The organism is Lentzea sp. NPDC054927 (genome assembly GCF_053610285.1).
On the sequence record NZ_JBSGXZ010000034.1, the window covers coordinates 1 to 55,944 of the forward strand.

General features: G+C 68.7%; 55 protein-coding genes (1 of these 55 only partly in view). 21 read left to right on the top strand and 34 right to left on the bottom strand.

Annotated features, from left to right (window positions below):
- Positions 1-179: 179 nt before the first annotated feature.
- From ACWGE0_RS32920 to ACWGE0_RS32970, 11 genes are all read right to left on the bottom strand, one after another.
- Positions 180-1,376 carry a DNA polymerase III subunit delta' gene (locus ACWGE0_RS32920; RefSeq protein WP_452264808.1) on the bottom strand — a complete coding sequence of 399 codons (1,197 nt, stop codon included), beginning with the start codon at positions 1,374-1,376 and terminating at the stop codon, positions 180-182.
- A 24-nt stretch (positions 1,377-1,400) separates the two neighbouring features.
- Positions 1,401-3,452: a bifunctional MFS transporter/dTMP kinase gene (locus tag ACWGE0_RS32925; RefSeq protein ID WP_452264809.1), complete on the bottom strand. Its 2,052-nt coding sequence runs from the start codon at positions 3,450-3,452 to the stop codon at positions 1,401-1,403.
- A gap of 57 nt (positions 3,453-3,509) precedes the next feature.
- Positions 3,510-3,923: a hypothetical protein gene (locus ACWGE0_RS32930; RefSeq protein WP_452264810.1), complete on the bottom strand. Its 414-nt coding sequence runs from the start codon at positions 3,921-3,923 to the stop codon at positions 3,510-3,512.
- 42 nt (positions 3,924-3,965) lie between these two features.
- The gene (topA, locus tag ACWGE0_RS32935) at positions 3,966-6,737 is read right to left on the bottom strand and encodes a type I DNA topoisomerase (RefSeq protein WP_452264811.1); all 2,772 of its coding nucleotides are present in this window, start codon (positions 6,735-6,737) and stop codon (positions 3,966-3,968) included.
- 140 nt (positions 6,738-6,877) lie between these two features.
- Positions 6,878-7,462, bottom strand: coding sequence for a hypothetical protein (locus ACWGE0_RS32940; RefSeq protein ID WP_452264812.1), 585 nt, complete (start codon positions 7,460-7,462; stop codon positions 6,878-6,880).
- 48 nt (positions 7,463-7,510) lie between these two features.
- On the bottom strand, positions 7,511-8,065 hold the full coding sequence (locus ACWGE0_RS32945; RefSeq protein ID WP_452264813.1) for a hypothetical protein: 555 nt from the start codon (positions 8,063-8,065) through the stop codon (positions 7,511-7,513).
- 5 nt (positions 8,066-8,070) lie between these two features.
- Positions 8,071-8,661, bottom strand: coding sequence for a hypothetical protein (locus ACWGE0_RS32950; protein ID WP_452264814.1), 591 nt, complete (start codon positions 8,659-8,661; stop codon positions 8,071-8,073).
- Positions 8,658-9,260: a hypothetical protein gene (locus tag ACWGE0_RS32955; protein WP_452264815.1), complete on the bottom strand. Its 603-nt coding sequence runs from the start codon at positions 9,258-9,260 to the stop codon at positions 8,658-8,660. Before ACWGE0_RS32955 ends, ACWGE0_RS32950 begins: the two co-directional genes overlap by 4 nt.
- Positions 9,261-9,344: 84 nt before the next feature.
- Complete coding sequence (locus tag ACWGE0_RS32960; RefSeq protein ID WP_452264816.1) at positions 9,345-9,914, bottom strand: hypothetical protein; 570 nt, start codon at positions 9,912-9,914, stop codon at positions 9,345-9,347.
- A 29-nt stretch (positions 9,915-9,943) separates the two neighbouring features.
- The gene (locus ACWGE0_RS32965; protein ID WP_452264817.1) at positions 9,944-10,516 is read right to left on the bottom strand and encodes a hypothetical protein; all 573 of its coding nucleotides are present in this window, start codon (positions 10,514-10,516) and stop codon (positions 9,944-9,946) included.
- 64 nt (positions 10,517-10,580) lie between these two features.
- The gene (locus ACWGE0_RS32970; protein ID WP_452264818.1) at positions 10,581-12,890 is read right to left on the bottom strand and encodes a sodium-translocating pyrophosphatase; all 2,310 of its coding nucleotides are present in this window, start codon (positions 12,888-12,890) and stop codon (positions 10,581-10,583) included.
- A gap of 215 nt (positions 12,891-13,105) precedes the next feature.
- Between ACWGE0_RS32970 and ACWGE0_RS32975 the strand changes: the two genes are divergently transcribed.
- Complete coding sequence (locus tag ACWGE0_RS32975; protein WP_452264819.1) at positions 13,106-15,403, top strand: DEAD/DEAH box helicase; 2,298 nt, start codon at positions 13,106-13,108, stop codon at positions 15,401-15,403.
- 31 nt (positions 15,404-15,434) lie between these two features.
- Positions 15,435-16,202 carry an aminoglycoside adenylyltransferase domain-containing protein gene (locus ACWGE0_RS32980; protein WP_452264820.1) on the top strand — a complete coding sequence of 256 codons (768 nt, stop codon included), beginning with the start codon at positions 15,435-15,437 and terminating at the stop codon, positions 16,200-16,202.
- A gap of 448 nt (positions 16,203-16,650) precedes the next feature.
- On the opposite strand, the gene ACWGE0_RS32985 is transcribed toward ACWGE0_RS32980, so the two are convergent.
- The 8 genes from ACWGE0_RS32985 to ssd form a co-directional block, all read right to left on the bottom strand.
- The gene (locus ACWGE0_RS32985) at positions 16,651-17,271 is read right to left on the bottom strand and encodes a bifunctional DNA primase/polymerase (protein ID WP_452264821.1); all 621 of its coding nucleotides are present in this window, start codon (positions 17,269-17,271) and stop codon (positions 16,651-16,653) included.
- A 196-nt stretch (positions 17,272-17,467) separates the two neighbouring features.
- On the bottom strand, positions 17,468-17,893 hold the full coding sequence (locus ACWGE0_RS32990; RefSeq protein ID WP_452264822.1) for an Rv3654c family TadE-like protein: 426 nt from the start codon (positions 17,891-17,893) through the stop codon (positions 17,468-17,470).
- Positions 17,890-18,189 (bottom strand): TadE family type IV pilus minor pilin, encoded by a 300-nt coding sequence (locus ACWGE0_RS32995; protein ID WP_452264823.1) that lies wholly within the window; start codon positions 18,187-18,189, stop codon positions 17,890-17,892. Before ACWGE0_RS32995 ends, ACWGE0_RS32990 begins: the two co-directional genes overlap by 4 nt.
- 10 nt (positions 18,190-18,199) lie before the next feature.
- Positions 18,200-18,361, bottom strand: a complete 162-nt coding sequence (locus tag ACWGE0_RS33000; RefSeq protein WP_452264824.1) for a DUF4244 domain-containing protein — start codon at positions 18,359-18,361, stop codon at positions 18,200-18,202.
- 42 nt (positions 18,362-18,403) lie between these two features.
- Positions 18,404-18,931: a type II secretion system F family protein gene (locus ACWGE0_RS33005; protein WP_452264825.1), complete on the bottom strand. Its 528-nt coding sequence runs from the start codon at positions 18,929-18,931 to the stop codon at positions 18,404-18,406.
- Complete coding sequence (locus tag ACWGE0_RS33010; RefSeq protein ID WP_452264826.1) at positions 18,928-19,698, bottom strand: type II secretion system F family protein; 771 nt, start codon at positions 19,696-19,698, stop codon at positions 18,928-18,930. Before ACWGE0_RS33010 ends, ACWGE0_RS33005 begins: the two co-directional genes overlap by 4 nt.
- Positions 19,692-20,804, bottom strand: coding sequence for a TadA family conjugal transfer-associated ATPase (locus ACWGE0_RS33015; RefSeq protein ID WP_452264827.1), 1,113 nt, complete (start codon positions 20,802-20,804; stop codon positions 19,692-19,694). The genes ACWGE0_RS33010 and ACWGE0_RS33015 overlap by 7 nt, the downstream gene beginning before the upstream one ends.
- A gap of 649 nt (positions 20,805-21,453) precedes the next feature.
- Positions 21,454-22,488 carry a septum site-determining protein Ssd gene (gene ssd, locus ACWGE0_RS33020; RefSeq protein WP_452264828.1) on the bottom strand — a complete coding sequence of 345 codons (1,035 nt, stop codon included), beginning with the start codon at positions 22,486-22,488 and terminating at the stop codon, positions 21,454-21,456.
- Between the two features lie 448 nt (positions 22,489-22,936).
- Between ssd and ACWGE0_RS33025 the strand changes: the two genes are divergently transcribed.
- The 4 genes from ACWGE0_RS33025 (at position 22,937) to ACWGE0_RS33040 (ending at position 28,749) form a co-directional block, all read left to right on the top strand.
- Positions 22,937-23,731 (top strand): HAD-IB family hydrolase, encoded by a 795-nt coding sequence (locus tag ACWGE0_RS33025; protein WP_452264829.1) that lies wholly within the window; start codon positions 22,937-22,939, stop codon positions 23,729-23,731.
- Positions 23,732-24,360: 629 nt separating this feature from the next.
- Positions 24,361-26,016, top strand: coding sequence for a glycoside hydrolase family 3 protein (locus tag ACWGE0_RS33030; protein ID WP_452264894.1), 1,656 nt, complete (start codon positions 24,361-24,363; stop codon positions 26,014-26,016).
- Complete coding sequence (locus ACWGE0_RS33035; protein WP_452264830.1) at positions 26,013-27,218, top strand: exo-beta-N-acetylmuramidase NamZ family protein; 1,206 nt, start codon at positions 26,013-26,015, stop codon at positions 27,216-27,218. Before ACWGE0_RS33030 ends, ACWGE0_RS33035 begins: the two co-directional genes overlap by 4 nt.
- A gap of 7 nt (positions 27,219-27,225) precedes the next feature.
- Positions 27,226-28,749, top strand: coding sequence for a serine hydrolase (locus tag ACWGE0_RS33040; protein ID WP_452264831.1), 1,524 nt, complete (start codon positions 27,226-27,228; stop codon positions 28,747-28,749).
- Here ACWGE0_RS33040 and pdxR read toward each other — a convergent pair.
- Positions 28,732-30,069, bottom strand: coding sequence for a MocR-like pyridoxine biosynthesis transcription factor PdxR (gene pdxR / locus ACWGE0_RS33045; RefSeq protein ID WP_452264832.1), 1,338 nt, complete (start codon positions 30,067-30,069; stop codon positions 28,732-28,734). The genes ACWGE0_RS33040 and pdxR overlap by 18 nt on opposite strands.
- A 49-nt stretch (positions 30,070-30,118) precedes the next feature.
- On the opposite strand from pdxR, the gene ACWGE0_RS33050 reads away from it, so the two are divergent.
- From ACWGE0_RS33050 to murQ, 3 genes are all read left to right on the top strand, one after another.
- A complete protein-coding gene (locus ACWGE0_RS33050) occupies positions 30,119-30,565 on the top strand; it encodes a carboxymuconolactone decarboxylase family protein (protein ID WP_452264833.1) in 447 nt (148 codons plus the stop codon).
- A gap of 106 nt (positions 30,566-30,671) precedes the next feature.
- The gene (locus tag ACWGE0_RS33055; RefSeq protein WP_452264834.1) at positions 30,672-31,592 is read left to right on the top strand and encodes a MurR/RpiR family transcriptional regulator; all 921 of its coding nucleotides are present in this window, start codon (positions 30,672-30,674) and stop codon (positions 31,590-31,592) included.
- Positions 31,589-32,500, top strand: coding sequence for an N-acetylmuramic acid 6-phosphate etherase (murQ, locus tag ACWGE0_RS33060; protein ID WP_452264835.1), 912 nt, complete (start codon positions 31,589-31,591; stop codon positions 32,498-32,500). Before ACWGE0_RS33055 ends, murQ begins: the two co-directional genes overlap by 4 nt.
- Here murQ and ACWGE0_RS33065 read toward each other — a convergent pair.
- A complete protein-coding gene (locus ACWGE0_RS33065) occupies positions 32,489-33,613 on the bottom strand; it encodes a globin domain-containing protein (protein ID WP_452264836.1) in 1,125 nt (374 codons plus the stop codon). The genes murQ and ACWGE0_RS33065 overlap by 12 nt on opposite strands.
- A 73-nt stretch (positions 33,614-33,686) precedes the next feature.
- Entirely contained in the window at positions 33,687-34,127 is a 441-nt protein-coding gene (locus tag ACWGE0_RS33070; protein ID WP_319968931.1) for an Lrp/AsnC family transcriptional regulator, read from the bottom strand.
- Between the two features lie 106 nt (positions 34,128-34,233).
- Here ACWGE0_RS33070 and ACWGE0_RS33075 point away from each other — a divergent pair, with 106 nt between their 5' ends.
- A complete protein-coding gene (locus tag ACWGE0_RS33075; RefSeq protein WP_452264837.1) occupies positions 34,234-35,049 on the top strand; it encodes a tryptophan 2,3-dioxygenase in 816 nt (271 codons plus the stop codon).
- Entirely contained in the window at positions 35,046-36,146 is a 1,101-nt protein-coding gene (kynU, locus tag ACWGE0_RS33080) for a kynureninase (RefSeq protein WP_452264838.1), read from the top strand. The genes ACWGE0_RS33075 and kynU overlap by 4 nt, the downstream gene beginning before the upstream one ends.
- Here the strand turns inward: kynU and ACWGE0_RS33085 are convergent.
- Positions 36,136-36,864: an oxidoreductase gene (locus ACWGE0_RS33085; RefSeq protein WP_452264839.1), complete on the bottom strand. Its 729-nt coding sequence runs from the start codon at positions 36,862-36,864 to the stop codon at positions 36,136-36,138. The genes kynU and ACWGE0_RS33085 overlap by 11 nt on opposite strands.
- Positions 36,865-37,123: 259 nt before the next feature.
- Between ACWGE0_RS33085 and acs the strand changes: the two genes are divergently transcribed.
- The 4 genes from acs to ACWGE0_RS33105 all read left to right on the top strand — a co-directional run bounded on the left by acs (position 37,124) and on the right by ACWGE0_RS33105 (position 41,767).
- The gene (gene acs / locus ACWGE0_RS33090; protein ID WP_452264840.1) at positions 37,124-39,106 is read left to right on the top strand and encodes an acetate--CoA ligase; all 1,983 of its coding nucleotides are present in this window, start codon (positions 37,124-37,126) and stop codon (positions 39,104-39,106) included.
- Between the two features lie 128 nt (positions 39,107-39,234).
- Entirely contained in the window at positions 39,235-40,401 is a 1,167-nt protein-coding gene (gene nhaA / locus ACWGE0_RS33095) for a Na+/H+ antiporter NhaA (protein ID WP_452264895.1), read from the top strand.
- On the top strand, positions 40,398-40,853 hold the full coding sequence (locus ACWGE0_RS33100; RefSeq protein ID WP_452264841.1) for a phage holin family protein: 456 nt from the start codon (positions 40,398-40,400) through the stop codon (positions 40,851-40,853). The genes nhaA and ACWGE0_RS33100 overlap by 4 nt, the downstream gene beginning before the upstream one ends.
- Complete coding sequence (locus tag ACWGE0_RS33105; RefSeq protein WP_452264896.1) at positions 40,850-41,767, top strand: alpha/beta fold hydrolase; 918 nt, start codon at positions 40,850-40,852, stop codon at positions 41,765-41,767. The genes ACWGE0_RS33100 and ACWGE0_RS33105 overlap by 4 nt, the downstream gene beginning before the upstream one ends.
- Here ACWGE0_RS33105 and ACWGE0_RS33110 read toward each other — a convergent pair.
- Positions 41,739-43,223, bottom strand: coding sequence for an FAD-dependent oxidoreductase (locus ACWGE0_RS33110; protein ID WP_452264842.1), 1,485 nt, complete (start codon positions 43,221-43,223; stop codon positions 41,739-41,741). The two genes, ACWGE0_RS33105 and ACWGE0_RS33110, sit on opposite strands and share 29 nt — an antisense overlap.
- 69 nt (positions 43,224-43,292) lie before the next feature.
- On the opposite strand from ACWGE0_RS33110, the gene ACWGE0_RS33115 reads away from it, so the two are divergent.
- Positions 43,293-44,063, top strand: coding sequence for a TetR/AcrR family transcriptional regulator C-terminal domain-containing protein (locus ACWGE0_RS33115; RefSeq protein ID WP_452264843.1), 771 nt, complete (start codon positions 43,293-43,295; stop codon positions 44,061-44,063).
- Here ACWGE0_RS33115 and ACWGE0_RS33120 read toward each other — a convergent pair.
- Genes ACWGE0_RS33120 through nth form a run of 4 tightly spaced genes read right to left on the bottom strand, consistent with a single transcriptional unit; the run spans position 43,981 to position 47,108 of the window.
- Positions 43,981-45,168 carry a MarP family serine protease gene (locus ACWGE0_RS33120; protein ID WP_452264844.1) on the bottom strand — a complete coding sequence of 396 codons (1,188 nt, stop codon included), beginning with the start codon at positions 45,166-45,168 and terminating at the stop codon, positions 43,981-43,983. The two genes, ACWGE0_RS33115 and ACWGE0_RS33120, sit on opposite strands and share 83 nt — an antisense overlap.
- Positions 45,169-45,184: 16 nt before the next feature.
- Complete coding sequence (locus tag ACWGE0_RS33125; RefSeq protein ID WP_319968941.1) at positions 45,185-45,844, bottom strand: NUDIX hydrolase; 660 nt, start codon at positions 45,842-45,844, stop codon at positions 45,185-45,187.
- Positions 45,841-46,404, bottom strand: coding sequence for a TlpA family protein disulfide reductase (locus tag ACWGE0_RS33130; protein WP_452264845.1), 564 nt, complete (start codon positions 46,402-46,404; stop codon positions 45,841-45,843). Before ACWGE0_RS33130 ends, ACWGE0_RS33125 begins: the two co-directional genes overlap by 4 nt.
- Positions 46,401-47,108, bottom strand: a complete 708-nt coding sequence (gene nth / locus ACWGE0_RS33135) for an endonuclease III (protein WP_319969003.1) — start codon at positions 47,106-47,108, stop codon at positions 46,401-46,403. The genes ACWGE0_RS33130 and nth overlap by 4 nt, the downstream gene beginning before the upstream one ends.
- Before the next feature lie 136 nt (positions 47,109-47,244).
- Between nth and ACWGE0_RS33140 the strand changes: the two genes are divergently transcribed.
- From ACWGE0_RS33140 to ACWGE0_RS33150, 3 genes are all read left to right on the top strand, one after another.
- Positions 47,245-47,484 (top strand): hypothetical protein, encoded by a 240-nt coding sequence (locus ACWGE0_RS33140; protein ID WP_319968943.1) that lies wholly within the window; start codon positions 47,245-47,247, stop codon positions 47,482-47,484.
- A 179-nt stretch (positions 47,485-47,663) separates the two neighbouring features.
- Complete coding sequence (locus ACWGE0_RS33145) at positions 47,664-48,338, top strand: Crp/Fnr family transcriptional regulator (RefSeq protein WP_030477589.1); 675 nt, start codon at positions 47,664-47,666, stop codon at positions 48,336-48,338.
- A gap of 333 nt (positions 48,339-48,671) precedes the next feature.
- Positions 48,672-49,925 (top strand): MFS transporter, encoded by a 1,254-nt coding sequence (locus tag ACWGE0_RS33150; protein ID WP_452264846.1) that lies wholly within the window; start codon positions 48,672-48,674, stop codon positions 49,923-49,925.
- A gap of 128 nt (positions 49,926-50,053) precedes the next feature.
- Here the strand turns inward: ACWGE0_RS33150 and dnaN are convergent, their stop codons facing one another.
- Genes dnaN through ACWGE0_RS33165 form a run of 3 tightly spaced genes read right to left on the bottom strand, consistent with a single transcriptional unit; the run spans position 50,054 to position 52,455 of the window.
- Positions 50,054-51,145: a DNA polymerase III subunit beta gene (gene dnaN / locus ACWGE0_RS33155; RefSeq protein WP_452264847.1), complete on the bottom strand. Its 1,092-nt coding sequence runs from the start codon at positions 51,143-51,145 to the stop codon at positions 50,054-50,056.
- A 48-nt stretch (positions 51,146-51,193) separates the two neighbouring features.
- Positions 51,194-52,084 carry a Gfo/Idh/MocA family protein gene (locus tag ACWGE0_RS33160; protein ID WP_452264848.1) on the bottom strand — a complete coding sequence of 297 codons (891 nt, stop codon included), beginning with the start codon at positions 52,082-52,084 and terminating at the stop codon, positions 51,194-51,196.
- A 14-nt stretch (positions 52,085-52,098) separates the two neighbouring features.
- Entirely contained in the window at positions 52,099-52,455 is a 357-nt protein-coding gene (locus tag ACWGE0_RS33165) for a hypothetical protein (RefSeq protein WP_319968947.1), read from the bottom strand.
- A 39-nt stretch (positions 52,456-52,494) separates the two neighbouring features.
- Between ACWGE0_RS33165 and ACWGE0_RS33170 the strand changes: the two genes are divergently transcribed.
- Positions 52,495-53,289: an NUDIX hydrolase gene (locus ACWGE0_RS33170; RefSeq protein WP_452264849.1), complete on the top strand. Its 795-nt coding sequence runs from the start codon at positions 52,495-52,497 to the stop codon at positions 53,287-53,289.
- Positions 53,286-54,095 carry an MBL fold metallo-hydrolase gene (locus ACWGE0_RS33175; protein ID WP_452264850.1) on the top strand — a complete coding sequence of 270 codons (810 nt, stop codon included), beginning with the start codon at positions 53,286-53,288 and terminating at the stop codon, positions 54,093-54,095. The genes ACWGE0_RS33170 and ACWGE0_RS33175 overlap by 4 nt, the downstream gene beginning before the upstream one ends.
- A gap of 4 nt (positions 54,096-54,099) precedes the next feature.
- On the opposite strand, the gene ACWGE0_RS33180 is transcribed toward ACWGE0_RS33175, so the two are convergent.
- The 3 genes in view from ACWGE0_RS33180 to ACWGE0_RS33190 are tightly spaced (at most 11 nt apart) and all read right to left on the bottom strand, a layout consistent with a single transcriptional unit that may run on beyond the window.
- Positions 54,100-55,245, bottom strand: a complete 1,146-nt coding sequence (locus tag ACWGE0_RS33180) for a hypothetical protein (protein WP_452264851.1) — start codon at positions 55,243-55,245, stop codon at positions 54,100-54,102.
- Positions 55,246-55,256: 11 nt separating this feature from the next.
- Complete coding sequence (locus ACWGE0_RS33185; protein WP_452264852.1) at positions 55,257-55,859, bottom strand: hypothetical protein; 603 nt, start codon at positions 55,857-55,859, stop codon at positions 55,257-55,259.
- A 1-nt stretch (position 55,860) separates the two neighbouring features.
- Positions 55,861-55,944 carry the end of a RidA family protein gene (locus ACWGE0_RS33190; protein WP_452264853.1) on the bottom strand. The gene runs 372 nt beyond the window's last position, so the window shows 84 of its 456 coding nt (coding positions 373-456); its start codon lies off the right edge, out of view; it ends in the stop codon at positions 55,861-55,863.

Consider the following 55,944-nt stretch of genomic DNA (forward strand, 5'->3'; position numbering starts at 1 on the left):
ACTTGTGACGGGACCACCCACCCGAACCGCACCACCTACGCAACGCGCCTCCGCCCAACGCAACAGGCGTGCCATCAACCCGCGTGCGGCGTGGGACAGGTCCTTGATCAGATTGGCGGGGTCCGGGGCGGAGCCCCGAAATCCCTAAAACGCGACACGCCCCCGCGCAACGCAACCACTCACCCGCGATGCAGCGTGGTAACCATCGCCTCAACAGCGATCCGAGGCTTGACGTTGACCTCAATAGCCTCCCGGCAAGCCAACACCGCCTCCAACCGCCGCAATATCGACTCCTGCGACCACTGCGCAGCAGCAGTCCGAGAATCCGAAGCCCGATCCGGATGCATCAACGCAGCCTCAGACCCGGTGTGCACCACCAACGCATCCCGATAAAACCCAGCCAAATCCACCAACGCCATGTCCAGCGAATCCCGCTGAGTCCGGGTAGCCCGAGACTTCTGCCGCTTCTCCAAATCCTTCAACGCTCCCTTGGCGCCCCGAGAAGCCGCTGCAGTCCCCTTCCCGGTCCCCCCAGCCCCCATCGCCGTCTCCAACGCCGACCGCTCAACCTCGTTGCGAACCTCGTTGGCCGTAGAAGCATCCTCTTCCGCAGCCCGAATCAACTCATCAGCACACGTGAAAACATCGGCCGGCTTCCGCAACGCCAAGGGAATCCGCAGCACGGCCTCGCGACGCGCACGAACCTGCTCCTCCACGGCCAACCGCCGGGCCCGCCCGACATGCCCACCACAAACAGCCGCAGCCCACGAAGCCATCTCGGCAGGAACCCCGTCGATGGCCTCCAACGCCGCAGCAATAGCAGCGGGCCGAGGCGATCCCAACGAAACCAACCGGCACCGCGACCGAATGGTCACCGACACGTCGTCAGGATGATCAGATGGCGCACACAACAGGAACACAGTCCGCGCCGGCGGCTCCTCAACAGCCTTCAACAACGCGTTGGCAGCACCCTCGGTCAACCGGTCCGCGTCCTCGATGATCACCACCTGCCACCGCCCGGAGGTAGGCCGGCGAGCAGAGATCTGGACCAGCGACCGCATCTCGGCGACCGAAATGGAAAGCCCCTCAGGCGCCACGATCCGAACATCGGCGTGCGTCCCGTGCAACGACGTACGGCACCCGCTGCACTCACCGCACCCAGGCCGGTCATCAGCCACCACGCACTGCAGCGCCCCGGCAAAAGCACGCGCCGTGGACGACCGGCCAGACCCGGGCGGCCCCGTGAACAGCCAGGCGTGGGTCATCACACCCGGAGCAGGAGTGCCACCCGCGACGATCACGCCGGCGGCCTCCGCAGCCGCGGACAGAACAGCCACCGCGTCCGGCTGGCCGACGACCTCGTCCCACACGCTCATGGCTAGCAGTCTTCCAGCGAACGGTCAGACCGCGGCTTCGGGGACCGCTCGCTTGCGGGTCGCCAGCAGCGGCAGCACCGCGGAGCGGACCCGTTCGGCCACCTCGTCCGCGTCACCATCGGCCTCGACCACGACGTAGCGGTCGGGGTCGGCGGCGGCCATCTCGCTGAGCAGCCGCTGCACGCGCCAGTGGTGTTCGAGCCCGATCGCCTTGCCGTCGACGACCGGCCGGTCGAGCAGAATCGTCAGATCAGGCCGCAGCCGCCCAGTTGCCCAGTCGACGAGCCCCTCGAGCTCCTGGTGTTCCAGCGAGGAAGTCGCGGTGAAGTGCGCCAACGGCGAGTCGACGTATCGCTCCATCACGACGACGGAGCCTTCGTCCAAAGCAGGGCGCACCTGCCGTTCGACGACATCAGCACGGACCGCAGCAGCGACAAGGGCCTGCGCACGCACACCGGCCAGCTCAACGGACGACAGCATCGTGCGCAGCCGGCGTTCGTCGTGCTCGGGATCGGCGGCCAGCAGCACCTCGACACCCTCGGCACGCAGAGCGGCGGCCAGGCGGCGGGCCTGCACCGACGTGTCCTCGCGGGTGTCGCCCTCGACCGCGATCAGCAGGCCCTTGGTGGCCCGGCGGCCGCGGATCGCCGCGAACAGCGAGGTCAGCACCGGCTCCTCGCGGCGGTCGTCCATCTGCCGGTACGCGACGAGGCCCAGGACGATCGCGATCACCGCGCCGCCGAGCATCACCGGACGGGTCGCGTCGACCTCCATCGGATGGCCGAACACGCTGACCGTGCGCTTCTGCAGCAACGCGACCAGCAGCGGCGCGCCGGCGGAGGCACCGAACAGCACGATCTTGAGCAACGACTGGATCAACGCGACCGTGCGGCCGCGCATCTCGTCCTCGACCTGCGACCCCACGATGGTCAGGCCGGTCAGGAACGCGACACCGGCGCACGTGCCGACCAGCGCCACCGCCAGCAGCGCGATCCACAGGTGCGGGGCCAGCGCGACCAGCACCAGCGTGACGCCGGCGCCCACGATGGTGACGCCGAACAGCCGGTTGTAGGCGAGCCTCCTGGCCAGCCGCGGCGCGGTCGCCATGCCGATCGCCAGACCGACGAACACCGCCACGAACAGCAGGCCGAACGTCGAGGCGCCACCCAGCAGCGACTGGGCGTAGAGCTTCGCCGTCGCGATCACGACACCGGCCGCGGCGAACGCGCCGATCATGCCGATCACCAGGCCGCGGACCAGCGGCGTCGCGGCGGCGAACCTGATGCCCTCGCGGAACATCGCGACGAAGCCCGGCTTGTCGGCCTCGACTTCCTTCTTCTTGGCCGCGGTGCGACCGGACAGCTCCGGCAGCCGGGTCGCGATCAGGATCGCGGAGGTGAAGTACAGCAGGCCGTTGATGATCACCGCGATGGTCGCGATGTTGAACTCGAGGTTCCCGCCCTGCAGGTTCAGGTAGGCGGGGATGCCCGCGATCAGCGAGTACAGGCCGAAGCCGCTGATCGTGGAGATGCCGTAGGTCATCACCAGGCCGAGCTGGTTCGCCGACTCCACCTGGTCGGGGCGGCGCAGCAGGTTCGGGACCGCCGACTCCTTGGCCGGGATCCACAGCATCGCGCAGCAGCCGACCAGGAAGTTCGCCACGAAGAGCCAGATCGGCGACCCGATCAGCGCGATCGAGATGAACAGCGAGCCGCGCAGGACGTCGCAGACCACCATGACCTTGCGGCGGTCGAACTTGTCCGCGAGCACGCCACCGATGGGCGCGAACAGGATGCCTGGCAGCAGCTGCGTGAGCACGACCAGCGACAGCGCGAACGACTGCCACTGGTAGCTGCTCATCATCTCGGAGACCAGACCGGTCAGCGCGAGCAGTGACAGCCAGTCACCAACGCTGCACAGGTAGGTGACGAGCCACAGCCGCCGGAACGGCCGGATGGCCAGCACCGAGCGCAGCCGGTGGACCGTGGACACGCTGGACTGGGCCTGCCCTGTCTGGCCTGCCTCGGTCACTCCTGTGTCCGCGTCCTGAATCTCAGTCACCCCTACTCGGCCCATCCCGTGGGATCAGGGTAACCGGATGGGGTGGGTGACGTTGCCGGACTCTCAGCACAGCTAGCTGAAGATCGCTCCGAGAATGTTGACCACGACCAGCACGAAGAAGCCGATCACGATCAGGCAACCGATGAACGCGGCCACGCCGCTCGACTGCTTCGCGGGCTGTTGTTGTTGCGCGCCAGGAGTTTGCACCACTTGCATGTACTGCTGCAGCACCTGGTGCTGATGCGGCGGCGGACGTTTGCCGCGTGGCCGGCGCTGTTCCTGCTCCATGGCCGACCAGATGGCCTGCCTGATCTCCTCGGTCGGCACCGGCGGTGTAGGCACCGACACACGTGACGCGACGTACCCGCCAGTCCACTGAGGAGCGATCCAGGCGTCGGCGGTCACCAGCCCGGCCAGCGGGTCGGGGAACAGCCTGGGAGGCGGCGGGGGCTGAGTCCCGTCCGGACCGAACTCGTTCGTCGGCACCGCCGCCTCCTAGGCGTACATCAGTCGTGCATCACACGCGGCTCAGCTCTTGGACTTGGCCGGAGCCTTCTTGGCCGCGGGCTTCTTCGCCGCCGCCGGCTTCTTCGCCGGAGCCTTCTTCTTGACCGGCCCCTTCGCGCGCTTCTCGGCCAGCAACTCGGCCGCGCGCTCGTCGGTGATCGACTCGACGCTGTCCGTCTTGCGCAGCGACGCGTTCGCCTCACCGTCGGTGACGTACGGGCCGAAGCGGCCCTCCTTGATCACCATCGGCTTGCCGGACACCGGGTCGTTGCCCATCTCGCGCAACGGCGGAGCGGCGGCGGCGCGGCCGCGCTTCTTCGGCTCGGAGTAGATCTTCAGCGCCTCTTCGAGCGTGACCGTGAAGATCTGGCTCTCGTCGACCAGCGACCGCGAGTCCGTGCCCTTCTTCAGGTACGGGCCGTAGCGGCCGTTCTGCGCGGTGATCTCGGCGCCCGTCTCCGGGTCCTTGCCGACCACGCGCGGCAGCGACAGCAGCTTCAGCGCGTCGTCCAGCGACACCGTGTCCAGCGACATCGACTTGAACAGCGAACCGGTGCGCGGCTTCGGCGCCTTCGCCTTCGACGGCGCGGCCCCGTTCTCCGACGGCTCGGGCAGCACCTCGGTCACGTACGGACCGAAGCGGCCTTCCTTGGCCACGATCTCGTTGCCCGAGACCGGGTCGGTGCCCAGGGACCGGCCTTCCTGCGGCGTCGAGAACAGCTTCTCGGCGATCTCCGCGGTCAGCTCGTCCGGCGCCAGGTCGTCCGACAGGTTCGCGCGCTGCGCGGTTCCGTCGACATCCCGCTCCAGGTACGGCCCGAAGCGGCCGACGCGCACGACGACCGTGCGGCCCTCGGAGTCGCTGAACAGCGGGATCGAGTTGACCTCACGCGGGTCGATGTCCTCGACACCGGTCCCGACCAGCTTCTTCAGACCACCGGAGCGGCCGATCGAGCCGTCGGGGCCGATGCTGCCACCGAAGTAGAAGCCGGACAGCCACGTGGTGCGCTGCTGGCGACCTGCGGCGATGCCGTCGAGCTCATCCTCGAGCGCCGCGGTGAAGTCGTAGTCGACGAGACGGCCGAAGTGGCCCTCGAGCAGGCCGACCACGGCGAACGCGACCCACGACGGGACCAGCGCCGCGCCCTTCTTCCACACGTAGCCGCGGTCCTGGATGGTGCTGATGATCGACGAGTAGGTGGAGGGACGGCCGATGCCGAGCTCCTCCATCGTCTTGATCAGCGACGGCTCGGTGTAGCGCGAGGGCGGCGAGGTGGAGTGACCGTCCGCGGACAGTTCCGCGATCGTCAGGTCCTGGTCCTTGACCAGCTGCGGCAGGCGCGATTCCGCGTCGTCCGACTCGCCACCGGCCTCGGCGTCGACGGTCTCGACGTAGGCCTTGAGGAAGCCGGCGAACGTGATCGTGCGACCGGAGGCGGCGAACGTGACCTCCTGGCCCGTCGCGGCCCGGCCCTGGATGCGGATGCTGGTCGTGTTGCCCCGCGCGTCGGCCATCTGGGAGGCGATCGTGCGCTGCCAGATCATCTCGTAGAGCTTGAACTCGTCCGCGTCGAGCTCGGCGGCCACCTGGCCGGGCGTGCGGAAGACCTCTCCCGCCGGCCTGATCGCCTCGTGGGCCTCCTGCGCGTTCTTGACCTTGCGCGTGTACTGCCTCGGCTCCTTGGCGACGTACTGCGCGCCGTAGAGGTCCGTTGCCTGCGTGCGGGCCGCGTTGATCGCGGTCTCCGACAGCGTGGTGCTGTCGGTACGCATGTAGGTGATGTAGCCGTTCTCGTACAGCTTCTGCGCCGTGCGCATCGTGCGGTCAGCCGAGAAGCGCAGCTTGCGGCCGGCCTCCTGCTGCAGCGTCGAGGTCATGAACGGCGCGTACGGCTTGCGCGAGTACGGCTTCTCCTCGACCGAGGCAACCTTGACCGGCGCGTTCTGCAGCCCGGCGGCGATGGCCCTGGCCTGTGCCTCGTCCAGCACGACCACGTCGGCCTTGCCGGTCAGCTTGCCGTCCGAACCGAAGTCACGGCCCGTGGCGAGACGCGTGCCGTCGACGGCCACGAGACGCGCGCCGAACTGACGCGGCGTGGCTTCGGCACCGGCGTCCATCTGCGCCGAGATGTCCCAATAGCTCGCGGAGACGAACTTCATCCGCTCGCGTTCGCGCTCCACGACCAGGCGCGTCGCCACGGACTGCACGCGGCCAGCCGAAAGCTTCGGCATGACCTTCTTCCACAGCACGGGGCTGACCTCGTAGCCGTAGAGGCGGTCGAGGATGCGCCGGGTCTCCTGGGCGTCGACCAGGTCCTGGTCGAGGTCGCGGGGGTTCGCGGCGGCGGCCTGGATCGCGGACTCGGTGATCTCGTGGAACACCATCCGGCGAACCGGAACCTTCGGCTTGAGGGTCTCCAGCAGGTGCCACGCGATGGCCTCGCCCTCGCGGTCACCGTCTGTCGCGAGGTAGAGCTCGTCGACGTCCTTCAACGCTTCCCGCAGCTCCGTGACCAGCGACTTCTTGTCCGCGGAGATCACGTAGAGGGGCTCGAAGTCGTGGTCGACGTCCACGCCGAGCCTGGCCCAGGCCTGGCCCTTGAACTTCGCGGGAACGTCGGCGGCACCGCGCGGCAGGTCCCGGATGTGTCCCCTGGAGGACTCCACGACGAAGTTGGCGCCGAGGTATGAGGCGATCTTGCGCGCCTTCGTGGGCGACTCGACGATCACAAGCCGTCGAATGTTGCCGCCCTCTCCTCCGCTGCTCTTCTTCGTCCGTGTCGATCCAGCCACTCGCCGTCCCGCTCTCTTCCAAACCCGGTTCCCAGGCCCGCCAGTGTTGCCCAGCGTCGGCCGAAAAGCACACCATCCGTCATGTCTCCGCGACGCCCGTACGACGAGACAGAGTGACACAACCATGCCGGACGGCCCGCTCAGGCCGCCGGCCAGGTGCTCATCGCCACTCCCTGAGGAGGGCTTCCGACCAGCTCAGCGAGCCGTGCCAGCCTTCGTCGGCCGGTTACCCGCAACGCCGGTGCCCCTACCAGGGTGCACGGAAGTCCCGATGCGAGCAGCGCATTTTGCAACGGTGCGTGTGTCTGCGGCGCGTTGGGGTCCAAACCGAGCAGGTACGCGGACTCCATCCAGCTGCCCGCGGCCAGCGCCCAGACGCGCAGCACTGCTCCGTTCAGCTCGAAGTCCGCCGGCACCTTCTTGACAGATCCGTTGACGGAGACGTCCAGCCAGCGGGCGGCCAGAGGGGTGAGATCGGTGCGGAACGGCGTGCGGACGAAGTGCGTGCCCTCCTCGTTGACGCACAGCTCCGTCGTGACCCCGCGCTCGGTGCAGGCCTGCTTGAGCGGCCGGTGACGCCACTCGTCGCGCAGCTCGACGTAGACGCGCGCGGCTGTACCGCGCGCGAAGCTGACGGCCTGCCCCGGCCCGCAGAGGAACCCGGCGAGGTCCGCCTTGGCCGGCGTGCGCGCCTCGGCCGAGAAGAAGGACAGCTGCCCAACCACGGCCCACAGGGTAGAACAGACGTTCGACTGCGGCCAGTGGGACAGTTGTTACCGACCGAGCTGCTGCCCCTTCGACCTGATCTCCGAACAGGGCGCCGACCTGCCCAGCGCGTCGGCGTACTTCGGCCGTTTCTGCAGCTCCTGGAAAGTCGCGCGGAGGTCTTCCGGACTGCTCACCACGTTGGTGTCGGCCAGCACCTTCTCGGCGCCTTCCAGGAACTGGGCGTTGGGCTCCAGCGCCTGCACGGGAGCCTGCGCGTCGCCGTACGACCTGGCGGACTCCGTGACGAACTTGACCAGCCGTTCGTGCACCTTCTCGAGATCGTCTTCGGGCGCGCCGAGCTCCTTCAGCTTCTTCTCCGCGGCGGTGAACGCGGTGGCGTTGGACGTGACGAGCTCGACGTACGCAGCCTTGACCGCAGCGACGTTCGCCGGGTCCTGTTTGCGCAGGTCAAGGCCCGCTTCCAGGCCTGGCAGGACACCGCCGCAGAACGCGTCCACCCACTGCCGCTGCGCGTCGGTGATCGGCTTGTCCGCGTCGGAACCGCAGGCGGTCAGCACGACGGCACCGGTCAGCAGAGCAGCGAGCAGACGAGTCCTCATCCGGGCTATTTTGCTCTGGCCATCGCCTGCCAGTCCGCGCACACCTTGTTCGCGCGGAACGCCTCGGCGTACTTCGGGGTCTCCACGATCTGCTTGAACATCAGTTCCGCGTTCTCGCGACCCGCACCCGTTCCGCTGCTGGCCATGACCTGCTCGTACCGCTCAGGGAACACGTCGTCGGCTGCCAGCGCGCTCAACCTCGTGGACGCCTCCTCGAAGCCCTTGGCCCGCTCGCGCACCGCCTTGACCAGACGCTCGTGAGGGTTCCGCACGTCGGAACCCAGCGGGCCGAGCTTCTCCAGATCGTCCGCGATCTTGCGATCCGACACCGCGGCGGACGAGGCCCAGCGCACCACGGCGTCCTTCACGGCACCCATGCCCTGTGCGGCTTTGCCCTGGATCTCCCGCCGGGAGATCTCCACCACTCCCATCGGACCGCAGTAGGCGTCGAACCACGCCGCCGGATCAGCGCCGGGAACGTCCGCCGTCGTGGTGGTCGTCGGCGCGGCCTGTTGGACCGGGGCAGGCGGCGACGTGCTGCACGCGGAGATCGCGGCCGCGCTGAGCACGGCCGCGATCAGGCGAAACGTCGTCACTGACCGAGCAGCTTGCCGAGCTTGGTGCGCATCTCGGTGCACTCGGGCGCCTTCGCGATGGCGTCCTTGTACTTCGGGTCGGCGTCGAGCTTCTTGATCTGGTCGGAGAACTTCGACGGGTCGGCCGAGTCGCCACCGATCTTCTCGACCTGATCCATGAAGTCCGGCGCGTTGGCGTCGATCTTCTTCACCTGCTCGGCGACCGACTTGTACTCCTTGGCGCTCTCCCCGAACAGCTTCACCAGGTCGTCGTGCAGCACCTGGGCCTCCGGGCCGGGCGCGCCGACGTCCTTGAGCTTCTTCTCGGCGTCGGCGAGCGACGTCGAACCGGTGTCGAGGATCTTGAGCATGCCCTCCTTGAGGGCGACCGGGTTGTCGGAGTTGGTGCCGACGACGGTGATGAGCTCGACCACGCCCAGCAGCACCGGCGTGGTGCCGCTGCAGAACGCGCCTGCCCACTTGACCGGGTCGGCGGCGGGCGGAGTGGTGGTCGTGGTGGGTGCCGTGCTCTGCGTGGACGGCGCGGCGCTGTTGGAGCACCCCGCGAGGGCAAGAGCGGCACCAGCGCATGCGACAGCGAATCTCAAACGTGCGTTCATGGTGAAAATCCCCCAGGACATGTCTAACCGGACCGCCGCACGGTACACGTTCGGGCGATCCGGTCAGACAGGATTCCTGGTTCGTCAGGAAGTCGGAGGAGACGTGGGAACGACCGCAAGCCCCTTGCAGTTGCCCGCTTTCTGAGCGGCCTGCGCGAGTCCCGTCTCGGTGAACTTCTTCTGCACCTCGCCACCGGCCCCCTCCAGCGCGGCGGCCTTGGTGACCATCTCGGTGAAGGCGGTGATGACCTGGGTCGGATCGGTGGACGAGTCCACCTTCGACCGGGTGTCACCGAGCAGTGTCTTGATCTGGTCCATGCCCTGCTCGGCGGTGCTGACCAGCTCCTTCGACTTCGGGTGGGGGCCGTTCTCGAGCGCCTTGAGGTCCGCGATCGACTTGTCGACCGCGGCGATCTTGGTGCCGAGCCACTCGGAGAGGCCCGTCTTGAGCTTGGAGGGGTCGGTCATGTCGATGTTCGGCTCGGACGACATGGCCTTCACGGTGCCGTCGACGGCGCCGCAGACCTTGTCCATCCACGCCACGACGTCGGCCTCGCTGGCCGGCGTCGAGGACGTGGAGGAGCCTGTTCCTCCGGTGCTGCACGCGGTGAGCGCGAGCAGGCCGGTCAGGAACGCGATGACTGTGCGACGCATGGCGCGGAAGCTACTCCGAACCGCCTCGCTCAGCTCGTCGGCGTCAGGTTGAGGCGCTGCATCTCCTGGCACTTGGATGCCGTCTGCGTGGCCTTCTGCAGCTCCGGGTTGGCCTTGAGGTCCCGCAGCGGGTCAGCGAGCTCGGAGAGCTTCGCGATGGCCTCTCCGGCGGCCTGGATGCCACCGGTGGCGTTGTTCGCGTCGGCCTGCTCGACCTTCGTCTTGGCGTCCGCGAAAACGGCGCCGAGCGAGGTGAAGGTCTCCGCCATCTTGTTGACGGCCTCCTCGCCACCTGCGACGGGTGACGGGCCGACGTTCTTGAGGCCCTCCGCGGACTTGGTGAAGGCGTCGGCGAGCTGGCCCATGTAGGCGGCCATCTCGGCCTTGAGCTTCGTGGAGTCGGCGTCGAGCTTGGGGGCCGTCTTCTCGATCTTGGCGAACTCGGAGGCGGCGCCGCACACCTTGTCCATGTAGGCGACGGCCTCGGGGCTGGCCGCGCCGCTGGTGGGCGTCGATGAAGTGCCGGAGTTGCCGCCATTGGTGCACCCGGCCAGCGCACAGGCGGCGGCGACAACGGCAGTGGCGACGAGGCTGAGCCTCATGTCGTAACTCCTCGGTCGGGGTACGTCGGGGGGAAACCCGAACGTACCCCGACCGGGAGGGGAACTACGCGGCGCCGTTGCTGACGCTCTCCGCGGGCGTGTCCGCGATCGCGGTGCCGCGACGCTTCGACACGACCACCGCTCCGACGATGATCAGGGTCGCGACCAGGGCGATCGCGATCCGGATCGGGTCGGACGCGTTGTCACCGATGGAGAAGGTGACGATGGCCGGCGCGATCAGCACGGAGACCAGGTTCATGACCTTGATCAGCGGGTTGATGGCGGGGCCCGCGGTGTCCTTGAACGGGTCGCCGACGGTGTCGCCGATGACCGTCGCGGCGTGGGCGTCGGAGCCCTTGCCGCCGTGGTTGCCGTCCTCGACCAGCTTCTTGGCGTTGTCCCAGGCACCACCGGAGTTGGCCAGGAACACCGCCATCAGCGTGCCGGTCGCGATGGCACCGGCGAGGTAACCGGCCAGCGGGCCGACGCCGAGGCCGAAGCCGACGGCGACCGGGGCGAGCACGGCCATCAGACCCGGAGTCGCGAGCTCACGCAGCGAGTCCCTGGTGCAGATGTCGACGACCTTGCCGTACTCCGGCTTGACCGAGTAATCCATGATGCCCGGGTTCTCGCGGAACTGACGGCGCACCTCGAACACGATGGCACCGGCGGCACGCGTCACGGCGTTGACCGCGAGGCCCGAGAACATGAACACGACAGCCGCACCGATGGTGATGCCGACGAGGATGTTCGGGCTGAACACCAGGTTGGTGAACGACACGGGCAGGTCGCCCGCGACGTTGCCGACCTTGACGATGGCCTGCTCGATCGCGTCGCGGTAGGAGCCGAACAGCGCCGTCGCGGCGAGCACGGCGGTCGCGATCGCGATGCCCTTGGTGATGGCCTTCGTGGTGTTGCCGACCGCGTCGAGCTCGGTGAGGATCTGCGCGCCCTCGCCGTGCACGTCACCGGACATCTCGGCGATGCCCTGCGCGTTGTCCGAGACCGGGCCGAAGGTGTCCATCGCGACGATGACGCCGACGGTCGTGAGCAGACCACAACCGGCCAGCGCGATCGCGAACAGCGAGACGACGACCGAACCGGACAGCAGGAACGCGCCGTACACGGCCGCACCGATGACCAGCGCGGTGTACACAGCGGACTCGAAACCGACCGAGATACCGGACAGGATCACCGTGGCCGCACCGGTCAGCGAGGTCTTGCCGACCTCCTGCACCGGCTTGTGCTCGGTGCCGGTGTAGTAGCCGGTCAGCCAGAGGATGACACCGGCCAGCACGATGCCGATGATCACCGCGACGGACGCGATCAGCGCCGGGTTGCCGCTGGTGGCCTTGACCGCGTCGGAGATGCCGTTGAGGTCCGCGAAGGAGCTCGGCAGGAACGCGAACGCAGCGATCGTGCACAGCACCGCGGAGATGACCGCGGAGATGTAGAAGGAGCGGTTGATGGCCGCGAGGCCGTTCTCGCCCGCCTTCGCCTTCGTCGTGTAGACACCGATGACCGCGGTCAGCACACCGATCGCGGGGACGATCAGCGGGAAGAGCAGGCCCTGCGAGCCGAACGCGGCGGTGCCGAGGATCAACGACGCGACGAGCGTGACGGCGTAGGACTCGAAGAGGTCCGCGGCCATGCCGGCGCAGTCACCGACGTTGTCACCCACGTTGTCCGCGATGGTGGCGGCGTTGCGGGGGTCGTCCTCGGGAATGCCCTGCTCGACCTTGCCGACCAGGTCGGCACCGACGTCGGCGGCCTTGGTGAAGATGCCGCCACCGACACGCATGAACATCGCGAGCAGCGCGGCGCCGAAACCGAAGCCCTCCAGGACCTTCGGGGCCTGACCCGCGTACACGAGCACGACCAGCGCGGCACCGAACAGGCCGAGACCGACCGTGGTCATGCCGACCACACCACCGGTGCGGAACGCGATGCGCGTCGCCTTTTCGCGACCGCCTTCTTCGTTCGCGGCGGCGGCGACACGCACGTTGGCGCGCGTGGACAACCACATGCCCAGGTAGCCGATAGTCGCCGAGAACGCGGCACCGACGAGGAAGAACAAAGATCGGCCGATTCGTTCGGCCAAATCATCCGCCGGTAGCGCGAACAGCAGTACGAACACGATCACGACAAAGATGCCGAGCGTGCGGAACTGCCGGTTGAGGTAGGCCGCTGCGCCCTCCTGAACCGCCTTGGCGATGTCCTGCATCTTGGGGGTGCCCTGGCCTGCGGCCAGCACCTCCTTGAGCAGCACGTACCCGACGGCGAGAGCAGCCAGGGCGACCACGGCGACCACGGCTACGACGCCGCGATCACCCCCGGAGAGCTCGAGGCTCTCCGCGAGGAATTGCCGGGACATCCGTCCTCCTGGTGAGTTGCCATGTGCAGCGCCAAGGCAGTCCAGCCGCCCAGCGCGACGTGACGCATCCCTCATTGGATGCGATGAGCGGGGAGTCTAGGGGGTACTTGCAACGGGGCAACGAACTGTCCCGATCCGTGCACACACCGTTATCTGCGCAGGAAGTCGAGCACGGCCCAGCCGGAAGTGTCGGTGCCGTGTGCGAAGCTCGCGTCGTGGTGGATCAGGGACGGCGGTTGCTGGACCGCGTGCTGGCGGGAGTGCCCGCCGGAGAGTCGCCTCTCACACACGCACGTGATCTGCCGTTGCGGCAGGCTGATCACGTCGAATGGCCCTCGTGGGCCGCCGAGCAGGTGGTCGCCGCGTTCGCCGAAACCGGCGTGCGCGAGCCGTGGCGGCACCAGGCCGAGGCCGCTTCGCTGGCGTGGTCCGGCCGGCACGTGGTGCTCGCGACGGGCACCGCGTCCGGCAAGTCACTTGCCTACCAGTTGCCCGTGCTTTCCACTCTTTTGGCGGACACGAAGGCGACCGCGCTGTACCTGTCACCGACCAAAGCCCTTGGTGCGGACCAGCTCCGCTCGCTCGACGAACTGGGGATCAAGGGTGTGCGCGCGGCGGCCTACGACGGGGACACCCCGATGGCCGAACGCGACTGGGTCAAGGCACACGCGAACTGGGTCTTCACCAACCCGGACATGCTGCACCGCGGAATCCTTCCGCAGCACCCGAAATGGCTGCGGTTCTTCCGTCGGCTGAAGTACGTGGTGATCGACGAGTGCCATTCCTATCGCGGTGTTTTCGGTTCGCACGTGGCGTTGTTGATGCGCCGGTTGCGAAGGATCGCGCGCAAATACGGTGCGAATCCGATCTTCGTTTTGGCATCGGCCACAGTGGCTGATCCTTCTGCTTCGGCTCAGCGATTGCTCGGCGTGCCGGTTTCCGCTGTCGTGGACGACTTCTCACCGCGCGCCTCCCGGACCGTCGCGCTGTGGGAGCCGCCACTGACCTCTCTGGAGGGTGAGAACGGCGCACCGATCCGGCGGTCGGCCGGCGCCGAGACGTCGCGGATCCTCGCCGATCTGGTCGTCGAGGGCGCACGCTCGCTCGCCTTCGTGCGCTCACGTCGTGGTGCGGAGCTGACGGCCATGGGCACCCAGCGCATTCTGTCCGAAGTGGACAGCGAACTGCCTCCTCGGGTGGCCGCCTACCGGGGCGGGTTCCTGCCGGAAGAGCGGCGCGCGCTGGAGAAGTCGCTGTCCACGGGCGATCTGCTCGGCGTCGCGACCACGAACGCCCTGGAGCTCGGCGTCGACATCGCCGGGCTGGATGCGGTGGTGGTGGCCGGTTTCCCCGGCACCCTGGCGTCGTTCTGGCAGCAGGCGGGTCGTGCGGGCAGGTCTGGCGACAGCGCACTCGTGGTGTTCGTGGCGCGTGACGACCCGTTGGACACATACCTGGTGCACAACCCGTCCGCGGTGCTGGACCGGCCGGTCGAGGCGACGGTCCTGGATCCGTTGAACCCCTATGTATTAGGCCCGCAGCTGGCGTGCGCCGCGTCCGAGATGCCGTTGACCCCGGCGTGCCTGGACGACTTCGGCGGACCGCTCGCCGAGGCCGTGCTGGACGAGCTGGTGGCGGAGAAGCTGCTGCGCAAGCGTCCGGCGGGGTGGTACTGGGCGTCGCACGACCGCCCGCACGCCGGAGTGGACATCCGCGGCTCCGGCGGCGACCAGGTGGCCGTCGTGGAGTCGGACTCCGGCCGGATGCTCGGCACCGTCGACCCCGGATCCGCCTGCTGGCAGGTGCATCCCGGTGCTGTCTACCTGCACCAAGGCCGGGCGTACGTGGTCGACGAGCTCGACCTGGAGAGCGGCCTCGCGATGGTGCACCGCGAAGATCCGGAGTGGACCACGCAGCCGCGTGACTGCGTGGACATCACCGTGATGGGCGAGGTCGAACGCACCGACTTCGGTGGTGTGTCGGTGTGCCTGGGCGAGGTGGAGGTGACCACGCAGGTCGTCGGCTACCTGCGCCGGCTGCCGTCCGGCGTGGTGCTCGACCAGATCCCGCTGGATCTGCCGGAGCAGAGCCTGCAGACCCGCGCCGTCTGGTACACCGTCGACGAGTCGCTGCTGGTCGCCGCCGGTGTCGAGAGCAAACGGATCCCCGGCGCCCTGCACGCCGCCGAGCACGCGGCGATCGGCCTGCTGCCGCTGTTCGCGACGTGCGATCGCTGGGACATCGGCGGCGTGTCGACAGCCGTGCACCCGGACACGGGCATGCCGACGGTCTTCGTGCACGACGGCCACCCCGGCGGCGCGGGCTTCGCGGACCGCGGCCACTCGGCGCTGCGGGCCTGGTTGTCGGCCACGCGGTCGGCGATCAGCGCGTGCTCGTGCCCGATGGGCTGCCCGTCGTGCGTGCAGTCGCCCAAGTGCGGCAACGGCAACGAACCGCTGGACAAGGCCGGTGCCGTGCTGGTGCTGGACGTGGTGCTGAGCAAAATCACCTGACCGTGGCCGTGCGCCTGGCTACGGTTTTCGGATGCCCACTCAGTTTCCCGAGCTGAACGCGCTGCTCGCCGACTTCGTCTCGTCGGTGCGCGAGATCCTCGGCCCCACCTACGTGGGCACCTACGTCCAGGGCTCGTTCGCGTTGGGCGCCGGTGACATCCATAGCGACTGCGACTTCATCGTCGCCTGCACCGAGTTGCCGTCCGGCGACCGTGAGGCGGGGTTGCGCGCGTTGCACGACGAGATCCCGCTGCGCCCGGGCCACTGGTCGACCGAGATCGAAGGCTCCTACGCCGACGTGGAGTCGCTGCGCTCGGTGGCAGGCCTCGGAGTTCCGTGGCTGTTCAACGACCACGGCACCCGAACCTTGGCGTGGGACCTGCACTGCAACTCTCCGCACGCCCGTTGGATCCTGCGCAACCACGGCATCGTGCTGGACGGCCCGCCGACCACCTCGCTGGTCGACGAGGTCCCGGCCGAGGCTCTGCGGTCCTCGATGCGCGCCGAGCTGCCGCACGTGCTGGAAGGCATCCGGGAGTGGGCGCCGATGGGCAATGCCTGGACGCAGCGCTACATCGTCGCGGCGTACTGCCGCACGCTCTACACCATCCACACGGGAGAGGTGGAGTCGAAGCGCGGCGCCCTGTTGTGGGCCAGGAAAATGCTCGATCAGCGGTGGCACCCGCTGATCGAGCAGGTCATCGAGGACCGGGACCTCGGCTGGGACGCCGATGCGGTTCCGCGTCCGGGAAGCCTGGAGCAGACCGAGGCTTTCGCGGCCTACTGCGAGCTTCTCTAGCGTTTCCTGCTTTCGTGGGCGCGACGCCTCGGCTCACGGGTACCGAGGCGCCGCGCTCTCCACGTGCCGAACACTGTTTTCCCGCCTGCTACCGCTGCGCGACCGGATCCCTTGGAACATCGGTGGAATCTGGTTGTTCGTCTCGACAGGACACGCGGGAGGCGACGGTGTCGACTGTCTTGGGACGAACTCCGGGGAGGAGCCGGCTTCACCGACCGCGGCAGAGCTGGCGCCCTGCCACTAACGTTCCTCGGTCCGGTCGTGCTGCGGGAGGCTGTCCTTCGGGGTGCGTGTTCGGCTTTTCGCCCTCACCTGCGCGGCCCCCAAATGCGGGGTACGGAGGCCGACATCGGGTCGGGCTGGGTTGGAACGGCCGTGCAGGGCATCGCCTTCGGGGTTGTCGGGGAGAGTCCACGACGACACCCAGCACGGCCGGGCTCTGTAGTTGTTATGCGGCTTCGAGCTGGAAGCCCGCCGGGGTGTGGAGCGCCTCGACGAGTGCGTCCTGCACGATGTGCGCGTCCGGCAGGTTCCAGCCGCAGATCGACGGCTTGACCCTCCAGTGCACGACACCGTGCGCCAACGGGGTGGGCGGCAGCGGGATGGACTCGCCCTTGCCGTACAGGTGGACGTCCGCGTTGTTGCCCAGCTCGGCGTTGAGCTTCGAGCCGGACTTCACCAGGAACATCCACCGGCCGGACGGGGTCGCGGCGATCGGCACGGGAACACCGATCGAGCGCAGTGCGACGGCCGCGCGGCGGCCGAGGTCGGTACCGACCTCGATCGCGTCGATCACGTGACCGGTGGCGACGAGAAGGCTGTAGGAGCGACCCGCCCACCACGTGGCGACCTGCTCGGGACGAGTCCCGATGCGGTCGACCCAGTCGCGGTGCACCGGGATGGGGCCGTGGAGCTCGAGCCCGCTGCGGCCCGCCCACTGGGTGACGCCCTGCTCCGAACCGGCCGGGTAAGTGCCGGGCAGTACGGGCCAACCGCGGTACGCGAGGCTGATCGCCTCGGCACGCAGTTCGATGCGGAAGGCCCCGCGCCAGCTGTCCGACCAATCCATCTTCCGTCGCCTTCTTCCTAGGCTCTGACTCGACATCGACAAGGTGTCGGTTTTCGTAAGACACCGCGTCGGTGCCGCCACTACAACTAACGACACCGGCACCGGCCTCCGTAACCCCCGCTCGACAACTGGTAGCTACGAGACGGCGAACGCCCTTTGCCAGACCGAGCAACTGAACTGCTCGCGTTTAGTTCGATCACCGTTCAGCATGTCCCGGCGGCGGTGTGAGTCCGCTCACCGCTGCGAGTCGACCGCTCATCGCGCTCCAAACGCTTCGATCTTCGGCCGGACCTGCCCTGGCCTGTGCGCTCACCGGGCCGAACGGCGTAATCGCCGACACCTCCACAACCACCTCCCAGCCGCTCACCGTGCAGCGCTCGAGCGCGGACCGGTTGGCTTCCGCCACTCGTTTTGCCTGCTCACAAGCATTTTCATCGCCTTCGGCGAGACGAGAGGCAGCCGCGAGCGCCGCCAAATCGGCCGCACCGGTCACCCGATGCCGCACGACGACCGCCGCGCCGGCCTGCGCACCGGCCACCGTGACGATGATCAGCAACAACATCGCCACCACACCGCTCACCGCAGCCGAACCTCGGTCGCAACCAGACCGTTCGCCGTTCATCGCGGCTCCAGGACGGCGAACGCCTGCGCGCTGAGCGGCAAGCCCAACGGCCCCTGCTTGCGGATGACGACCCGGACCGCATCCCCTTCCACCTGGAACACCACGGACGCTCCCGGCACGGCCTGCCCTGCGACCTCCTCCCCGCGCTGCCGTTCACCGCGCGCCGCCAGCCGCGCCGCCTCCCGTGCCGCGTCGGTGCACCGCATCTGCTCGATCAGCGCCGTCAGCCCGGCCGCCGCCAGCCCCATGACCACCAGCAACGCGCACACGGCGATCGCCGCCTCCACCGTGACCATGCCGCTGTCATCAGACCGACGACAGCGCACGCTGTATCAGCCCTTGCAACAGGTTCTGCACGAAGTCGCTGGTGACCAGCGCGTACAGCACCCCGGCGAACGCGGCCACCGCCAACGTCCCGATCGCGTACTCGACCGTGCTCATACCGCTGTCGTCTTTCAGCAGTTCCATCTGTTCGTCCTTGTCAGTCGGGGAATTTCGTCAGTTGAGGAATCAGTTGAGGAATTGATCGGCCAGCCCCAGCACCACCGGCACGACGCCAAGGCACAGGAACGCGGGCAGGAAACACAGCGCGAGCGGCGCCGCCACCACCACAGCGGCTTTCTGCGCTTTCGCCTCGGCCTCGTTCGTCCCCTCGCCCCTGGTCCGCTCGGCTAGCTCAGCCGCCTGCCTGGCCAGCGCCGCCCCGGACCGCGCGGTCCTGCGCGCCGCCCTGGCCAGCGCTGCCGTTTCCGGCTGATCCAGCGCGGGCGCCCACGCGGTGACCGGATCCGCTCCGAGCCGGAGCAGCTCCGCGACCTGGCTGAGCTCCTTCATCGCGACGGCCTGGATCGCCGTCGGCACGGGCAACCCGGCCTTGAGACAAGCGGCCAGCAGATCCCAAGCAGCAGCCCGTTCGAACGCCCCAGTGCGTTCGGCCTTGTCCTGCGGCGGGTCGTGCGCCTTGGACCGCAACCGATCAATCGCTCTTCGCGGCACCGGAACCACGAGGATCGCCAACGCCAGGAGGAGAAACGTCACGGCTCCACCTCCGTGATCCGCTGCGTCCACCACAGGCCGGCCGCCAGGAACAGCGCGCCGAGCACCAGCAACACCTGTCCCGCCGCGGTGCCCAGAAGGATCCGCGTCGGCCGGGCCCCGCTCAGCTCGCCCAGCAACACCCCGAACACCGGCAACCCGGCCAACACCGCCGCACTGGCCCGCGGACCTGCCATCCGCGCGTGCACCTGCCGCGCGAACGCCGCTCGCTGATCGAGGTCACGTCTGGTGGCGTCCAGGACATCCGCCAACGCCACCCCGTGCTTCGCCGACACGTGCCACGCCTTGGCCAGCTGATCCACCGCAGTTCTGAGCAGTGGCTGGCGAAGATCTCGCAACGTCCGCTCAACGTCACCGCCCAGTCTCGCGGTGGCCGCCGCGGCCCTCAGCACCTCGTTGGCCGGCGCCGGGGTGTCCTGGGCCGCGCCTTCCGCGGCAGTGGCGGGATGGGCACCCGCCCGCAGCTCGTCGACCACGCCACCCAGACCATTGCTGAGCGCTTCGGTCGCCGCCCTGAACGCGCGGTTTCGCTTGCTCTGCTTGAGGATTCTGGAGATGACGACGGCGAGCACCGCTCCGGCAACCAGTCCGCCGATGCCTGCCACCAGGTACGTTCCCGCGACCGCGACGACAAACCAGATGTACTGCGGCACAACGATTTCCCGTTTGCCCGCCGGCCTGAGTCTGCGGAGTGACTTGAGCTGGGGCCACACCAGCAACGCGGTCGCCAGCAGCAGCAGGCTCAGCACAGCAACTCCTTCTCGTGCCACCCGCCGTATTTTGTCCATATCGGACGAACTGCGAGCCTCTTCTCGTTGCGCACGAACGCCCCGATCTCGCTGAGGTATCTGGTGTTGCCGTCTCGGCGCATGTGCAAGACCAGCTGCACAGCCGCAGCCACCTGACTGTGCAGCGCCTGCGCGTCGAGCCCGCCCAACGCGCCCAGCGCTTCGAGCCGCGCCGGGACCTCAGCCGGCGAGTTGGCGTGCAACGTTCCGGCACCGCCTTCGTGCCCGGTGTTCAACGAGGTCAGCAGCTCGCGGACCTCCGCGCCCCGCACCTCACCGACGATGATCCGGTCGGGCCGCATGCGCAGTGCCTCCCGCACCAGCGATCGCACGGTGATCTCGCCTGCACCCTCGACGTTCGGCGGCCTCGCGACCAGCCGGACGAACTGCGGATGATCCGGGTCGAGCTCGCCCGCGTCCTCCACACACACGATGCGTTCCGTCGGCGGGACACACGCGAGCAGAGCGGACAGCAACGAGGTCTTGCCCGACCCGGTACCGCCGATCACCAGGAACGCCTTGCGCTCGCGGACGATCGCGCGCAGGACTTCAGCGATCTCAGCGTCGAACGTGCCGAGCCGCCGGAGTGCCTCGAGATCGTGGGTGGCGGGCCGGAGCACGCGGAGCGACAGGCACGTGCGATCCGCGATGGGCGGAAGCACCGCGTGCAACCGCACCCCGCTGCCGGGCAACCAGCCGTCAACGCAGGGCGAGGCGTCGTCGAGTCGCCTCCCTGCCGCCACCGCCAGCCGTTGAGCCAGCCGCCGGACCGCGGCCTCGTCGGGAAACGTGACGGTGGTGCGGCGCAGCCCCGCCGTGCCGTCGACCCAGACCTGGTCCGGCGCCGTGACCAGGACGTCGGTGGTGCCGGGATCGGCCAGCAACGGGTCCAATGGGCCGGTGCCGCTGAACTCCTGGCGCAGAACTTGGAGGGCCTCCAAGACGTCCGAGTCGGCCAGCACGCCACCGGCCTCGGACCGGACCGCGTCCGCCACGACGGCCGCGGTCATCTCCATGTCCGCGCCGGCCAGCCGGTGACGCACGCGGTCGATCAGGGCAGAGGTCATGTGGCGGCCTCAGGGCGTTGGGCGTGCCGGCCGTAGGTGATCTCGCGGCCGGTCAGGCGAAGCCAGATTTCGTGGCACCAGACGAGCAAGCGGCTCATTCCGGAGGCTCCTTCTTGAAGATGAAGGGAGGTGGGAAGGGACGGCCGTAGACGACGAGGTTGCGCACCATCCGCCCCAAGATGCGGAGGAGGGTCACCGCTGCGTTCTCCCTTGCACGCGAGGGATCTCGCGCTGGAGGGGCCGGGTGCGGCGGCGAGGTCGAGCGCGGAGGAGGGGTCGAGCGCGCTGACGAACGTGGCGGGGTCATGGCCGCGCCTCCGCCACCCACGAAGTGGATCCACGGCACAGAGACCGGACAGGCTGGAGCAGAAAGCTGGTCATGGCCGCGACTCCTCTCGGGCGGGAGGGCTCTTGGGCAGTGGAGGTTGAACGGTCCGGGGCGACCAGGTAGTCCGTGCGAGCTTGGGAAGTCGAGTGACCCCGAGAAGGTGAGCGAGCCGGAGAGGTTCCGCAGCACCTTCTCCGCTGCACCTGTGGCAGGTGACCGCATCGGTCGTCAGCGATGCCCTCACCGCATCGGCTCGGGGCCCAGGACGAGCGCGCCAGACCCGCCGGAGAATCACCGTCAGGCGAATGCAATCCGGGCAACTCATGGGCGCAGCTCCTTCAGCACCAGGCGGGCCGCTGTGGCGAGAGGGCCCTTGGCGTTGCGTGGGAAGCGGCCGCGTTCCAGCACCTCGGCCAGGCCTGGCTCGGGCCTCATCTGGGTCAGCAGGGGGACGCCGATCACGTCGGCCATCTCGGCGGCTTGCAGGTTGCCGGGTGAGGGGCCGCGGACCACCAGGCGGATGTTGCGGCCCTGGGTCAGGAGGCGGGTGGCTACTCGCGTGGCGGCGGCGGTGGCGCGGACTTCGGCCGGTACGACCAGGACGGTCAGGTCGGTGCGGTCGAGGGCGGCTGAGGCGGAGGCGGTGGGGTGGCGCGGCAGGTCGCACACGACGGTGCAGCCGGCGCGGCGGCCTGCGTCCAGGACGGCGGCCACTGCTGCTGGTTCGGGGTCTGGGCCTGCTCGGTCGCAGGCCAGGACGCTGAGGCTGCCCGCGGTGGGCAGGGCGGCGCGGAGGGCTGACATCGGGACTCGGCCGCCGCTGCAGTGCACGCCCGGCCAGCGGGCGCCCTCGTCCGATTCGGTGCCCAGCGCCAGGTCTATGCCGCCGCCCAGCGGGTCGCAGTCGACGAGCATGGCCTCGCCGCCGGTCGCCACTGCCTCGCGACCGCAGGCGATGGCCAGGATCGAGGCGCCGGAGCCGCCTCGGCCGCCTACGAACGAGATCACCCTGCCGCGGTCGGAGGGCGGGCCCTCGTCCACGTCGGCGAGAGCGCTCACCAGGATGCGGCCTTCCACCGGCAGTTCCAGGACTGCGTCGACGCCCAGGGCCACCGCCGGGGCCCAGGGCGGGTCGCCTCCGTGGACGACCAGGACACCGGAGCGGCGGGGGAAGTTCGCGGACAGGCAGGCGGAGACGGCGGTCGGGTCGAGCAGGACCAAGGGGGCGCTGTGCCACTCCGCGCGCAGTTCCGTGATGTCCGAGGCGCGGGACAGTTCGCAGTCGGCCGCGGCGGCCATGCGGAGGACCTCGTCGAGGAGGTCGGGGTCTGTGAGCAGGGCGATCGGGTGGGTCATGGGGTCCACGGTGCTGAGTCGTGATGAACGACACAACGGGCGAAGATCCAGATGTGGACAGATCGCGGGGTGTGGACAAGTCGAGATCTTGAAAGCCCTGGAGCACAGGAACTGTCGGGGGCGTGTGCGACTCTGAGGGGTTGGGGGTCGGAACCCGCGCCAAGGGCCGCAGAGGTCCAGTCGCACCCACGGGGAAACGTGGTCCGGATATGGGACGACCCCCGCCAGGGGGGAGGGACGGGGGTCGTCAATGGTTCAGTCCCGGGGGGTCGGACTGAACCCGTCCGTCGAACCGGACTCTCCTACTGTATCCCCCTGCGCCAGTGCTGCGCGCAACTTCGGCAACAGCTGCGGGCCAAGTTTCGGTAACCGTGTCGCACCACGGTTTCGTACACAAACGAAATGCCGCCCGAACGGCCTACTGGCGAGTACACCTAAGCTGAGTCACATGAGCCGGATCGCCGCCTTCTTCGACCTCGACAAAACCGTGATCGCGAAGTCGAGCACGCTGGCGTTCAGCCGTCCCTTCTTCCAGGAGGGGTTGATCAATCGCCGCGCCGTGCTGAAGAGCGCTTATGCGCAGTTCGTGTTCATGCTCGCCGGAGCGGACGCGGACCAGATGGATCGCATGCGCGCGCACATCACCGCACTGGCCGCGGGCTGGGACGTCGAGCAGATCCGCAGCATCGTGAACGAGACGCTGCACGACATCGTCGATCCACTCGTCTACAAAGAAGCGACGCAGTTGATCGCCGATCACAAAGCGGAAGGCCACGACGTCGTCATCGTGAGCGCGTCCGGGGAAGAACTCGTCGCCCCCATTGCCCAGATGATCGGTGCGGACTTCAGCGTCGGCACGAAGATGTTCGTCCAGGACGGGCGCTACACCGGCGACGTCGACTTCTACTGCGCGGCCGACAACAAGGCCGTCGCGATCAAGCAGCTCGCCGCGGAGCACGGCTACGACCTCGCCAAGAGCTACGCCTACTCGGACAGCGTCACGGACCTGCCGATGCTCGAGGTCGTCGGCCACCCGACGGTCGTGAACCCGGACCGCGGCCTGCGCCGCATCGCCGTCGAGAAGGGCTGGCCGGTGCTGCAGTTCGTCGACCCGGTGAGCCTGCGCTCCCGCATCCCCACCCCGTCGGGCAAGGCGGTCGCGGTCACGGCCATCAGCCTCGGCGCGGTGGCGGCGGCCGGCGCGGCTTGGTACGGCCTCCGGCGCAAGCGAAACCGCGACTGAAGTCAAGCCCTCAGGGCCAAAACGAACCCTAAGAGACCGGTACTGGCGAGTAGCGGCAACGGCGCGCACACGTGGTGCCCGCGTGAGTGCACGGCAACGCCCTGTCAGCGGTACCCGAACATGTACAAGACCTCACAAACGCTGAAACCGCAGTACTTTCACTACTGAACGTGGCTTGAACGGTGCACCCGTCCGAGCCCTTGCTGTGACCGGGCCCACGCACTTAAATAGGTGGTGCGGACCTCGGGTCGGCCAGGGACCAGACGAAGAGAAGTCAGGATCCACCCCGGCCAAGCTCCGTGCGCGGACTTCGAGTACCCACGCGCAGCACGCCGCGGGAGGCTTGTCGTCTAGGGCCTGCGTACCGGGACGCCGGACGCCGAGGCCAGGGTTGTACGACCAGAGTTGCACGCTTGGTAACTCGTTAGCCCGCGCTGTCGACGGGGCACCCTTCCGAGGGTGCCCCGTTTGCTTGTGCGTGAAAAAGTGCCGCCGAACGGCAGAATGTCCACCCGTTGACCCGCCTCGCAGCCGTGAGTAACTTGCGAAATACGCCAGTTATCTGTGGGAACATCACCGGGAGGCACTTCCAAGTGCGGAAAATCGCCGCGTTCACGCTGGTCACAGCCATGGTCGCCCTCACGCCGGTGGCGAGAGCGGACGCCTCCGTGACCACGCTGCGCGGGATGTCGCTGGAACAGAAGGTCGGCCAGCTCTTCGTCACGTACGTCAACGGCCAGGCCGCCGACGTCCCGCACCCCAAGAACCAAACAGACTTCGGAGTGGCGACGGCCGCGGAGATGGTGCGCAAGTACCAGCCCGGCGGCGTCATCTACTTCAACAACTCGAGCCGCGACAACATCGACACCCCGAAACAGATCGCACAGCTCTCCAACGGCCTGCAGAAGGCCAGCCCCATCCCGTTGCTCATCTCGACCGACCAGGAGATGGGCCTCGTCACGCGCATCGGCCCGCCGGCCACCCAGCTGCCGGGCAACATGGCCCTCGGCGCCGGCCGCAGCACCCAGGACGCTGAACAGGCCGCGAGGATCACCGCGCAGGAACTCCGCGCGATGGGCATCAACCAGAACTTCGCGCCGGACGCCGACGTCAACTCCAACCCTGCCAACCCGATCATCGGCGTGCGCAGCTTCTCGAGCGACCCGAAGCTCGCGGCCGACATGGTCAGCGCCCAGGTCCAGGGCTACGAGGGCCGCCGCTGGTTCGACCCGGAGTCGGTCACCTCGACCGCCAAGCACTTCCCCGGCCACGGCGACACGGCCGAGGACAGCCACACCGCCCTGCCGGTCTCGAACCGCAGCCTCGACCAGTGGCGCCAGATCGACGCGCCGCCGTTCAAGGCCGCCATCGCCGCCAAGATCGACTCGATCATGACCGCGCACATCCAGGTGCCGCAGATCGACCCGTCGGGCAACCCGGCCACGCTGAGCCCGAGGGTCATCACCGGCCTGCTGCGCGAAGAGCTGAAGTACGACGGCGTGGTCGTCACCGACTCGCTGGAGATGGCGGGCGTCCGCAAGCTCCACTCCGACGCCGAGATCCCCGTGCTGGCCATCAAGGCAGGCGTGGACCAGCTGCTGATGCCGCCGAACCTCGGTCTCGCCGTCGACAGCGTCATCAAGGCCGTCCGCAGCGGTGAGATCACCGAGCAGCGCATCGATCAGAGCGTCCTGCGCATCCTGAAGATGAAGCTGCTGCGCGGCGTCATGCTCAACGCCCAGGTCGACGAGAACAAGGTCGACCAGGTCGTCGGCTCCAACACCCAGGCCGCCCAGGGCATCGCCGACCGCACCGTCACCGCCGTCCGCAACGACGCCCAGGCGATCCCTCTCAACGCCACGGCTCCCCTGGTCGTCGGCACCAGCGAGGCCACGACGGCAGCACTCGCCACCAGGCTCAAGGGCACGAAGGTCGTCACGGCGACGAGCCCCACACCGGCCCAGATCCAGCAGGCACTGACAGCAGCGGCGAACGCCGACAAGATCGTCGTGCTGACCAACAACCTGAGCACCCGGCCGGCCCAGCTCGACCTGCTCAACCAGCTGGTCGCCACCGGCAAACCGGTCATCGCGGCCGCCACCGGCAACCCGTACGACGTCGCCTACAGCAACGCCAAGACGTGGCTCGCCACCTACTCGACCACGACGGTCTCGATGGAAGCGCTGGCCAGGATCCTGCTCGGCGAGGCCAAGCCGCAGGGCAAGCTCCCGGTCGACGTGCCCGGCCCGACCCCCTACCCGTTCGGACACGGAGTGACCTGGTGAGAAGGCGCAGCTTCCTCGCAGCAAGCGCACTGTCCGTCCCGCTCGTCAGCACGGCGACCGCCACCGCCTCCCCGAAGCTCGCCACCGCCTCCGAACAACTCGCGAGCGACGGCTGGCGCAAGCTCAAGGGCCGCAAGGTCGGCGTGCTCACGAACCCGACGGGCATCCTGAAAGACCAGACCCACATCGTCGACTCGATGGTCGCCCACGGCGCCAAGCCGACCGCCGTCTTCGGCCCCGAACACGGCTTCCGCGGCACGGCACAGGCCGGCGGCTCCGAAGGCGACTACGCGGACCCGCGCACCGGTATCCCGGTGTACGACACGTACCAGGCCAACCCCACGAAGATCCAGGCGATGTTCACGAAGGCGGGCATCGACACCGTCGTGTTCGACATCGCGGACGTGGGCGCGCGCTTCTACACCTACATCTGGTCGCTGTACCAGGCGATGGAAGCGGCCAAGGACCTGGACTTCATCGTCCTCGACCGCCCGAACCCCATCGGTGGCACCGCGAACGGCCCGCAGCTGGACCCCGCCTACGCGACCTTCGTGGGCCTGAAGCCGATCGTCCAGCAGCACGGCATGACGGTCGGCGAACTGGCGCGCTTCTTCAAGGGCGAGTTCGACCTGACCACGAAGCTCGAAGTGGTCAACCTCAGGGGCTGGCGACGCAACCAGCTCGACACCGGCCTGCCGTGGGTGCCGCCGAGCCCGAACATGCCCACCCAGGACACCGCGCTGGTCTACCCCGGCACGTGCCTGTTCGAGGGCACCGTGCTGTCCGAGGGCCGCGGCACCACCCGCCCGTTCGAAACCGTCGGCGCACCCGGCATCGACTGGCGCTGGACCGAGGCACTCAACGCCCTGAACCTCAAGGGGATCAGGTTCCGCGAGACCTACTTCGCGCCCACGTTCAACAAGTTCCAGGGCAAGACCTGCGGTGGTGTCGCCCTGCACGTCACCAACGCGGCCGAGTTCGACGCCATCAAGGCGGCCGTCGCCATGCTGATCACCGCGAAGTCCTTGTACCCCACCGTGTTCGCGTGGCGGCCCGACAACTGGATCGACAAGCTCAGCGGCTCCGACCGGCTGCGCAAGATGATCGACGCCCAAGCTCCGCTGAACGAGATCGTCGGTGCGTGGCAACAGGAACTGCAGCAGTTCCGCCGCACCCGCCTGCCCTACCTGCGCTACCGGTGAGGACGCCATGCTCATCCCTGCCTTGGCCGTCGCACTCGTGACAGCCGTGATCCCCGGCCACTTCGACCAGCCTCAGGACGGTTTCGCGCAACCCTGGACCACCCTGCGCGACTCCAACCCGTACTGGGCCAACCTCGACCCGGAACCGATCAACGCGGCCCTGCGCCAGGTCCGCGACTTCACGAAACCCCAGGCCAACGGCAAACCGCTGTTCGCCGGCGCCGTCACGATGTACGTGCACGACGGCAAGATCGTCACGCACGACCGCACGGGCTACGCGGTGCTGTACAAGGACCAGCAAACCCAGCTGCCAGAAGAAGAACGCGTCCCGATGCGGAAGGACACGATCTTCGACTTCGCCTCGATCTCGAAGCTCTTCACGTCGATCGCGGTGATCCAGCAGGTCGAGCAGGGCCGGGTGAACATCGACGAGAAGGTCACCCACTACCTGCCCGAGTTCGGCGTGAACGGCAAAGAGAACATCACCGTCAAGCAGCTCCTCACACACACGAGCGGCCTCGAACCGTTCATCGCGTTGTGGAAGCTGTACCCGGACGCCCCCTCACGCATCAAAGCCGTGATGGACGTGAAGCCGAAGTCCACGCCCGGCACCACGTACGTCTACTCCGACCTGAACCTGATCACGCTGGGCGAACTGGTCCACAAGGTCAGCGGCAAGAAGCTCGACCAGGCGGTGCGTGACGGCATCACCAAGCCGCTCAACATGAAGGACACCGGCTACAACCCGAAGGCCACGAACCGAACGGCCGCCACGGAGTTCCAGACCGCACCGCCACGCGGCATGGTCCGCGGCGAGGTGCACGACGAGAACTCGTGGTCCCTCGGAGGAGTGGCCGGCCACGCGGGTGTGTTCGGCACGGCCAAAGACCTCGCCGTCCTCGGCCAGACGATCCTCAACGGCGGCACCTACCAGGGCCGCCGGATCCTGACCGAGCACTCCGTCGAGCTGATGCTCACGAACTTCAACCAGCAGTTCCCCGACAACGCCCACGGGCTCGGCTTCGAGCTCGCCCAGCGCTGGTACATGGGCGGCCTGAGCGGACCGGGAACAGCAGGTCACACCGGGTACACCGGCACGTCGTTCGTGATCGACAAGGCCTCGCGGTCGATCGCGATCCTGCTGACCAACCGCGTGCACCCGAGCCGTGACTGGGGCAGCGTGAACCCCGCGCGCCGGGCGGTCGCCGACGGCCTGGCCAACGCGCTCGCGGTCAAGGCGCACGGAAAGCAGTGGCGTGCAACGGCTTCCGGCGGAACTCTCATCGCGGAACGCCCGGTCGAGGTCTTCGTCGACATCGACAAGGGCGACAAGCTGACCATCCAGCACTGGAACGGTACCGGCTGGCAGGACGCCCGCACGATCACGACGACCGAACGTCGTTGGGTGCCAACGGAAGCCGTGAAGTCCAGGTTCGTCTACACCAAGGCGGGCCAGTACAACGGCCGCGGCGTCTACGTCCACGCCCGTGGTGACGTCACGGCCGACGGCTGGTCAGTGGCACGCCGCTAGCACCTCGGTGAACAGCGGGAGCGCCCGTGGAAACGCGGGCGCTCCGAAGCTCACCACGACCCCCGTGCGGTCGTCGTCGCTCAGCTCGTGCCGGAACCACGAGAGAGGATTGACCTCGATCCCACGTTCGCGCGCCGTCTGCACGATGGCGGCCTCGTGCGGTGTGTCGAGCACGGCGTGCATGCCAGCGGCGATGCCGGACACCGACGCGTACGGCGAGACGGCCTCCACGAGCCGGTCGCGCCGCCGTTGGTACTTCAGCCGCATCCGCCGGACATGGCTGTCGTACGCCCCGCACTCGAGGAAGTCCGCCAACGTCAGCTGATCGAGCATGCTGATGTACTGCTCACGATCTGTCTTCAACGCCAGGATCGGATCGACGAACCGGTCCGGCAGCACCATCCACCCGATCCGCAGCGCCGGCGACAACGCCTTGCTGGACGTGCCCAGGTAGACGACGTGCTCCGGATCCAGCCCCTGCACCGCCCCGACGGGCTGCCGGTCGTAGCGGAACTCCCCGTCGTAGTCGTCCTCCAGCACAAGGCCACCAACGCGCCGTGCCCACTCAACCGCCGATGCGCGGCGTCGTGGATGCAGAGGGCCACCCAACGGGAACTGGTGCGCCGGTGTCAGCACCACGGCCCGTCGGTCGTCTGGCAGCTGCTCGGTGGTCGCGCCGTGGTCGTCCACCGCCAGCGGCACCGTCGACTTCCACAGATCACGGTGAGGGCCCAGCCCGTACTCCTCGACGACGACCGGTGGCCTGAGCAGCCGGTTGAACATCCGGATGCCGTCGGCGAACCCCGAACAGATCACGATCCGCCCTGGATCGGCCCGCACGCCCCGCGCCCGCGCCAGGTACTCGGCCAGCACGGTCCGCAGCTCGATCCGTCCCTGCGGATCACCCGGCCCGAACGCCTCCGACGGCGCCGCCGTCAACGCCCGCCGCGTCGAGCGGATCCACTCCGTGCGCGGAAACTCGGTGATGTCCGGCGTCGACACGGTCAGGTCGAACCGCACGTCCGATCCCACCGCCGGGCGCTTCACCGGCTGTGGCGGTGAAACCCGTTGCGCGACAACCGTTCCCGAACCCTGACGTGCGGTCAGCCAGCCCTCCGCCACCAGTTCGGCGTACGCCTCCGCGACGGTGTTCCGCGCGATCCCGAGATCGGCGGCGAGCGACCGCGAGGCGGGCAGCCTGGTCCCGGGAGGCAGCCGTGCCGAACGGACCGCTTCCCGCAGCGACGCCGTCAACCGGTGCCGCAGCCCACCCGGCCCGGACAGGTCCAGGTGGAAGTCAAGATTGGCCCACGATTCCACGATCAAATTGCACCATGCCCAGAGCCAATCAGCGCCATAGGTTTGTGCCATGACGAACCGCATCGACCTCGCCAAGAAGGCCCCGAAGGTCTACCGCGCCATGATCGCCCTCGACGCCGCCGCCCGCGAAGGTCTCGACGAGCAGCTCGCCGAGCTCGTCCGCATCCGCGCCTCCCAGCTGAACCACTGCGCCTACTGCCTCAACATGCACACGGTCGACGCCCGAAAGGGTGGTGAGTCCGAGGCGCGCATCTACCTGCTCAACGCGTGGGAAGAAGCCGGCGACATCTACACCGAGAAGGAGCAGGCTGCGCTGCGCCTGACTGAGGCCATCACCGTCCTGAGCAGCCACGAGTACGTCAGCGACGACGTCTACGAGCAGGCCGCGAAGCACTTCGGTGAGGAGGAGCTGGCGCAGCTCATCGCGCTCATCTTCACCATCAACTCGTGGAACCGGATCGCCGTCTCCACCAGGAAGAAGCCCGACGTTCGGTGACACGCCGCCAAAGATTCGCTCCGACGGGGTGACTTTCGGACACAGTTGGGGTGAGTTGCGCCCACACTCCGTTGACCCCCGGTGTGGCGGTTAGTAAGTTTCCCACGTGTCCACTGAAAGCAGTGCGGAGTCCAGTCCTCTGGTGAAGATCCGGTCGTTGCTGCCGGGTCTCGCGCGCGCCGAGCAGCGCGTCGCGAAGGTGGTGCTGGAGAACCCCGGAACTGTCGCGCACCGCAGCATCACCGAGGTCGCCGAGCAGGCGGGCACGAGTGAGACGACGGTGACGCGGTTCTGCAAGGCCATCGGCGTCGGCGGATATCCGGAGCTGCGCATCGCGCTCGCCGCCGACACCGCTCGCAGCCAGGCAAGGGCCAACCACGACATGGGCGGCGACATCTTGCCCGGCGACGACCTCAAGCAGGTCGTGGGCAAGGTCGCGTTCGCCGACGCCCGTGCCGTCGAGGAGACCGCGGAGCAGCTCGACATCGAGTCGCTCGACAAGGTCGTCCAAGCCGTCGCGGGCGCCCGCCGGGTCGACGTCTACGGCTTCGGCGCGTCCGCGTTCGTGGCGTTCGACATGCAGCAGAAGCTGCACCGCATCGGCCTCACCTGCTTCGCGTGGAACGACACGCACATCGCGCTGACCTCGGCCGCCGTGCTGACCGAGGCGGACGTCGCCGTCGGCATCTCGCACACCGGCTCCACCGCGGAGACCGTCGAGGCCCTCCGCGTGGCCCGCGAGACCGGCGCCACCACTGTCGCGCTGACGAACTTCCCGCGCTCGCCCATCACCGAGGTCGCCGACCACGTGCTGACCACGGCCGCGCGTGAGACCACGTTCCGCTCCGGCGCGATGGCGAGCCGCATCGCGCAGCTCACCGTGATCGACTGCCTGTTCATCGGTGTCGCCCAGCACCACGTGGACTCGGCGAAGACGGCGCTGGAGGCGACCTACGAGGCCGTCTCCGGTCATCGACTGGGTGCGAGACCAGACGGCCGACGGCGGCCGCGGGAGACGACTAAATGATCTCCCCCCGGAACGGTGCGGGGGTGCGCGTGGAATCTCCGACCGAGCAACGGAACCCCCGCACCACGGACATCGACCGGGTCTCGACGATCGACGTGCTGAGGATGATCAACGACGAGGACCGCACGGTCCCGTCCGCCGTCGCCGAGGCACTGCCGGAGCTGGCCCGCGCGGTCGACCTCGGCGTCACCGCGATCATGTCCGGCGGCCGCGTCCACTACGTAGGCGCCGGCACGTCAGGCCGTCTGGCAACACTGGACGCCGCCGAGCTGGTGCCCACGTTCAACGCCCCGTCCGACTGGTTCGTCGCCCACCACGCGGGTGGCTCCGAAGCCCTCGTCCGCGCGGTCGAGGAAGTCGAGGACAGCTCAGGCGCGGCCCAGATCCGCCGGCACGCCACCGCGAAAGACCTGGTGGTGGGCATAACGGCGTCCGGGCGCACGCCGTTCGTGATCGGCGCGCTGCAAGAGGCGCAAGCGCTTGGCGCCCACACCGTGCTCGTGTCGAACAACGCGTCGGTGCCGTTCACCGCAGACGTCCTGGTCGCGCTGAACACCGGCCCGGAGGCGATCGCCGGCTCGACCCGGATGAAGGCGGGATCGGCCCAGAAGCTGGTGCTGACCTCGTTCTCCACCGCGGTGATGATCAAGCTCGGCCGCGCCTACTCGAACCTGATGGTCAGCATGCGCGCCACCAACGCGAAGCTGCGCGGACGGACGATCCGCATCCTGCACGAGGCCACCGGACAGCCCGAGAACACCTGCGAACGGGCGTTGGCGGAAGCGTCCGGCGACCTCAAGGTGGCGCTGGTGCACCTGCTGTCCGGGGTGCCGACCGAACGCGCGGCCGCCGCCCTCGAAGACACCAAGGGCCACGTCCGCAACGCGCTGGACCGGCTAGCCGGCTGACACCACGTCCGGCCCGAACACCTCGTAGTGGATGTCGGTGACACCCGCCTCCAGCAGCTGGGCCCGCAATGCGCGCAGGAACGGCACCGGCCCGCACAGGTAGGCGGTGGCGTTCTCCGGCACAGCGACGCTTTCGAGGTCGACCAGTCCGGTCCGCTCGGCCGGCCACTCCCCGATCGGCCGCTCGTAGAACACGTGCGCCTGCCCGTCCTCCAGCTTGGCCACGAGCTGGGCGAGCTCGGCGCGGAACGGGTGCGTGAGCTGGTCGCGGTCACCGTGCACCGCGATCACCCGCCGCGGCGAGTCGGTGGCCGCCAGCTCCGCGAGCATCGAGATCATCGGCGTGCACCCGATCCCCGCCGACGCGAACAGCACCGGCCCGTCGCCGGGCTGGAACGTCACGTCCCCGGCCGGCCGGCTGAGCCTCAGCGTGCTGCCCACCGGCGCGAAGTCGTGCAGGTAGCTCGACACCTCGCCGTCTCGCTTCACCGAGAACTGCAGCGCGTCGTCGGTCCGTCCGGAGAGGCTGTACTGGCGGATCTGCCTGGCGCCGTCGGGGAGCGGGACCTGCACCGACACGTACTGGCCGGGCTTGCTCAGGGGCACCGGACCGTGCACCGGCCTGACCACGAACGTCACCACGTCCTCGGTCTCCTGGAACCGGGCGATCACCCGGTGGTCCTGCTGCCCCCTCGGCAGGAACCGCTCGAGCCCGATCAACGTGTCGGCCATCAGCCAGTAGACCTCGCTCCAGGCGGCCGCGATCTCCGGCGTGACGTTCAGGACCTCGGCGACGGCCGCGAGCAGATGCTTGTGCACCACCGCGTACTGGCCGGGCGTGACGCCGACCGAGACGTGCTTGTGCGCGATGCGGCGCAACATCGCGTCCGGCTCCTTCCCGGCGAGCAGCCCGGACGCGAACACCGCGATCGAACCGGCCAACGCCTCGGCCTGCGTGCCGTTGGCCTGGTTGCCGCGGTTGAACAGCACCCGCAGCAGGACCGGGTGCTCGGCGAACATCCGCTGGTAGAACAGCCGGCTGATCTCGCCGATGGCGGCACCCACGGCGGGCAGCGTGGCTTCGACCAGCTCAGCGGACTTCGGGGACAGCATCGACGTGCTCCTCAACTAAGCTGACACGGCAGTTCGCCTTCGCCGCCGACGACCTCGCCGTTACCTTCCGGCGTCATCCCGGCAACACCGGGCGCCACGGGATCGGCGTCGACAGCACCATCGCGCTCGACGTCTCCCCGTGGCTCGCGAGCCGCACCAGCAGCCGTTCCAGCTCCAGGATCGACGTCGTCACGACCTTCACCACCGAGCAGATGTCGCCGGTCAGCCGCACGACCTCGACCACCTCCGGGCAGTCGTCCAGCAGCTCTGGGTGCACGGTGATGCACCGCGGGCCGTAGCACTTCATGCGTACCAACGCGACGACTGGACGTCCTACGACGGTGGGGTCGACCACGGCGCGATAGCCGGTGATTGCGCCCATGTTCTCCAGGCGGCGGACGCGTTGGGCGACTGTTGGTGGTGAGACGTGGACTCGGCGGGCGAGTTCGTTGTACGACAGGCGCGCGTCTTCTTGGAGGGCCTCCAACAGGGCCTTGTCGACCTCGTCCAACATGAACGCAAAGCTACCTGCCAATCTGGTTTGCGTTTGGAAGAAGTTTGGAGCGAACGCCTTTCGTCATCCATTCAGGTGAAGAGGCCCAGGCAGGAGGATTGGAGGCATGAGCTGCCCCGTGTCCCCCAAGCTGGATTTCGGCGGCACCACGCCGTACGAGGACTACGTGCACGCGTCGGTGTTGCACACCCTTCAACAGCAGTGGTCCAAAGATCCGCGTGAGATGTCGTTCCTGGTCATCACGCAGGTGATGGAGCTGTACTTCGGCCTGCTCTGCTTCGAGTGGCGGCAGGCCCAGACCGAACTTCGCGCCGACGACCTCAGGGCGGCCGTGCGCACACTTAGGCGGTCTGATCTGCACCTTCAGGCGTTGTCGGCGGCGTGGCGGCCGATCGCGCGGATGACGCCGACCGAGTTCAACTCGTTCCGCGACGCGCTCGGCGAGGGGTCGGGCTTCCAGTCGGGCATGTACCGCGAGATGGAGTTCCTGCTCGGCGAGAAGTCCGCGTCGATGCTCGTGCCGCACCGCGCGGTGCCGGCGATGCACGCGCAGCTGGAGGAGTCGCTCGCGAAGCCTTCGCTGTACGACGACGTGCTGGCGGCGCTCAAGCGGCGCGGGTTCGAGATTCCGCAGAGCATCATCGAGCGCGACCTGACCAAGGCCTACGAGCCGTCGGCCGAGGTCGAGCAGGTGTGGGCGCAGATCTACCGCGGCGACGACCGCGATCTGCTGGAGCTCGGCGAGGCGTTGACGGACATCGCCGAGGAGTTCGCGCGCTGGCGTTACGACCACCTGCTCGCGACCCGGCGCTCGATGGGTGCGAAGGTCGGCACCGGCGGTTCCGCTGGTGTTGCCTGGCTGGAGAAGCGCACCCAGCGAGCGGTGTTCCCGGAACTCTGGACCGCGAGGAGCTACGTGTGAAGCGGGAGCTGTTCGATCTTCCGGACGGTGTCGTCTACCTCGACGGCAATTCCCTTGGCGCACCACCGAAGCACGTCGCCGAACGGATGCAGGAGGTCGTCAAGCACCAGTGGGGCACGCGGCTGATCCGGTCGTGGTCCGAGGGCTGGTGGGAGGCGCCGCAACGGATCGGTGACCGGATCGGCCGGCTGATCGGAGCCGCCGAAGGTCAGGTCGTGGCCGGTGACTCGACGTCGGTCAACGTCTTCAAGGCGTTGATGGGAGCCGTGAAAGGCACCGACCGCACGGAGATCGTGTGTGACGAGTCGACGTTCCCGACCGACGGGTACATCGCGCAGTCCGTGGCCTCGTTGACGAACCTCGACATCCGCGCGGCACATCCGTCCTCTTTGGACCTCAGCGAGAACACCGCCGTGGTGTTGCTCAACCACGTCGACTACCGGACCGGCGCGCTGAACGACATGAAGGCGCTGACCGAGCAGGCACATGCCGTTGGCGCGCAAGTGGTCTGGGACCTCTGCCACAGCGCGGGCGTGCTGCCGATCGAACTCGACGCGCTCGGCGTGGACTTCGCCATCGGCTGCACCTACAAGTTCCTCAACGGCGGACCTGGCTCGCCCGCGTTCATCTACGTGCCGCGGCACAAGCAGGCCACCTTCGAGAACCCGTTGTCCGGCTGGAACGGCCACCGCGAGCCGTTCGCCATGCAAGCGAGCTACGAACCGGACCCCGGCATCGTCCGCGCACGGGTCGGCACGCCGGACATCCTGTCGATGCTGGCCCTCGACGCCGCCCTGGACGTGTGGGACGACGTCGACCTCGCCGAGCTGCGCGAGCGCGGCCTCAAGCTGACCGCGCTGTTCCGCGAGCACGTCGAGAAGCTCACGGACCTCGAAGTGATCACTCCGGAGGTCCGCGGCAACCAGATCTCGGTGCGCTGCCCGGACGCCAAAGCCGTGATGGACGAACTGATCGCACGCGGAGTCATCGGCGACCACCGGCCGCCGGACGTCCTCCGGTTCGGCTTCGCGCCGCTCTACGTGACCGACGAGGACGCGATCAAGGCCGCCGAAGTTCTCGCGGACATCACCCGGTGAGTGCGGCGTCCGCGATGCTCTTCGCCTCGCGGGCGCCCGCCTCCAACGCCGAGCAGACGAACAGGATCCACTGAGCCAGGCCTTCGAGCGAGCCCGACGCGAACGCCACCGACGCGGCCTCGTACTCGGCCGATCGGCGCAGGCAGGCCACCTCCGGCACGCCGAGCCCCTTGGGGTCGAGGCCGCTGGAGATCGACGTCATCCTGGCCGCGGCACGGGCGACCACGCCGTTGGCGACGTCGAACGGCGCCAGCCCGAGCAGTTCGCCGTGCACCACCGCGACCAGAACGGGCGCCGGCACGGACGTTCCACCGGTGACCAGCGACCCGATCATGTCGAGCCGCGCCGACACGTCTGCCGAGACGCGAGGCCGTCCGACATCAGCGTTGAGGTCCGCGGCGGCGAGAACGTGCAGCCGCGCGAGAGCCTGCAACGGCGCGCGCTGCCAGGTGCCCACCAGGCCGCCCAGAGCCTCGGCGACGCGCAAAGACCCTGCCAGCACGGGGTTCGTGACCTCGCCGGACTCCGGAATTTCGGTCGGCCCGCCCTCCAGAGCCGCCGACGCACGGGCCGCGCGAACGGACGCTTCGGCCGCGGTCGTGGCCCAGCCGCGCAGATTCACCCGATGGCGGTGCACCTGGAAGACGGCGTCCTTGGCCGCACCGGCGGCGTCAGCCACGCCGGGCAAGGAAAGCAGCGGAGCAAGCGGATCGGTCACGGTCGCGCAGAGTACCTGACCAGGTGAAACGCGTGATCCAGCTCACTGCCCGAACCGCTGGGCGCGCAACTGCGCCCGTTCATCGCGCCACACGTGCTTCAACCAGACAAAACGGGTTACACAATGACAGCCGTGTAACCATCCTCCCAAGATTGGTCTGAACCTTTCGGGGGAGGAGCCTGTTGGAAGTGAACTGGCTCGCACTACGGTCAGTACCCGCATCCCCAACCGGTCTGGATTTTCCAGGAGGTCTCGCACCATGACGCAGTCGCCAGGCCAGGGCCAAGCTCTGGACAACCTGCTCACGGAGAGCAGGACGTTTCCGCCCTCCGAAGAGTTCGCGGCGCAGGCGAACGCCCGTCCCGAGCTGTACGAGGAGGCGAAGGCCGACCGCGAGGCGTTCTGGGCGAAGCAGGCGGAACGGCTGCACTGGGACACCAAGTGGACGCAGGTCCTCGACTGGTCCGACGCGCCGTTCGCCAAGTGGTTCGTCGGCGGCAAGCTGAACGTCGCCTACAACTGCGTCGACCGGCACGTCGAGTCCGGCCACGGTGACCAGGTCGCCATCCACTGGGAGGGCGAGCCCGGCGACTCCCGCGCCATCACCTACGCCGAGCTGCAGCGCGAGGTCTCCAAGGCCGCGAACGCGTTGACCTCGCTGGGAATCGGCGCCGAGGACCGCGTCGCGATCTACATGCCGATGGTCCCCGAGGCGATCTTCGCGATGCTCGCGTGCGCCCGTCTCGGCGCGATGCACAGCGTGGTGTTCGGCGGCTTCTCCGCCGAGGCGCTGCGCACCCGCATCGAGGACTCCTCGTGCAAGCTCGTGATCACGACCGACGGCCAGTACCGCCGCGGCAACCCGTTCCCGCTCAAGCCGGCCGTCGACGAGGCCGTCGCCGCCGCGCCGAGCGTGGAGAACGTGCTCGTCGTCAAGCGCACCAACAGCGACGTGGCGTGGACCGACAAGGACGTGTGGTGGCACGAGCTGGTGGACGCGCAGTCCGACCAGCACACCCCGGAGGCGTTCGACTCCGAGCACCCGCTCTTCATCCTCTACACCTCGGGCACCACGGGTAAGCCGAAGGGCATCCTGCACACGTCCGGCGGCTACCTCACGCAGGCGTCGTACACGCAGCACCACGTGTTCGACCTCAAGCCGGACACCGACGTGTACTGGTGCACCGCGGACATCGGCTGGGTCACCGGCCACAGCTACATCGTCTACGGCCCGCTGTCGAACCGCGTGACGCAGGTCGTCTACGAAGGCACGCCGAACACCCCGCACGAGGGCCGCCACTGGGAGATCGTGCAGAAGTACGGCGTCTCGATCTACTACACGGCGCCGACGCTGATCCGCACCTTCATGAAGTGGGGCGCGGACATCCCGGCCAAGTACGACCTCTCGTCGTTGCGTGTGCTGGGTTCGGTCGGCGAGCCGATCAACCCCGAGGCGTGGATCTGGTACCGCGAGAACGTCGGCGGCGGCAAGGCTCCCATCGTGGACACCTGGTGGCAGACCGAGACCGGCGCGATCATGATCTCGCCGCTGCCCGGCGTCGTGTCGACCAAGCCCGGCTCCGCGCAGCGCCCGCTGCCCGGCATCGGCGCGAAGGTCGTCAACGACGAGGGCGTCGAGGTCCCGCACGGTGGCGGTGGCTACCTGGTGCTGGACGAGCCGTGGCCGTCGATGCTGCGCGGCATCTGGGGTGACGAGGAGCGCTACCGCGACACGTACTGGTCGCGCTTCAAGGACCAGGGCTTCTACTTCGCCGGTGACGGTGCGAAGTACGACGCGGACGGCGACATCTGGCTGCTCGGCCGGGTCGACGACGTGATGAACGTGTCCGGTCACCGCATCTCGACCACCGAGGTCGAGTCCGCGCTGGTCTCGCACCCGACCGTGGCCGAGGCGGCCGTCGTCGGCGCGTCCGACGCGACCACCGGCCAGGGCATCGTGGCGTTCGTGATCCTGCGCGGTGGCGCGGGTTCCGACGCCGGTGGTGCCGACGCGATCAAGGCGTTGCGCGACCACGTGGCCAAGGAGATCGGCCCGATCGCGAAGCCGCGCCAGATCATGGTCGTGCCGGAGCTGCCGAAGACGCGGTCCGGCAAGATCATGCGCCGTCTGCTGCGCGACGTCGCGGAGAACCGCGCGGTCGGCGACGTGACGACGCTGGCCGACTCGTCGGTGATGGACCTGATCTCGGCCGGTCTGCAGTCGGGCAAGTCCGAAGACTGATTTCGCTTCAAACGTGACGGGCGTCCTCGGAAGAGGGCGCCCGTTGGCGTTAAGATCGCATCTAGGTGAGCCGGGAAGTCTGGTCGGCACGAGGATTGTCGTATCCGCTGACCGCCCTGGGAGCCCTGTTGTCGCGCAAGAAGGACGTAGTCACCGAGTTCGCCCGCTACCTGCGCACGGAAACCGTGGGCGGCAGCGTGTTGCTCGTCGCCACCGCCATCGCGCTGATCTGGGCCAATTCGCCGTTGTCGTCCGCCTACTTCGGACTGAGGGATCTGCATCTCGGGCCGCTGTCCGTCGGCGACTGGGCCAAGGACGGGCTGCTGGCGATCTTCTTCTTCGTCGCGGGGCTCGAACTCAAGCGCGAGCTCGTCGTCGGCGAGCTGTCCGAACTCAAGGCCGCGATCCTGCCGGTGGTCGCGGCGATCGGCGGGATGATCGTGCCCGCGCTGATCGCGCTGGCGGTCGGCTGGGGACAGCCGGGGATCGAACGGGCGTGGGCGATCCCGGTCGCGACGGACATCGCGTTCGCTCTCGGGGTGCTGGCGCTGACGGCGTCCGGGCTGCCGTCGAGTCTGCGGGTGTTCCTGCTCAGCCTGGCCGTGGTGGACGACCTGGGCGCGATCATCGTGATCGCGATCCTGTTCACGGCGACGTTCAACCTGCTCGCGGCCGGGGCCGTGGTCCTGCTGCTGGCGCTGTACTGGTTCCTCCAGCACAAGCGGATCACCACGCCGTTCCTCTACGTGCCGATCGCGCTGGCGACGTGGTGGTTCATGCACGAGTCGGGCATCCACGCCACGATCGCGGGTGTCGCGCTGGCGTTGCTCACGCGGGTCAAGCGCGACCCGTACGAGCAGGAGGCGCCGGCGGTGCGGCTCGAGCACCGGCTGCAGCCGTTCTCGGCCGGGGTGGCGGTGCCGGTGTTCGCGCTGTTCGCGGCCGGTGTGCCGATCGGCGCCGAGGCGTTCGGGAAGCTCTTCTCCGACAAGATCGCCATCGGGGTGATCGCGGGGCTCGTCGTCGGCAAGGTGATCGGGATCGTGGGTGCCTCGGCGCTGGCGGTGTGGATCAAGGCGGCCGTCTGGCCGGCGGGAGCGGGGCCGCGGGACATCATCGCGGTGGCCGTGCTGGGCGGGGTCGGGTTCACGGTGAGCCTGCTGATCGCGGAGCTGGCACTCGATCAACCCGAGACGGCGAAGGCCGCCGTGCTGATCGCCTCGATGATCTCGTCGCTGCTCGCCGCGGTGTTGCTCATTCGTCGCAGCCGGGCTCATGGCACGATGTCCGAGTGACGACCAGGGAGCACATCGCGTCGATTCCGCTGACCGCAGACGACCCGACCGCCGAGGCCTCGATCGGTGGCCTCGTCCGTGATGCGACCGCCCACATTTCGACTCTGGTCAGAGCAGAGGTCGAGCTCGCAAAGGACGAGATCACCGCGTCGGTCAAGAAGGGCGTGAAGGGCAGCGTCTTCTTCATCATCGCGCTGACGGTGCTGTGCTTCAGCCTGTTCTTCCTGTTCATGATGCTCGGCTTCGGGTTCGCCGAGTGGTTCGGCTGGCGCTACTGGGCGGGCTTCGCGCTCGTGTTCGGCGTGATGCTGCTGACCGCCGGCCTCTTCGGCTTCCTGGGCTGGCGCAAGGTGAAGAAGATCAAGGCGCCGGAGAAGTCGATCGCGGCCGCGAAGGACACCATCGCGGCTCTCACGCACCGTGAGTCCAAGAGCAGGGGCGACGACAACTGAGCCGCAAACCCGACCCGTCGGTGGTACGGGTCGCGGGTCCGTGGACGCACCGCGACGTGTCGGCCAACGGCATCCGCCTGCACGTGGCCGAACTCGGCGAGGGACCGCTCGTGCTGCTCCTGCACGGGTTCCCCGAGTTCTGGTGGTCGTGGCGGCACCAGCTGACGGCACTGGCCGAGGCCGGGTACCGCGCGGTGGCCGTCGACCTGCGCGGGTACGGCGACTCGGACAAACCACCGCGCGGCTACGACGGCTACACCCTCGCGGGTGACATCGCGGGCCTGATCAAGGCACTCGGCGCCCAGCGCGCACACCTCGTGGGTCACGCGTGGGGCGGCGCCACGGCCTGGACCGTCGGCGCGATCCACCCACGCCTGGTCTCGTCGATCTCGGTGCTGTCCGCACCGCACCCGCTGGCGATGCGCCGCGCGTTCCGCAGGCACCCGCGGGTGAACTCGCACGTGCTGCGGTTCCAGCTGCCGATCTACCCCGAACGCTGGCTGACCGGCGAGAACGCCATGCAGGTCGCCCGGCTGCTGGCCGCGTGGTCCGGGCCGAAGTGGCGCTCAGCGCCCGAGTTCGACGAGGTCATCCGCCGCTGCCGGCAGGCCATGACGATCCCTGGCGTCGCCCACAGCGCGATGGAGTACTACCGCTGGGCGGTGCGCTCGCAGATCCGCAGCGACGGCCGCCGGTTCGCCGAGGCCGTCGACAAGCCGATGCAGGTGCCGGTGCTGCAGATCCACGGTGCGCTGGACCCGATCACGCTGGAGTCGTCCGCGCGCGAGTCGCGGCAGTGGCTCGGGCCGGGGTCGGAGTTCCGGAGCCTGCCCGAGGTGGGGCACTTCCCGAACCAGGAGGCGTCCCACACCACGAGCAGGCTGATCAGCGAGTTCCTGCAGAAGATGAGCTGAACGCGGCCCTGAGCACCTCGCTCGGGTCGTTCGGCAGGTCGGTGGAGCGCCAGGCGATGTAGCCGTCGGGCCTCACCAGCGAAGCGCCCTTTTCGGACAGTCCGAAGACGTCCAGCTGCTCGACCCGTTCGTACTGAACACCTGCCTGTTGCGCTGCTTCCTCCCACTGCGGATGGTCCGCGACGAGCACCCAGCCGCGTTGGAACAGGTCCAATGTGGATTTCCCCGGCTCGATCCACACGTGCGGCGCCCGCGTGCCCGGCTGGCCGTTCCACTGCTCTGGCCGTTGCGCCGGCGGCAGTTCTTCGCCCGCACCGAGCACGGCCGAAGACCGGTAAAGGATGCCGTAGTGCATCGCGTAGTTGTCGTACAACGGCGCGTCTTCCGGGTCGGTGCCCCGGTTGTGGCCGTCGTTGCGCGCGAAGATCTGCTGGTGGCACAGCGACGCGACCGGGCGCCGTTCCGCGTCGTAGGTGTCCAGCAGTTCCGGGCGTGACTCGCCGTTGAGCACGGCGGCGAGCTTCCAGGCGAGGTTGTGCGCGTCCTCGATGCCGACGTTCGCCCCGAACCCGCCGCGGCTCGGCGGCAACGTGTGCGCGGCGTCGCCGGCCAGGAAGATCCGACCGGCCGAGAACTGGTCGGCCACCCCCGCCGTGATCGTCCAGCGGCCGGTGGTGATGATCTCGATCTCCAGGTCGTCGCGGCCGATGGCCTGGACGATCTTCTCCCGCAGTTCGGGCTCGGTGTACTCGCGGTCGTCGAGCATCAGGACCCAGCGGCCGTCGCCGTAGGTGGTCAGGAAGCCGACGTCGTCGATCACGAACTGGCCGATCCCGTCCTTCAGGTACTCCTGCAGCGGAGCGCGGAACAGCACGCTGCGGGAGGTGTGCATGTACCCGCGGCCGGTGCGGGTGATGCCGAGCGCCTCGCGGATCGGACTGCGGTGGCCGTCCGCGGCGACCAGGTAGTCGGCGCGGATCTCGTAGGGCTCGCCGTCGCCCTGCACGATCGCCGTGACGCCGTCCGCGTCCTGCGAGAACTCCAGCATCCGGGTGCTCATGCGGATGTCCGCGCCCAGCTCACGGGCCTTGTCCCGCAGGATCGGCTCCATCCGGTCCTGCGCCACGCCGACGCCGGTGGTCGGCGAGTACTCGATGTCGGAGAGCTCGGCCGGCGGCGTCCAGAAGGTCTCGTCGAACCTCTTCCCGACCAGGCTCTCGGCCCTGACCCGCCGGACGCCGAAACCCTTCGTCATCCGGCTCGGCGGCAACCTGTCCTCCATCCCCACCGCCCGCAGCAACTCGCCCACCCGAGCGTTGAAGCCGACCGCCCGCGGGTGCGGCGAGCTGCCCGGATGCTTCTCCACCAGCGTCACGTCCACCCCGCGCCACGCCAGGAACAGCGCGGCCGACGTCCCCGCCAGCCCCCCGCCCACAACCAACACCGAAGTCTTCATCGCATCCTCCCAATACGCCGTATCGCCCAATACACTGTATCGCGGTGAGACGATGTATTGTCCAGTCCGATGTCGAACGAACTCGTGTGGGACCGCCCAGAGCCGCCCAGCAAGCCGTCGCCGACCCCGTTGAGCAGGGAGTTGATCGTGACCGCCGCGATCAGGCTCGCCGACGGGGGCGGGCTCGACGAGGTGTCGCTGCGCAAGGTCGCCGCCGCGCTGAACGCCGGCCCCATGCGCCTGTACGGCTACATCGAGACCAAGGACGAGCTGCTCGACCTCATGGTCGACGAGGTCTACGGCGAGATCGCGCTGCCAGAGCCCGGCACCGAGTGGCGCTCGGCTCTCACGCAGATCGCCCACGGCATCCGCGCGGCGGCGAAGCGGCACCCGTGGCTCGTCGACCTGCTCGGCGGCCGCCCGCACCGGGGCCCGAACTCGCTCGCGCACATCGAAGCGTCACTCGGCACCCTCGACGGCAGGCCTGAGTTCCCGACCATCGACCACGTGCTCGGCGCGGTCGGCGCCGTGATGGCGTTCGTGCACGGCGCGGTCCGCAACGAGATCGCCGAAGCCCGCGCCGAGCAGAGCAGCGGCATGACCGAGGAGCAGTGGCAGGCGGCGTCCGGTCCCTACATGCAGCGGATGCTGGCCACCGGGAAGTTCCCGACGCTGGCCAAGGTCATGTACGACGCGGAGCACACGAACGCCGCGTCGTACTTCGACACCGGTCTGAGCTACGTGCTCGACGGCATCGCTACGAGGCACACCCCTGGGTCGACGCCCGGCGGGTCAGCGTCGGCGCCTTCTGCACCATCTGCTGCACCTGCTGGGCGGTGAGCACGAAGCCGGTTTCGGGGTCGTCCACCGCGGCACCGAAGACCACGCCCATCACCCGGCCGTTCGGGTCGACCAGCGGGCCACCCGAGTTGCCGGAGCGGACCTCGGCGCGAACGGTGTAGACGTCGCGCGTGACCGTCTGCGCGTCGTAGATGTCCGGGCCGCGCAGCAGCGGGATCCGCTCACGCACGCGGGCCGACTTCGCGATGTACGGGCCGTCCAGCGGGTAGCCGAGCACGATGCCGTCCTCGCCCGGCTGCACCTCGTCCGAACGGAACTGCAGCGGCGTGGCCTCCAGGTCCGGCACCGCGAGCACGGCGATGTCCGTGCGCGGGTCGTAGGCGACGACGGTGGCGTCGAACTGGCCGCGGCCGACCTCGACCGTCACCTCGTTGGTGCCGGCGACGACGTGCGCGTTGGTCATGACGCGTTCCGGCGCGATGACGAAGCCGGTGCCCTCCAGGGCACGCGAGCACGACGGCGCGCGGCCGCGGACCTTCAGCACGGAGGGCTTCAGCCGCTGCACCACGGGCGAGCTCGCGAGCTGGTCGTTCGGCGGCTCGACGTCCTTGAGCGGCGTCCGGTTGAACGGGTCCATCGCCGCCGGGAAGCCCGAGACGTCGAACAGCTTCTGCAGATCGCCGGACAGCACGCGCGCGGCCTGCGGCATGGTCTTGTCGACCTTGCCGAGGATCACCGACTGCCGCAGCGACGAGGTCAGGTCGGGCAGGCCGACGACCGAGGTCAGCGGGAGCGCGATCATCCACGCCACGATGAAGACGACCAGGCCCTGCACGATCGCGCCCAGCGCGTTGTCCGCGCCGCGCAACGGTGACGCGTTGACCCGCGCCTTGATCGTCCTGCCGATGTAGACGCCGATCGTCTCGCCCAGCGCCACGAGCAGCACCACGATGCCGACCGCGAACACGACCTTGGTGACGACGTTCTCGAACTGGGACACCAGCAGGGGTGCGATCTGCGTGCCGAGGATCAGGCCGACGAGCACGCCGACGAACGCGGGCAGCGCGACCGCCATGCCTTGCCTGGCTCCGGACAACGCGGCGATCACCGCGAGGCCCAGCACGAGCAGGTCAACCCAGTTCAACCCGAAAACCTCCGCCTCACTGTGTAGCGCGCAACGCTAGTTCAAGGTCACGCACATCTGTCGCATCCCACGGCTGTTCCCAGCCGCCGAGTGCGATCAGGCCGTTGATCAACCCCGCGGTGAAACCCCACACCAGCATGCCCGGCGCGGAGAAGGCCGCTCCGACGTAACCCGCGGGGTGACGCACCCGGAACCTGTTGGCAGGATCGGCGAGGTGCGACACGGGCACACGGGCGACGGCGGCGGTCTCCGCCGGGTCGACAGGTGCGACGGGGCTCGGCTGTTCCCAGTAAGCGAGCACGGGCGTGACCACGAACCCGGACACCGGCACGTACAGCTCCGGCAGAAGGGCGAGCGGTCTCACTCCTGACGCAAGTACACCGGTCTCCTCGTAAGCCTCGCGTAATGCGGTGCCCACCGGCCCGTCGTCGGTCTCGTCGAACGCCCCGCCGGGGAACGCGACCTGACCCGGATGTGAGCCGAGCGTGTCCGAGCGGCGCAGCAGCAACACATCGGGGCCGTGGTTCTCGTCCTCGCCGAACAACATCAGCACGGACGCCTTGCGCACACCCTCGGAGGGAGCGCGCGGGACCCGCATGAACGTTCCCGCGTCGATCTGCTCGGTGGCCTTGGCCAGGCGCTGCATCCAGTCGGGTGGCTCTGTTGCCTCCGTCATCGAACCGCCTTCTCCACCTGCTCTGGCGCCTTGAAGTACGGCGGATCGGTGATCTGCCGGACCTGACCGTCCGCTGCTACGTAATACGTGGCCGGGAGCGTCATCGGCGCCTTGACCCGCTTGCGAAGTTCGTCGGAGCCGTCGTAGACCGACGGAAGCCGCACGCCGAGCCGGGCGAGCAGCTCGAGGCCGTCGGCTTCCCTGCTCTCCACAAGAACTGGGACGACCGGGACGGCACCTGGTTGCTTCGCGTAGGAATCCAGCACCGGCAGCTCCTCCTGGCACGGCTGGCACCAGGTCGCCCAGAAGTTGATCAGGATCGGGCCCTTCAGCGCGAGGGCCGTCCGGGTGCCGTCGCCGAGGCACGTCACGTCGACGCCACCTTCAGCGCCCGGCACGCACGGCCGTAGCTGGGCTTGCGCGCGCAACGCCGACACGTCCTGCGACGGACGGGACGGCGTGGGCTGCGGGCCCGGCGTTTCGTCACGGGGCCACAGCGCCACGACACCCGCGACGCCCAGGACGAGCACGAGGACGAGCCAGCGCGTGCGGTTGTTCACCCCACCAGCTTCTCACCGGCCCGGACCCGCTCGGCGAGCTCGATCAGGTGCGGTTTCTCGTCGCCCTTCACGAGCTTGGCCGCTTTGTCCGGATCCTCCGGGCCGAGGCCGTACGACGGGCAGTCCTTCATCAGCAGACAGGCCCCGCAGGCAGGCGTTTTGGCGTGACAGACGCGGCGGCCGTGGAAGATGATCCAGTGCGACGCCATGGTCCAGTCGCGCTTCTCGATCAGCTCGCCGATCGCGTGCTCGACCTTGACGGCGTCTTCGAGATCGGTCCAGCCCCAGCGGCGGACGAGACGGCCGAAATGGGTGTCGACTGTGATCCCGGGCACATCGAATGCGTTGCCGAGAACCACGTTGGCGGTCTTGCGTCCTACACCAGGGAGCTTGACCAGCTCCTCCAGAGTGCCCGGAACCACCCCGTCGTACTGCTCCACGAGAGCAGCACCGAGACCCATCAGAGACGTTGCCTTGTTCCGGTAGAAACCGGTCGGGCGGATCATCTCTTCGAGTTCGACCCGGTCGGCGCCGGCGTAGTCGGCGGCCGTCGGGTACTTCGCGAAGAGCGCGGGAGTGACCTCGTTGACCTTCTTGTCGGTGCACTGCGCGGACAGCACCACCGCCACGACGAGCTCGAGCGGCGTGGTGAAGTCCAGCTCGCAGTGCGCGTCGGGGTATCCCTCGGCAAGCACGCGCACCATCCGGCGGGCCCTGCGGGTCAGGCCGAGTTTGGTTTCCGGTTTCTTGGTTGCGGGCACTGATTCAGCGTAGTCAACACGCCGGAACCACCCCCTAGACGCGTACTCGAATCCCACTTGCGCCACACTGCGGAGCATCATGACTGCCTGGTTTGTGATCGTCGTACCGATCGTGATCATGTTCTTCGCGCTCTTCATGGAGCGCGTCGAAGCGAAGCTCCGGCACGTGGCCGTGCAGGAGAACGAGGTCGAGGAGTTCCTGGAGTCCGCCAGGCCTGATGAGGTCAAGGCGCTCTACGGACACGGCATCGGTCGCGCCCTTGAGCTGTTCCGGCTGCGTCGTCGCGGTCGTGGAGCACCGCGCAAGCGGGTCCGCTAGATGGCGTAGACTGGCCCGTCGGGCTGGATCGAGTCAGTGCGGTTGTTCCTAGTAAGACGGCGAGCCGGGCGGCGATCCACAACACAGCCCTTAGACTGCAACGCAGTGATCGGCGGCACGGCGCTGACTCCACCAAAGATGGTGGTAGGCGTGCCGTCGCGTCGATTAGGAGGGACGAGGTGGACGAGACCCTGGCGCGAGCGGGCATCTTCCAAGGTGTTGACCCGGCGGCCGCAGAGGCGCTGGCGACGACCCTGGAGACGGTGGAGTTCCCGCGTGGCCATGTGATCTTCGCGGAAGGTGAGCCGGGCGATCGCCTGTACATCATCCAGTCCGGCAAGGTGAAGATCGGCCGCAAGTCGCCGGACGGCCGCGAGAACCTGTTGGGGATCTTCGGACCTTCCGACATGTTCGGTGAACTGTCCATTTTCGACCCCGGCCCCCGCACGTCGACCGCGACGACGGTGACCGAGGTGCGCGCGGTGTCGATGGACCGCCCCGCGCTCCGGCAGTGGATCACCAACCGGCCGGAGATCGCCGAGCAGTTGCTGAGGGCCCTGGCCCGCAGGCTGCGCCGGACGAACTCCATGCTGGCCGACCTGATCTTCACGGACGTGCCCGGCCGCGTGGCCAAGGCGTTGTTGCAGCTCGCACAGCGCTTCGGTTCGCAGGAGGCCGGTCTGCTCCGCGTCACGCACGACCTGACGCAGGAGGAGATCGCCCAGTTCGTCGGTGCGTCCCGCGAGACCGTGAACAAGGCGCTCGCCGACTTCGCGCACCGCGGCTGGCTGCGACTCGAGGGCAAGAGCGTGCTGATCCTGGACCCGGAGCGCCTGGCGCGCCGAGCCCGCTAAGAGATCGTTTTAAACACAAAGGACCGGGCGCCACCCCCGACGTGGCGCACCGGTCCTTTGTGTTGCACGGCCCATCCCCCGACGAACCGTGCCTTCCATCCCTCTGGCGCGCAGGCCCCGACCCTCAGGCCAGAGGTTGGTCTCGGTCGATGAGTCAACTTTCGCACGTCTGCACCCCGGCCGCTCAAGCCCTTTCACCCTCAAGGACCTCGTGTGTGGCCGATTCGTTGCATCTTTCACCCGGTCATCCCATTCCTGTGACCTAATCGCAACCGTGGTGACCCTGCGCACCTGAACTGGTACATCCGTACCAGGTTTGACATACTGGTACACATGTCCCACTCTGCCCGTCTCTCCGACTACCGTGCTGCTCTGACGACTCCCGGCATGCGCGGCCCTGTCGTCGCGTCCCTGCTCGCCCGCCTCCCGATCGCGATGGTCGGACTCTCGCTGCTGCTCTACGTCGAGCGCGCGACGGGGTCGTTCGCGGTCGCCGGCCTGGTCTCGGGAGCGGCGCTGGTGGGCGTGGCGATGGGTTCCGTCGTCCAGGGCCGGCTGATGGACCGCTTCGGTCCCACCCGCCCGTTGATGATCGTGAGCGCGTTGTTCGCGGTGTTCGTGACCGTCTCGGTGCTCGCCGTCGAGGCGGGTTCGCCGGTGTTCGTGCTGGTCCCGCTTGCTCTCGGCGTCGGTTTCAGCGAGCCGATGGTGGGCTCGGCGTCGCGGGCGCTGTGGGAGCGGATGGTGCCGACCGGCCCGACGCGCATGGCGGCCTACGCCTACGAGGCCATCAGCATGGAGGTCTTCTTCATCCTCGGACCGGGTCTCGCCGGTCTGCTGCTGGCGGCGCCGTGGGCGGGCACCGGCGTGGTCGTGGGTGCCGTGCTGATGGTCGTGGGCGCACTGTGGTTCGCGACGAACCCGGTCGTGCGCGCGTGGGGCCCTGTCACGCAGACGCCGCGCCCGTTGCTCGGCGCGTTCGCCTACCCCGGCATGCGCACGGTGGCGCTGGCGGCACTCGGCTTCGGCGTGACGATCGGTTTCGTCGAGGTGGCCGTGCCGGCGTTCGCGAAGGCGGCGGGCCAGGCCTCGATGGGCGGCCTGATGCTGTCGCTGTGGTCGATCAGCTCGGTGATCTTCGGCGTGCTCTACGGCATGCGCCCGTGGCCGCGCCCGATGCACCTGCGCCTGCCGGTGCTGCTGGGCGGCTTCGCCCTGCTCTCGCTGCTGCTGGCGATCCCGGCCACGCTGCTCGGCCTAGGCCTGGCGCTGTTCGTGGTCGGCACCCTGATCACGCCGCAGTCGACCGCCCACTCGGCGTCGATCGAGCAGGTCACGCCGAACGGCATGGCCGCGGAGGCGTTCGGCTGGGTGATCACCTCGGTGACCGTCGGCCTCGCCATCGGCCAGGGCCTGTCCGGCCAGCTGATCGAGCACTTCGGCACGCGCCCGGCGTTCGTCGCCGCGGGTGTGGCGGGCCTGCTGATCGCGCTCGCCGTGTGGCTGCTGCGCGGCACCGTCCGCCGTGGCGTGCCCACCGCCGAACCGCTGCCGGCGCGCTCCGAGATGGACCTCGCCGCGCGCTGAGGCAGGGGTTCGCGGGCTTCGTTCGATGTCAGCCGCGGCTGAGATGGCTCCCGATGGGGCTGCCTCAGCCGCGGCTGTCGCGTACACGGACCTGCCGGCGCGTTCCGAGATGGACCTCGCGGCGGACGTCAGGCGACTGAGCGCATGGGCACGACCAGGTAGGTCAGCTCCACGCCGTCCTCGCCCGGCGTTGAGGTGAGCACCGTGGAGCGGAGGCCGTCCTGGATCTTCAGCTCGATCCGGCGGCCAGCGAAGGCCTTCAGCGCGTCTGCCAGGTAGCGGGCCTGGAAGGTCTTGGTCACGCGGTCGCCGTCCACTGTGGCCTTGACGAACTCCTCGGACTCGCCCTGCTGCGGGTCGCTGCCCTTGACCCTGACCTCGCTGTCCTCCACCTGGATGGTCACCGCCTGGTGCGGGCCGCCGTAGGGCGTGGCTCTGCGGACGGCGCGGGCGAGCGCGTCCGCGTCCACGAGCACCGTGCTGTCGATGACTGCCTCCAGGAGTCGGCGCGCCCGGTCGTCCGGGAAGGGAGCGGCCAAGAGAGCGGTGGAGATCGAGTTGTGGTGCCAGGCGAGGCCGATGCGGTCCTCGTTGGCGTGCAGGGCGACCTTGCCGGTCGCCTGCCTGGCCGCCTCGACGATGGCCTTCGCTGGGACCAACAGGTCCAGTTGACCTTCTTGTTCCCACGGCAATGTGGCGTAGGCCATGCGGTAGCGGTCGGTCGCGATGACGTGCAGCTTCTGTGCGTCCGACTGGATCCGGATGCCGGTGAAGATCGGCAGCGCGTCGTCCTTCGAGGCCGCGCCGGCCACGGCCGCGATGGTCTTGAGCTTGTCGGCGTCGACGTGGCCCTGCAGCTGCGGCAGTTCCGGGATGCCGGGGTGGTTGTTCAGGTCGAGCAACGGGATCGCGAACCGCGACGACGGCGTGCGGATCGCCAGCCGCTGGCCTTCGACCTTGAGCCTCACCTGCGGTTCGTCCAGGGCCTGGAGGGTCGCGGCCAGCGGTTTCGCCGGCACGAGCACCTCGCCCTCGGTGTGGACGGTGGCGTTCACGGACAACCGCACGCCGTGCTCCTGGTCGCTGCCCGCGATCTCGACGTCCCGGCCCGCCCGGATGCGCAACCCGGCCAGCACCGGGTCGAGCACGCGGGTGGGCAGCAGCCGCGCCACCTCGGCGGCGGCGCCGGCGAGCTCGGCTGTCGTGGCGGTGAGGTCCATGCGAGTGAAGCTAGCGGGGACCCCTGACAATTTTGGACGGCCGGAGCCTCAGGCACCTGCCTTGCGACGCGCCAGGTCGATGACGCGCTGCAGGTGCAGGCCGCGCCGCACGTCGCACTCGTGAGCGGTGGTGCCGCTGTGCACCATGGCCACGAAGTCGTCGAGCAGGTTGGTGAAGCAGTCCAGGGCGGACGTGTCACGGCTGTTCAGCGTGCGGTGGCCGTTGGGGCCGAACACGGTGAAGTCCGCGAACGGTGGCTGCAGCGGCAACGACAGGGTCAGCGACAGGGTGCTCGTGGCCCCTCCCGCGTGCTGCAGGATCAGCTGCCACAGGCCGGTTTCGGAGACGTTCGCCGCGATCACGTCGGTGATCTCACCCAGGGCCGCGTCGAGCAGGTCGAACGCGTGCGGGCCGATGTCGTCCAGCGCGCCCTTCTCGTGGCGCCACGGCGAGTTCGAGAACGGGCCGTCCAGCAGGGCGCCGGTCAGCCAGCGGCCGTCGGCGCCGGTCCAGCCGCCGGTGCGGTGCAGCTGGGCCAGCAGTTCCTTCGTCTCCGGGGCGTAGCGGCGGGTCAGGACGACCAGCGAGGCGACGCCCGCGTCGGAAACGGCCGCGGCCAGGCGTTCGGCCACCTCGACCGACTCCGCGATCGGCTTCTCGAGGATCACGTGCTTGCCCGCGTTCGCCGCCTCGATCGCCATCGGGCCCTGGACGGCCGGCGGCACGCAGAACGCCACGGCGTCCACAGTGGACAGCATCTCGGTGAAGTCCGCGAACGGTTCCGCGCCGTGCTCACGGGCCAGTTCCGCGGCCGCCTCGGCACGACGGGCCCACACGCCGGTCAGCGTCGTGCCGGGATGGTTCGCGACGCCGGGAGCGTGAATCATCTGAGCCCACGGGCCCGCACCGACAAGTCCTACGCGCAGCTGTTCGTCCACTCGCACATCCTGCCTCAGGAGTAACTCGCCTTGGGGACGAAGATCTCGCCTCCGTTGTCGAACTTCAGCCGCATGCCGTCGCCCGTCGTTTCGCGGTCCGGGTCGTGTTCCCAGCCGCTGGGCACCGTCACGACGTGACCGCGGTCCGGCGTCGGGCCGAGCCAGATCTCGTAGTAGGTGCCGCCTACCAGCCGTTCGACCTTCTTCACGTACACGCCCGGTGCGGTCGACGTCGGATCGACGCTGATCACGGTCGTGCGGTCCGGCACGAACATCACCACGCCCGCGACCGCGGTGAGGCCGGTGCCCATCACCACGCCCAGCAGGAACAGCAGGATCTTCACCAGGCAGCCGGAGACGTTCGTCGCCATCACACCATCCTCGAGTAAGCGCGGTCGTACGCTCGGAGGATGCCCGACGACATGACCTTGCCGGGAAACCTGGTACCCACCTCGCCGGCCGCTCAACCCGCCGAGGCGCGTGACGCCGTCACCGTGGTGCTCCTGCGAGACGGCGACGACGGCCTGGAGGCCTTCCTGCTGCGCCGCGTGAAGGGCATGGCGTTCGCGGGCGGCATGACGGTTTTCCCCGGCGGTGGCGTCGACCAGCGCGACGCCGACACGTCCGTCGCGTGGACAGGTCCGGCACCGCAGTGGTGGGGCGAGATCTTCGGCATCGACGCCGCGACGGCCCGCGCCTTCGTGTGCGCCGCCGTCCGCGAGACCTTCGAGGAGTCGGGCGTACTGCTCGCGGGTCCCGACGCCAACTCGGTCGTCGCCGACACCTCGATCTACGCCACCGCACGGCAGCAGCTGGTCGACCGCGACATCTCGCTCGCCCAGTTCCTCGCGGTCAACAACCTGGTGCTGCGCGCGGATCTCCTGCGACCGTGGGCGAACTGGGTCACCCCGTACGAGGAGCCCCGCCGCTACGACACCCGCTTCTTCGTCGCCCAGCTGCCTTCCGGGCAACGCGCCGACGGCGAGACCACCGAAGCCTCCGACGCCTCCTGGCAGACGCCCGCAGAAGCCGTCCAGGACGCCCAGGAGGGCCGCCGCATGCTCATGCCGCCCACCTGGCGCACCCTCGAGGAGGTGGGCGCTCTCGGGACCGTCGAGAAGGTCATGGCCGAGGAACGCAGCGTCGAGAAGATCATCCCCAAGCTCATCCGCGACGGCGACGTGATCCGGGTGGTGTTCCAGTGAGCGGCTCACCGTTGATCGGCGCCCGCGCCGCGCACCCCCAGTACGGCGAACTCCGCCAGGTCACGCCCCACGCCGCCGTGCTGCTGGCCGACAACCCGTCCCCGATGACGCTCGACGGCACGAACACCTGGCTGCTCAAGGCTCCGGACGCGGACAAGTACGTCGTCATCGACCCGGGCCCGCTCGACGACGCCCACCTGAAGCGGATCGCCGCAGTCGGCCCGATCGCCGAGATCCTGCTGACCCACGGCCACCCGGACCACTCCGAAGGCGCCCGAGAGTTCGGCGAACTGGTCAAGGCACCGGTGCGCGCGCTCGACCCGACGTTCACCTACGGCTCGGAAGGCCTCGTGGACGGCGACGTGATCACCAGCGCCGGTCTGGAGCTCCGCGTGCTGGGCACGCCGGGCCACACCAGCGACTCGCTGTGCTTCGTCATCGACGGTGAGGCCGTGCTGACCGGCGACACGGTCCTGGGCCGCGGCACGACGATCGTGGCCCACCCCGACGGCAAACTGGGCGACTACTTCGAGTCGCTCAAGCTGCTGGCCGAACTGCCGGACAACACCGCGGTCCTGCCAGGACACGGTCCCGAACTCGCGGACGCCGGTGACGCCGCGCGGGCCTACCTCGCGCACCGGACCCAGCGCTTGGAACAGGTCCGCGCAGCCGTGGAGTCGCTCGGCGGCTCACCGACCCCGCGACAGGTCGTCGAGGTCGTCTACGCGGACGTGGACAAGGTGCTGTGGCCGGCGGCGGAGTGGTCGGTCCGCGCCCAGCTGGAGTACCTGCGTTCGGGTCGCTGAGGGGCTACTGGGGCTGGTGCCCGTTGTTCGTGACCCCGTACGCCGACTGACGCGACGAGGACCGGTCGATCTGCCAGCGACCGCTGTCGGCAGGCTTCGTCCCGGTCTGCTCCCGCTGCGCCAGCTCCTCGTGCAGCTGCTGCAGCAGGGCCCGCTCGCGCTCGCTGAGGTTCGCGTCCACCGACGACGGCTCGGCGGGCTCGGCCAGCGCGGCCTGCAGCGCCGCCAGCTCGTCCGCCTTCAGCTCGGTGGTCACCTCGGCCCGGTTGATCGGCATGGGCTCGGCGAGCACCTCGACCTCGGGCTCGACGGGCGCCTTCGGGATGCGCTTCACGGGCTTGGGCGGGAAGGGCTGGGAGCCCTCGAGTGTCGGCGACGACGAGCGTGCGCGACGTGAGCCGGTCTCTTCCAGTGGCTCCGGCGCCGGTGTCGGCTCGGCCACCGGCGCCGGAGCGGGAAGTTCTTCGTTCTGGTCGAACCAGGCGGCGGTGGGTTCGTGCGCCATGGCCGGCTGGTGGGCCACCTGCGGTGGCGCCATCGGGGCACCGGAGATCGGCACCACACGCGAGGCCGTCACGGCGGAGGCGTGGTAGTCGCTGAGCTGCGTGCCGACGGTCAGCACCTCGACAGAGGCCCGGACGCCCGCCTTGCGCAGCACCGAATCGACCCGGTAGGCCGTCGCGGGCGCGAAGCCCTGCGGTCCGATGTCCACCAGCACCACGCGTTGCGGCAACGGGCCCGGCGTCGATCCTGCGGGCGAAGAGCGCCACACGCAGCGCACCGAGCGCACGTCCGGCAGCACCGACACCGCACGGGTCAGCGGACCCGCGATGTCCGCGGCCGGGTCGGACTCGGAGGTGAAGCGGTGGCGGACGAACGGCAGCATCTCCACGACCGGCAGGCGATCGGTCAGCGACCCGTCCGAACGGACCTCGTGCAGGATCCACGTGATGGCCGCCCGCTCGTCCGGCAGCACCGGGATGCTGCCCGCGAGGAGCGTGCCGAGGAGCATCTCGATCGCGCGGTCCAGCTCTCCGACCGCGAGGAACTCGCGCGCCTGTGACAGGGCGGCGTCATCGACGCGCCCCGCCATCGACAGCAGGAGATCGTGGAGACGGACCGGCAGAGCGACACCGTCGTTCGTCGTCACGTCAGCTCTCCTTAGCTGAGCACCAGGTGCTCATCGGACTCGGCGCCGGCACACACCAGCTCCGATGCCGCCAGCGCCGCCCGGTGGTAGGGCGGCAGGTCCAGACCGGACGGCACGACCTCAACGCACGGGTCGTGTTCGCCCAAAGCCCGCAGAACGCGCTGCAACTCGCCGGTCAGCCGGGCGTGGCCGGTGGTCGCCGCCACCAGCAGAACGCGGTTGATCCCCGTGGGACCGATGCGCCAGCAGGAGCGAACCTCACCGACCCCGTGCCGGCCTCGCAGCGTGGCACCGAGCACGACGGTCGCGGAATCCCCCATCGACACCCGATCGGGTGATTCCGGGGAAAAGGTGTAGTCGGTGGGTGGCAGTTCGTCCAGTCCTTTGACCGAACTGACAGCACCCGGTTCCGCCCCGTAGGGCACGAGCGCGTCCTGCAAAAGGCGCATCTCGTGTTCCGTCAGAGGGATGCGTCCGTGCAGCAGAGTGCGCGGCAACGACCGCGCGAGCACCGCATACGCGTCAGAAGCGGCCCAGTCCCGGTACCGCCACAGCAGGTCGTCCGGCAGGCGCCCGGCGAGCCGCAGCAGCAGTTCGTGGCACGTGTCCGACATGTCACACCTCGACGATCAGTTCGATCTCCACGGGAGCGCCGATCGGCAGCTCTGCGACCCCCACGGCCGACCGGGCGTGCTTGCC

What these genes read in the sequence shown, in the direction of transcription:
- ACWGE0_RS32920 (WP_452264808.1), bottom strand. Translation starts at nt 1,376, where the DNA reads ATGAGCGTGTGGGACGAGGTCGTCGGCCAGCCGGACGCGGTGGCTGTT.
- ACWGE0_RS32925 (WP_452264809.1), bottom strand. Translation starts at nt 3,452, where the DNA reads ATGGGCCGAGTAGGGGTGACTGAGATTCAGGACGCGGACACAGGAGTG.
- ACWGE0_RS32945 (WP_452264813.1), bottom strand. Translation starts at nt 8,065, where the DNA reads ATGAGGACTCGTCTGCTCGCTGCTCTGCTGACCGGTGCCGTCGTGCTG.
- ACWGE0_RS32955 (WP_452264815.1), bottom strand. Translation starts at nt 9,260, where the DNA reads ATGAACGCACGTTTGAGATTCGCTGTCGCATGCGCTGGTGCCGCTCTT.
- ACWGE0_RS32960 (WP_452264816.1), bottom strand. Translation starts at nt 9,914, where the DNA reads ATGCGTCGCACAGTCATCGCGTTCCTGACCGGCCTGCTCGCGCTCACC.
- ACWGE0_RS32965 (WP_452264817.1), bottom strand. Translation starts at nt 10,516, where the DNA reads ATGAGGCTCAGCCTCGTCGCCACTGCCGTTGTCGCCGCCGCCTGTGCG.
- ACWGE0_RS32970 (WP_452264818.1), bottom strand. Translation starts at nt 12,890, where the DNA reads ATGTCCCGGCAATTCCTCGCGGAGAGCCTCGAGCTCTCCGGGGGTGAT.
- ACWGE0_RS32980 (WP_452264820.1), top strand. Translation starts at nt 15,435, where the DNA reads ATGCCCACTCAGTTTCCCGAGCTGAACGCGCTGCTCGCCGACTTCGTC.
- ACWGE0_RS32985 (WP_452264821.1), bottom strand. Translation starts at nt 17,271, where the DNA reads ATGGATTGGTCGGACAGCTGGCGCGGGGCCTTCCGCATCGAACTGCGT.
- ACWGE0_RS32990 (WP_452264822.1), bottom strand. Translation starts at nt 17,893, where the DNA reads ATGAACGGCGAACGGTCTGGTTGCGACCGAGGTTCGGCTGCGGTGAGC.
- ACWGE0_RS32995 (WP_452264823.1), bottom strand. Translation starts at nt 18,189, where the DNA reads ATGGTCACGGTGGAGGCGGCGATCGCCGTGTGCGCGTTGCTGGTGGTC.
- ACWGE0_RS33000 (WP_452264824.1), bottom strand. Translation starts at nt 18,361, where the DNA reads ATGGAACTGCTGAAAGACGACAGCGGTATGAGCACGGTCGAGTACGCG.
- ACWGE0_RS33015 (WP_452264827.1), bottom strand. Translation starts at nt 20,804, where the DNA reads ATGACCTCTGCCCTGATCGACCGCGTGCGTCACCGGCTGGCCGGCGCG.
- ssd (WP_452264828.1), bottom strand. Translation starts at nt 22,488, where the DNA reads ATGACCCACCCGATCGCCCTGCTCACAGACCCCGACCTCCTCGACGAG.
- ACWGE0_RS33025 (WP_452264829.1), top strand. Translation starts at nt 22,937, where the DNA reads ATGAGCCGGATCGCCGCCTTCTTCGACCTCGACAAAACCGTGATCGCG.
- ACWGE0_RS33030 (WP_452264894.1), top strand. Translation starts at nt 24,361, where the DNA reads ATGGTCGCCCTCACGCCGGTGGCGAGAGCGGACGCCTCCGTGACCACG.
- ACWGE0_RS33040 (WP_452264831.1), top strand. Translation starts at nt 27,226, where the DNA reads ATGCTCATCCCTGCCTTGGCCGTCGCACTCGTGACAGCCGTGATCCCC.
- ACWGE0_RS33050 (WP_452264833.1), top strand. Translation starts at nt 30,119, where the DNA reads ATGACGAACCGCATCGACCTCGCCAAGAAGGCCCCGAAGGTCTACCGC.
- murQ (WP_452264835.1), top strand. Translation starts at nt 31,589, where the DNA reads ATGATCTCCCCCCGGAACGGTGCGGGGGTGCGCGTGGAATCTCCGACC.
- ACWGE0_RS33065 (WP_452264836.1), bottom strand. Translation starts at nt 33,613, where the DNA reads ATGCTGTCCCCGAAGTCCGCTGAGCTGGTCGAAGCCACGCTGCCCGCC.
- ACWGE0_RS33070 (WP_319968931.1), bottom strand. Translation starts at nt 34,127, where the DNA reads ATGTTGGACGAGGTCGACAAGGCCCTGTTGGAGGCCCTCCAAGAAGAC.
- ACWGE0_RS33075 (WP_452264837.1), top strand. Translation starts at nt 34,234, where the DNA reads ATGAGCTGCCCCGTGTCCCCCAAGCTGGATTTCGGCGGCACCACGCCG.
- acs (WP_452264840.1), top strand. Translation starts at nt 37,124, where the DNA reads ATGACGCAGTCGCCAGGCCAGGGCCAAGCTCTGGACAACCTGCTCACG.
- ACWGE0_RS33110 (WP_452264842.1), bottom strand. Translation starts at nt 43,223, where the DNA reads ATGAAGACTTCGGTGTTGGTTGTGGGCGGGGGGCTGGCGGGGACGTCG.
- ACWGE0_RS33115 (WP_452264843.1), top strand. Translation starts at nt 43,293, where the DNA reads ATGTCGAACGAACTCGTGTGGGACCGCCCAGAGCCGCCCAGCAAGCCG.
- ACWGE0_RS33125 (WP_319968941.1), bottom strand. Translation starts at nt 45,844, where the DNA reads ATGACGGAGGCAACAGAGCCACCCGACTGGATGCAGCGCCTGGCCAAG.
- nth (WP_319969003.1), bottom strand. Translation starts at nt 47,108, where the DNA reads ATGGTGCGCGTGCTTGCCGAGGGATACCCCGACGCGCACTGCGAGCTG.
- ACWGE0_RS33140 (WP_319968943.1), top strand. Translation starts at nt 47,245, where the DNA reads ATGACTGCCTGGTTTGTGATCGTCGTACCGATCGTGATCATGTTCTTC.
- ACWGE0_RS33150 (WP_452264846.1), top strand. Translation starts at nt 48,672, where the DNA reads ATGTCCCACTCTGCCCGTCTCTCCGACTACCGTGCTGCTCTGACGACT.
- dnaN (WP_452264847.1), bottom strand. Translation starts at nt 51,145, where the DNA reads ATGGACCTCACCGCCACGACAGCCGAGCTCGCCGGCGCCGCCGCCGAG.
- ACWGE0_RS33165 (WP_319968947.1), bottom strand. Translation starts at nt 52,455, where the DNA reads ATGGCGACGAACGTCTCCGGCTGCCTGGTGAAGATCCTGCTGTTCCTG.
- ACWGE0_RS33170 (WP_452264849.1), top strand. Translation starts at nt 52,495, where the DNA reads ATGCCCGACGACATGACCTTGCCGGGAAACCTGGTACCCACCTCGCCG.
- ACWGE0_RS33185 (WP_452264852.1), bottom strand. Translation starts at nt 55,859, where the DNA reads ATGTCGGACACGTGCCACGAACTGCTGCTGCGGCTCGCCGGGCGCCTG.